Here is a 56,425-nt window from a genome sequence, read left to right on the forward strand (position 1 = left end):
GGACCGAGGGCCGCCGGAACGCCCGCCGCTGCGCCGGCGGCCTCCGGGACGGCCGCCGGCGGCCCGCCCGGCCGATGCCTTCTGCGGGGGGCTCTGTGAGGCGGCGGGGGCCGGTTCCCGGTGCGGGGCGACCTCGCCGACGAGGTCGACGACCGCGGCGGACGACGCGCTCACAGGCTGCGGCTTCGCGGTGATACGGGCCTTCCGGAGCAACTGTGCGACGTCCCGGCGCTGTTCGGGGAGCACGACGGTGACGACATCTCCGCTGTGGCCTGCCCGGGCCGTGCGCCCCGAGCGGTGCAGATAGGCCTTGTGCTCCGCCGGCGGGTCCACGTGGACCACCAACTCGACCTCGTCCACGTGCACCCCGCGTGCTGCGATGTCCGTGGCGACGAGGACACGTACGTCGCCCGTCGTGAACGCGGCCAGGTTGCGGTCGCGGGCGTTCTGGGAGAGGTTGCCGTGCAGATCGACGGCCGGAATACCTGAGGCAGTGAGCTGCCTTGCCAGCTTCTTGGCCTGATGTTTGGTGCGCAGGAACAGGATCCGGCGTCCGGACCCGGATGCGAGGTAGCGCACCAGTTCCTTCTTGGCATCGGTTCCGCCGACTTCGTAAACGTGGTGGGTCATCGCGACGACCGGCGACTCGGCGGGGTCCACCGAGTGGTGGACGGGCTTGTGCATGAACCGTTTGACGAGCTTGTCCACGCCGTTGTCGAGGGTCGCGGAGAACAGCAGTCGCTGGCCGGAGGGGTCGGTGGCCGAGAGGATCCGGGTGACGCCGGGGAGGAATCCGAGGTCGGCCATGTGATCGGCTTCATCCAAGACGCTGATTTCCACGGAGCCGAGGTGCACATGGCCCTGCCGCATCAGGTCCTCGAGGCGACCCGGGCAGGCCACCACGATGTCGACGCCGGAGCGCAACGCGTCGACCTGGCGACCCTGCTTGACCCCGCCGAAGATCGTCGTGACGCGCAGGCCCGAGGCGGACGCAAGCGGCTGCAGTGCGTCGGTGATCTGGCTTGCCAACTCACGGGTGGGAGCCAGGATGAGTCCGCGTGGACGTCCGGGGCGCGTGCGGTTGCCGCTGAGCGCCAGCCGTGCGGCCATCGGAATGGAGAAGGCGAGGGTCTTGCCGCTGCCGGTCCTGCCGCGCCCCAACACGTCCCGGCCAGCGAGCGTGTCCGGGAGGGTGTCCGTCTGAATGGGGAACGGGCTCGTGATCCCGGCGGTGGTGAGTGCCTCGACGAGCGCAGCCGGCACGCCGAGCCCGCCGAACGACGGCAGCGAATCGTGTGGTGGGGCTTCAGTGCGCCGGCCGTCGACGGCGGGAGCTGTGGTGACGGTCATGGATGGACCTGCCTTTCACTGGCATTCGGGCGCGCGGCAGACGGGCGCGCCCGCCGTGAAGGGGCGGGCCTCGATGCACCATGCCGCGTGCGCTGGGGCGAGATCGCCTGTGGGCGAAATCGATCGCCGCGAGAACCGCTGGTGCTTCGAGTGAGCACTGTCGATCAGGTTCCGGCGGCAGCGCAGCGGCCGGTCCATGAGGTCCGGATGGCGGCTGACGATCGCCGGAGTGAAAGAGCATTCCACGACGTAACCGGCGGGACTGCGCCCCTTCGGGCGCCGACGTCCGTGCCGGGCACCGTTAGTCTAGCGGTTCACTGCGGCTCGGGCCGTCTGTCGACGGCGTGCTTCGGGTCGCTGTTGACGCAGAAAAGTCCAGTTCAGATACCGTGCGAGGCCGGGTGGCGCAGGCTTGCGGCGAGGAGCGTCGTGGTGAAGATCACGGGCGTTCACAGATCAGGGTCGTGCAATCGTGTCGCAACCGCCGAGGATGTGGTTAACTTGGAGACGGTCGCCGTGTTTGTGTATGTGTTTCCACGCTCGCACATTTTTCAAGGGCGTGATGGATTTCCTCTTGTGGAGCCGTCAACATCGCCGTGTGACACCGGCCCTGGGGTTCGATGGACGAGCCTCAGACGTGGACACTGTAAGAGGAGTAAGGCATGGCAGAAGGCACTGTGAAGTGGTTCAACGCTGAAAAGGGCTTTGGTTTCATCGCCCCCGACGACGGCACCGCCGACGTGTTCGTCCACTACTCGGAGATCCAGACCAGCGGTTTCCGCAGCCTGGACGAGAACCAGCGTGTGAGCTTCGAGGTGGGTCAGGGCCAGAAGGGCCCGCAGGCCACCGGCGTCACCCCGCTCTGAGGGCAGGTGCCAGCAGGACCCACGGCCGCGTGAGCGGCCGCTGGGAGGACGAGCTTCCGTTCCACCGCTGAGGTGAACGAGTTCGGAGCGAAGGCCCCCACTCCAACGATGGAGTGGGGGCCTTTGTGACGTCCGGGGCCCGCCGCCGGCGGCTACTGCGTGGCCGCGCCCATCCGCCGGAGCGCATCCAGCATGACCGCCGGCGCGTCAGGCGCATGGCCGCCCGGGCGGTAGACGATCCTCTGCCACGGCCCGGTGTACGGGAACATGCCGCGGCGACGGTGGAGTTCCCAGGAGACGGGGGAGCGGTGCATCGTGCCCACACTCAGCCCGCTGAACGGCACCAACCACGAAAGCTGCTGCATCTCGACCTCCTCGCGCACGACGATGTCGTCGATGGCGAGCGCGGCAATCCACCGGTGTTTGCCCGGCGCCGCCACCCGCAGGCTGATGCGGCGGGAGCCCGTGGGCACAGGTGCGGGTTCGGCCGTGATGGTCCGTCCCCACGCGTTCTGCTCCAGGTGCACACGGCCGCTTTCGATGTAGAGGACGTACCCGGCCTCCTGGCCGCCGTGGGCGATGAGCACGCCCTCGTCGCCAGGGCGGTATCCCCCGTCACTCCCTGGCCCGTCGCCCAGCTCGATGTCGACGGTGAACGAACGGCCGTCGATCAGCCGCGAAGCGCGGAACCGTTCCAGCGGAGGGGTCTCGGGCAGCAGGACGGTTTCGCAGGCCAGACGTTCCTCGGCGGGGTCGCGCTGCAGGAAGTGCAGGGGGCTGCCGTTGGACATGGGGTGGACCATGTTGGCGGCGGCCGCGTCTTCCCAACGGGAGACGAGTTCCGCGACGGTGCCGGGATGCTCACCTGCGACGTCGTCGAGTTGGACCGGATCCTGTTCCACTGCGTACAGCGCCCATGTGTCGTCGGAGAAGCGCGTCAGCGGCGTGCGTTGCGCCACCGCCTCGTACTCGCCTGCATAGTAGGCGCGTTCTCCGAGACATTCGTAGTACTGGTCGCCGTGTGCTCCCGGTGCCTCACCGTTGCGCAGGGCCTGCACCATGGACGTGCCGTCGAGCGGGCGTGCCGTGGCGCCGCCTCTTGTGGTGGGCACCCGGACCCCTGCGAGCTCGGCGAGCGTCGGCAGCAGGTCGGTCACGTGCGCGTACTGGTGCCGGACGGCTCCGTGGCCGGAGTTCTCCTCGCCGAGTTCGCCGAGCCCGGCCGGCCAGGACATGACGAACGAGACCTGATGCCCTCCGCGGTAGGTGCTGAACTTGTGCCGTCGGAACGGGGTGTTGGCCACGGTGGCCCATGCGGTGGAGTACTGCGGCCACGTCGTGGGGCCGCCGAGGTCGTCGAGCCGGCCGATCTCCTCGTCGATCCGCTCGTCGGTGGTCGGCAAGTGGGTGCGGTCGAGGTTGGATAGGTGGTTCATGATCCCGACGTCGCCGCCTCCGCCGCCGGATGCGCCGTTGTCCGAGAGGAACACGAACAGTGTGTTCTCCAGGCGTCCGAGCCTGCGCTGGATGTCGCGGATCCGGCCCACCGACTCGTCGATGCTCACGATCATCGCGGCGTAGTTCTCCATGTGGCGGGCGGCGAGGCTCCTGCCGTCGTCGGAGAGCGAGTCCCACGCGGGAACGTCGGGGCCGGTCTCGTCGTGGAGCGGTGCGGTACCGACGCCGGCCGGGACGACCCCCAGCGCGTCCTGGCGATGCCGACGCTGTGCTCGGACCCGTTCCCACCCGGCGTCGTACCGCCCGCGGAAACGGTCGGCGGCACCGGCCTTGATGTGCATCGGCGTGTGCACCGCGGCATGGGCGAAGTACATCATCAACGGCTTGCCAGGGTCGGACGAGTGCGACTCGGCGATCATGCCCACCGCCCGGTCGGTGAGGTCGTCCGTGAGGTAGTACCCCTCGGGGTATTCGGTGACGTGGACCGGGCTGTTGCCCTCGTACAGCTGGGCTGGGGCGTGCAGATTGGCCTGCGCCTCGAGGAAGCCGTAGTACTGGTCGAAGCCGCGCTGCAGCGGCCACGAGTTCCGGTCTCCTGCGGCGTGCATGTCCTGCTCGCGGCACAGGTGCCACTTGCCGATGGCCATCGTCGTGTACCCGGCGCCGCGGAACGCCTCGGCGATGGTCGGCTGGTGGGCGGGCAGCTCGGCTGCATAACCGGGGAAACCGTCGTCGACATTCGCGACAGCGCCCATCCCAACCGCATGCGAGTTGCACCCGGTGAGCAGCGACGCCCGGGTGGGCGAGCACGTGGGAGTGACGTGGAAGTCGGTCAGCCGGGCGCCCTCCGCGGCCACTGCGTCGAGGTGCGGGGTGGGGATCTCTGAGCCGAACGGACCGATGTCCGAGTAGCCCATGTCGTCGACGAGCATGACGATGACGTCGGGCGCGTCGGCGCCGGGGCGGGGCTTCGGCGGCCAGGAAGGGGTGGCAGTGGGGAGGCTTTCGGTCACGATGCCCGCGAAGCCGGACGGCGAAGAGAGAGCGGATTCGGCCGGCCCCCCTGCGGCACCGGAAGGGCCCGGCCGGCCGATGTCGTCGATCATCTTCGTGACGATAGTCACCAGCCGTCCGGGCCCGCGGGTCCGTTCTGTCCAGCGGGATGCTAGACGAACGGTACTCCCTCGCGCTTGGCCCGCACGATGTCCTTGACTACACCGACGGTGAGCAGTACCAGGACGACGGCCGCCATCGCGGGCCACATCAGGATGTAGATCGTCATCATCACTGTGGTCACTTGTCATCTCCTTCAGTGGCTTCGCGTGTGTTCACTTCGTCTGCGCCGGCGTCGTTCTCACCGGCATTGGTCTCACTGGCGGCGGTCTCGTCGCGCTCGAGCGTGGCGACCGCGGTTCCCGCCGAAGCGTTGCGAGGCGTCGCGCCGCGCCCCGTGCCCGCTGCGGCGGTACGAACCGCATCCTCGCCCTGCTTGCGCATCTCCTCCTGCTCCTGCTGGAACAGCACTACACGTTCGTCGATGACGGCGAAGTCGAACAGTTCCTTGTTCCGCATGCTGAGCGCGGTGCAGACGACCGCGCTGACCCCGTAGGAGACGAGCGATCCCAGCAGTACGTCGTAGTCGCGGAGAAACCCGATGAACAGCGGCAGCATCGCCAGAAGCATGACGGTGCCGGAAACGAAGCCCGCGACGCGTCCGAGCATTCCGAACACCAGCAGGCCCACGACGACGGCGGCACCGGCGGCGGCCAGGATCTCGAACAGCACCGCCTGCGCACCGACCATGGGGATCAGGGTGAAGCGGGCGATGAGGAAGAACACGAGCGCCACGACCACCGACACCGTGAATGCGACGTTGGTCATGCGCCGCCAGTAGAAGCTCACGATCACCGGGAACACCAGTGCACCCCAGAGTGCGCCGACGAAGACGAGCAGGTCGAGGATGTCGAAGCTCGCGAAGGCGAACATCACGCCGGCCGCGGTCGCCGCGACCATCGTCAGACGGCCGATGAGCAGCATCGTGCCCGGGTTGACCTTGCCGCGAGCGAGGTTCTTGCCGTAGATGTCGGCCATCGTGATCGAGGCGAGGGCCGACAGATCGGAGTCCGCGGTGGATGCGAGCGAGCCGATCACCATGATGAACAGCGCGGCGATGAGGACGCCGGGAAGGAACTCCACGGCCATGTCGGGGATGAGGTTGTTGGTGTCCCCGTCGGTGGGCTTGAGCCCGATCATCGCGGCGAGCATGCCCAGCATGCCCAGGCCGATGACGGTGCCGGCGTAACCGAAGGTGGCGGTGACGAACGTCGACTTGATCTTGTCCTGGCGCACTGCGAACAGGCGCTGGGCGATGGTCTGGTTGCCGATCGCGTAGGCGAGCACGGCGACCATGTAGGGCGCACCCTGGTACAGGAAGGCGTCCATCGAGAAGAAGTTCGCCATCTCGGGGTTGCCCGCGTCGTAGAACGAGTCGAGGCCGCCGCGGAGCATGTCCGGGCCGCCCGCGGCGAAGAAGATCACCGGGATGATGACGATCGCGGCGCCCATCAACGCGACGAGCTGTGCGGCATCCGTGAGCACCGCGGCGCGGAAACCCGACCAGATGCTGTACGACAGGATGCCGACCGCCACCACGAGGACGCCCGTGGTGAAGCTGAACGGCGTGAGGATGTAGACCAGCGCGCCTGCGGCCGTGAAGTTGGCGGTGATGCTGATGATGCTTCCCACCACGTTGGACACCGCCAGCAGAAGCTGACTGGAAGTGCCATGCCGCGCGTGCATCACCTCGGCCAGGGTGTGCGCGTGCGGCGCGATCTTGCGGAATCTCTTGCCGAACGGATAGATGCACAGGATCATCAACGCGCCCCACAATCCGTAGTGGATGGGGCCGGAGATCCCGTACTTGTAGCCGGCGGTGGCGGCGGCGTAGAACGATGCCGCCCAGATCCACGTCGCCGTCATCGACGACGAAGAGAGTCCGAATCCGACGGCGCCGTTGGACACCATGAATCCGTCGGCGTTCTCTTTCTTTTCACGGATTGTCAGGGTAAGGAGAAAGGTGATTCCGAAAAATGCAACGAGCAATAGGATCGCGGTTGTCGCGCTGAGTGGGTGCACATGTCCTCCGTCAGGGGGTGCCGCTGCCGAGCGCACCGCCCCCCGGCGGGAGGGATGCGAGCGCCGGTCCGGCCCGGCCTGTGCGGGGCAAACGGGTTGCCCGGCACAGGCCGGTGCGCGCGTAAGCGGCCCCGGGCCAATAGGGTCCGTGCAGATGCCGCCCGGATTCCCGCAGCGACCCTTCCGGTTCGCGTGTCCGGATCGGCGGTCGCCGTCGGTCCGGCGGATGCACTGCATTCGGACTGTAGCAACTGCTGCCAGCCGGTTGCACTTTCCTTATTCGGCAATTTGTAGTCACGTGTTACCGCATGGTATGTTGTCCCGTTCGGATCGTTGGTTCGCCATTAGTAGAATCCGCACCGTGTCCGCAGTTTCCGACGGACAACCCGCCGGAATATGACTATGCGCAGCATCACATGGTCGATGCTGGCGCGCGGGGGGCACGTGATGTATTGCTATCGAGGATCGGAAGGGCGGGTGATGGGATTGACGGGCACGCCATCGGCGGACGGAGCCGGCACAGTCGTGGTCGTGGGCGGTACCGGCGGGATCGGCAGCGCCGTCGTCCGGGCGTTCCTGCGGGACGGTGCACCGGTGTGCCTGACCTACCACCGCAACAGGGAGCGGGCGGACGCGCTGCTCGCTGAGGCCGGCGCGGATTCGGCCGCGCTGCCGCTCGACCTCGCCGACCTCGACGCGGTGGCGGCGTTCGCGGAGAAGTCGTCCCGCAGGTTCGGCGCGATCCGCACCGTGGTCTATGCGGCGGGCCCGTTGGTACGCCAGCGTCATCTCAGCCGTGTCGCACCGGTGGAGATGCGCGATGTGCTCGTCGGTGACAGCGCCGCGTTCTTCGCCGTCGCCCACGCTTTCCTGCCGGCGTTGCGCGGATCGGGCGGGTCGATCGTCGCGGTGACCTCCGCCGCGGGCAGACGGTTCGCGGTCCGTGACGGCATGTCGGTGGTGCCGAAGGCGTCGGTGGAGGCGGTCGTGACGGGGCTGGCGGTGGAGGAGGGGCGGTTCGGTGTGCGGGCCAACTGCGTCGGCCCGGGGATGCTGTCCGATGGGATGGCGCAGGCGCTGGCCGCCGCGGGCGATCTGGACGATGCCGCTCTGGAGGCGGCCCGCGTCAACACCCCCCTGCGCAGGTTCGGCACCTGCGCCGACATCGCGGAGGCCGTCCGGTTCCTCGCGTCGGACCGTGCCGGCTTCATCACGGGGCAGAAGCTGGACGTGGACGGCGGGTACGGAGCCTGAGCGATGTCGGCGGCGGCCGGTAGTCTCAGCGCGTGGCGCTTTACCGGAAGTATCGACCGGCGGCCTTCGCGGAGGTCGTGGGACAAGAGCACGTCACAGAGCCGCTCAGTGCGGCCCTGGAGTCGGGACGGATCAACCATGCCTATCTGTTCTCGGGCCCACGCGGCTGCGGCAAGACGTCGTCCGCGCGAATTCTCGCACGGTCACTGAACTGCGTGGAGGGGCCGACGGCCACGCCGTGCGGCGTGTGCAGGTCGTGCGTCGCCCTGGGCCCCGGGGGGACGGGCAACCTGGACGTCGTCGAGCTCGACGCGGCCAGTCACGGCGGCGTCGATGACACGCGCGATCTGCGTGACAAGGCCTTCTACGCGCCGGCGGAGTCGCGTTACCGGGTGTTCATCGTCGACGAAGCCCACATGGTCACCAATGCCGGTTTCAACGCGCTGCTCAAGATCGTCGAGGAGCCGCCGGAGCACCTGATCTTCGTGTTCGCCACCACGGAGCCGGAGAAGGTGCTGCCGACGATCCGGTCGCGTACCCACCACTATCCGTTCCGTCTGCTGCCGCCGATGGTGATGCGAGGACTGCTCGACCGCGTCTGCGAGCAGGAGCACGTCACCGTGGAGGACGCGGTGTATCCGCTCGTCATCCGCGCGGGCGGAGGCTCGCCGCGTGACACGCTCAGTGTGCTCGACCAGCTGTTGGCTGGTGCCGGGCCGGAGGGCATCACCTACGGTCGTGCCCTGGCGTTGCTAGGGGTCACGGACGTCGCCTTGATCGACGACGCCGTGGACGCGCTTGCGGTGGACGACGGGGCGGCGATCTTCGAGACCGTAAACAGGCTGGTCGAAGCCGGGCTCGATCCGCGCCGCTTCGCATCCGATCTGCTGGATCGCCTCCGGGATCTCATCGTGCTGCGCGCGGTGCCCGACGCCGGGGAGCGCGGGCTGGTCGACGCCCCGGGGGACGCGCTGGAACGCATGCGTGAGGAGGCCGAGCGCATCGGTCCCGCCACGCTCACCCGGTACGCGGAGGTCGTCCACGATTCGCTCACAGACATGCGCGGCGCTACAGCCCCGCGCCTGTTGCTGGAGGTGATGTGCGCGCGGCTACTGCTGCCTGCGGCGTCCGACGAGTCGTCGGCGCTGTTGCAGCGGATCGAACGCCTTGAGTGCGGAGCGGGCACCGGTGCCGCGGCACCGGTTGGTTCCGCGGGCGCAGGTGCCGGTGCCGTGTCCGGTGCGGCGGCAGGGGGTGCTCCGGAACCGGGCGGCAGCGGTCAGGCTGCGCCGTCGCAGCGGCCGGCACCGCGTTACGTTCGCCCGTCCCAGCGTCAGGCGGCTCAGGAACCCGCGCCGCCGCGGCAGGATCCGCCACCGGAGCAAGGTGCGGTTCCCGAGCCCGCGGTGCAGCCCACCACGGTCGCCCCGCCAGCAGCCGCTGCGCCGGTCGTCGAGGAATCAGTAATCACGAAACCTGCTGGCGAGACTCCCGTCGGTGCAGCCGTGACGGCCGAACGGCCGGAGGTCCCGGAACCGGCTCCCGTGCACTCTGTTCCCGCAGGGCAGGACGAAGCAGAGGCCGAGCCCCCCGGGCCAGTCGGCGCGGCGGAACCGCAGGCGCCCGAACAGCCGCAGGCGCCCGAAGTACCGCAGGCGCCCGAAGTACCGCAGGCGCCCGAAGTACCGCTGGTGCCTGAAGTACCACAGCCCGCTGAGGAGCTGGCCGCGGCGGGCGACGGCCGTCCCGACGCGGTCGCCGTCCGCGCCGCATGGTCGGAGGTGCGCGCGGCGATCCGCTCGCGCAGCCGCACAGTCGAGGTGATGCTGGCGGAAGCAGTGGTCAAGCGCGTGGACGACGATGTGGTGGTGCTGGCGCACCCGTCCCCGCCGTTGGCCATCAGGCTTGCCGAGCCGCACAACGCACAGCTCATCCGCGAGGCCGTCGAGCTCGTGTACGGCGGCGAATGGCGGCTTGCCGTGGAGAACGACAGCGGGCCTGCACAGGCCGGCGGGCCGCCGCAGACCACGCGTGCACAGCGGGCTTCGCGGCAGACGCAGGCCGGGTCGCCGGCGCCGCAGGGCTATTCGCGGCCGAGTCAGGCGGCGCGCGCGAGCCGGGACGCGGAACCGGCCTCCACGCGGGGTGCGGGGGCCGCACCCCGGGCGTCCACCGACACCGCTCCTGCCCGGCCCGTGGACTCGACGGCCACTCCGGCCGCAAGCCCGGTAGGCCCCCCGGGCGACGGCGGCCCGGCTCCTATCGCGTCAGAGGACGGGCCGCGGGATGCGGGCGCTGCCGCGCCGCGCGACGAGGACATCCCGCCGGAGGAGGGTGCTGAGCCGCAGTTCGACGAAGCGGCGGCCGAAGAGGAGATGATGGCCGAAGCGGCCGCCGGCCCGGGGGTGACCGCAGAGCGCCGCGACCCCGAGGAGGCCGCGGTGGAATTGCTGCGCGGGACGCTCGGAGCCACGCCGATAGACGAGTGACACGACCCGACGCCGCCGCACCATGTAGGGATCGAGCACACTTCCGCGGAGCCATCACCCTGACGATCAGGCTCCTTTTGGAGTGCAACCCCCGGATGGCGGAGCGGCCGCACGTGCCAGGTCCCCGGGGGTCGACCCGTACGAGGCTCCGCCCTTTCGCTCGTCATCCGGGTGCGCGGCCTCAACGTGATGCCACGGCGTGGTCGCGGAACGCCGCCACCGCGGGTGCGAGCGGGCGTGCGGCCGGCCAGACCAGGCCGATCCGTCGGAGCGCGGGCGGTGACAGCTCCACCTCCACGGTGGCGGCCGTCTCGCTTCGATCGCCTGCCGGCAGCACGGCGATCCCCAGCCCGGCGCCGACCAGCCCGCGTACGGTGTCGACGTCCTCGCCCTCGAACGCGATCCCGGGCACGAACCCCGCCTCGGCGAGCAGCGCGTCGGTGATGTGCCGCAGCCCGTACCCGTGCTTGAGCGTGATGAACGTTTCGGACTGCAGATTGTGCAGCCGCACCCGCCCGGCGCCGGCCAGCCGGTGCGCGGCGGGCACCACGAGCCGCATGGGCTGCTCGTAGAGGACGTTCCAGGCCAGGTCGGGGTGGTCGGTCTCGCCCGGTTCACCGGGCATCGGGGCTGTGAGCGCCAGGTCGATCGCGCCGTCGCGCAGCCGGTCGAGCAGCGCCTCGTGGAACGTTTGCGTGAGGTGGAACCGCACCCCCGGATAGTCGCGGCGGAACCCGCTGACCAGCTGCGGCACGCGTGTCTCGCCGAGAGTGTGCAGGAATCCGAGCGTGACGGTGCCGGTGCGCGGGTCCGCCTCGGCGGCGGCGGCCCGCGCGGCGGCCCGCAGCTCGGCCATCGCCGCTCGCGCCCCGTCCACCAGCAGCTCGCCGGCGCGGGTGAGCCGGATGCCGCGACCCGCCCGCACTGTGATGTCGGTGCCCAGGGCGGTGGACGCTTCGGCCAGCCAGCGCGTGGCCGTGGGTTGCGGGACGCCTGCACGCTCGGCGGCGGCCGTCAGCCCGCCGCCCCCGGCGAGCTGACGCAGAAGCTGCACCCTGGGTGCGAGTACCGTCAGCGCCGCGTCGGCCGCCGAATCGTGCGTGTCCGGTGCGTCACGTGTGCCGTCGGCTTGGTACCCGTCTGGAGGAGCCATACGCACATCATATTTGTATACGGATCAGTAATGCTGTCATTGCGCATTGGACAGATGGATCTGCGCTTTCTAACTTCAGTTCCATGACCAGGGACAGCGCGGTATGAAGGCGGGTGACGTGGCGATCGCCGCGGCGGTGCGGGGCGCGGCGGTCCCCGCGCTCGCGGAGTTCCCTTACCGGCGTGGCAGCACCGGGTTCCGGCGCATCGTACTTGCCCTGTTCGCCGGGGCGCTGTCCACTTTCACCGTCCTCTACAGCGTGCAGGCGCTGCTGCCCGCGCTGGCCGACGACTTCGCGGTGTCGCCCGCGACGGCCAGCCTCACGCTGTCGGTGTCCACTGCGATGCTGGCGCTCGGCGTCATCCCGCTTACCGCACTCTCGGAGCGCTTGGGGCGCATCCCGGTGATGACGGCTTCGCTGTTCGCGGCCGGGGTCTTCGCCGTCGCCGCACCTTTCTCGCCCTCCCTCACCGTGCTTCTGGTGTTGCGCGCCCTGCTGGGGCTCGCACTGGCCGGGTTGCAGGCGACGGCGATGTCGTACCTGGCCGAGGAGGTGCATCCGCGCTCGCTGGGCTTCGCGATGGGGCTGTACATCGCGGGCAACGGCATCGGCGGCATGTTGGGACGACTGCTGGCCGGATCGCTCGTGGACGTCGTCGACTGGCGGGTGGCGCTGGGCGTGACCGGGGCGCTGTCGCTGATGTGCGCGGTGGTGTTCCGCGCCGCGATCCTGCCGTCGCGAGGCTTCACGCCGCGGCCTGCGCACTTCGCCGGTTCGATGCGTTCGGTGGTCGCGTCGTTCACCGACTCGGGGATGCTGCGACTTTATGCGGTGGGGTTCCTGCTGATGGGCGGGTTCGTCACCGTCTACAACTATCTGGGTTTCCGGCTGACGGGGCCCGACTTCGGCCTGTCACAAGGGCTGGTGGGGTTGATCTTCATCGTCTACCTGGCCGGATCTGCGGCGTCCTCGGCGGCGGGGCGGCTCACTGAGCGCTTCGGCCGCGGACGGATGCTATTGCTGTGCGCGGTCGGCATGCTGGCGGGCATAGGGCTGATGACGGCGGGCAACCTGGCGGTGGTGATCGCCGGACTGGTCGTGGTCACCGCAGGCTTCTTCGGCTCGCATGCGGTGGCCAGTGGCTGGGTGGGCCTGCGCGCCAAGACGCTCGGCACACAGGGGCCCGCCGTATACCTGCTGTGCTACTACCTGGGCTCGGCGGCGGGCGGCACCGCCGGCGGGTACGCGCTGCACGCCGGCGGCTGGGGCGGGGTGAGCTGGTACACCGGCGCCATCGCCGCGGGCGTCATCCTGCTCGCCATCACCTTGCTGCGGCTCTCCCCGGCGCGCGCCGCCCGCTGAAAACATCACCCCAGGTGCGCGGCCAGGAACTCGCGGGTGCGGATGCCGGCGTCCTCAGCGGCTTCGCGCACGTGTTTCGGCGACGACGGGTCTGAAGCGAACGCGTGCCCGGCACCCGGGTACCGCACGATCTGCGTCGGCGCGTTGACCGGCTCGATCGCGGTCCGGAGCCGCTCCACCTGCGCCGGAGGGATGGACCGGTCCGCGTCGCCGTAGAAACCGAGCCACGGGACGCGCACACTCGCCGCCGTCTCCAGCCCCGACTCGAAACCGGACCACCGGGGCTTGTCGATGCCACTGCCGTAGAAGGTGACGGCGGCATCGACATCGGCGTGGGCCGCCGCCCACAAGGCGATCGTCCCACCCATGCAGAACCCGATGATCCCGACCCGCGGGGCGCCCGCCTCCCGCAGGAAACCGGTGGCGTTGCCGATGTCGGCGGCGATCTCCTCGCCGTTCAACGAGGTCATCACCGGCCTGGCCTTGGCGAAGTCGTGGTCCTCGATCACCACGTCGCCGCGGCGGTGGTACAGGTGCGGCGCGGCGGCGACGTATCCCACGTCGGCGAACACTCGCAGCAGCCACTCGATATATCCCGTGACCCCCCAGGCTTCCTGCACCACGACGATCCCGGCACGCGGGGCGCCGTTCGGTTGCGCGACGGTGTGCGGGGTGCCGCCGTGGTCGATGCGCGCCAGCGGCCGCTGCACTGTGTCCTGGGGGCCACGCGGCAGGGGCGGCAGGTCGCGGTCGTTCCGCGTCACGGATTCACCAACTCCACCAGGGCTGCAACGGTATGCCGGCGCTGCCGTCCGGGAACGGTTTGACTGCCAGAACCTGGTGCAGCTGGATGATGTCGGTCTCGAACCCCAGGCGCGAGCCCGCCATGTAGAGCCCCCAGATCCGCGCGGTCCCCTCGCCGACCTCGCTCACGCAGAAGTCCCAGTTGTCCACCAGGTTGCGGCACCAGTCGCGCAACGTCATCGCGTAGTGCTCGCGGATGTCCTCCTCGTGCCGCACGTTGAACCCGGTGTCCTGCATGATCCGGATGATCGTGCCGGAGCCGGTGAGCTCCCCGTCGGGGAAGATGTAACGGTCGATGAACGCGCCGGCCTTGGCGTTGCCGGCGTTCCCGGGGCGGGTGATGCAGTGGTTGAGGATGCGGCCGCCGGGTCGCAGCTTGGAGTACAGGAACTCGAAGTAGGCGGGGTAGTTCTGCACACCGATGTGCTCGGTGAGGCCGATCGATGAGACGCGGTCGAAGCCGGTCTCGGGCACGTCGCGGTAGTCGCAGTGGCGCACTTCGGCGAGGTCTTGCAGACCTTCCTCCGCGATCGCCTTCTGCGCCCACTCCGCCTGGTTCTTCGACAGTGTGGCACCGATGACCCGCACCCCGCGCCGCGCCGCGTAGCGGACCATGCCGCCCCAGCCGCAGCCGACGTCGAGGAGCCGCATCCCCGGTTCCAGGCCCAGCTTGTCGAACACCAGGCGGTACTTGTCCTCCTGCGCCTGTTCCAGCGAATCGTCGGCGTGCCGGTAGGTGGCGCAGGTGTAGGTCATCGACGGCCCCAGCACCCGCTCGTAGAAGGCGTTGGAGACGTCGTAGTGGTGGCTGATGACCTCGGCGTCGCGCTCTTTCGAATGGCGCAGGCCCTCGGCGATCCGTCGCCAGCGTGGCAGCGTCTCCTGCGGCGGCGGTGCGAGGATGCGCAGGCGATCGCGGCCGAGTGAGCGGACGATCGCGGCGCCGTCGCGCAACGACGGACGGTGCATCGAGATCGACTGCAGGCGCTTGAACACCTCGTACGGGTCGCCGGGGTGTGCACCGGCGAGATCGAGGTCGCCGAAGGCGTAGGCGCGCGCCATGCCGAGGTCGCCGGGGGCGGTGGCCACGAAGTTCGCGCCCCGGGGTGTTTTCAGGATCAGCCCGTACGGCGAGTCGGAGTCGCCGGCGGTGCTGCCGTCGTAGGCGGTGAAATGCAGGGGGATGGGGCCGTCTGTGACCTTCTCCAACATCTCCGCCAGTGTCAGATCCGAAGGCACGCTGTTCATGGGGGCTCCCTTGAACGAGATCACTGTTGTTTTACCGCCTTTGCGTACAGGTCGAGCAGACGCGAGTCCGGGTCGTACCGCGACTTGAGCCCGGCGTAGTCGGCACCGCCGTACATGCGGTTGAACTCATCGCGCCCGTAGAAGGACTCGGAGTAGAGCGACTTGTGCCCGCCGAGCTCGGCCACTGTGCGTTCGATGCGCCGGTTCATCGCGCCCACGGGTTCGCCGGGCACGATGGGGACGGACGACCAGAAACCGATGTTGACGTATGTGCGCCCGGCCTCGAGCGGATACAGGGTCCATGGTTTGCCGAGGCCGGCGCCGGCGGCTGCGCCCCCGGGGCCGTCTCCGCCGGGGGCGCGGCGCAGCGCAAGCGGGCACAACCACACCGGTTCGATGCCGGTGGCGGGGAGGAACCACCGCGTGAACTCGGCGGTGCGTTCCAGGGGGACCTCGATGTCCTGCACGACGCGCTCGCGCGGGGGCAGTCCCTTGCGCTTTTCGAGCCGGTCGCCTATGTCGTACTTCTGGTCGAGGCCGATCAGCTTCCAGTAGAAGCTGCTGCGCAGATACCTGCGCGGCCAGAACCGCCGGATCCGCGGATTCTGCGTGCCGAACGCCCGCGAGCACCAGAACCAGTCGGTGTCCCAGCGCCACAGGTAGTCGCGGATCGTCAGCAGGTCGGTGCGCGGAGACGCCTCCGGCGGATGCTGGATGGACCGGTAGTAGATGTCCATCCCGGTGTAGTCGGAGGGGCGTTCGGCGCGGCGCAGGTCCGATCCGTAGGTCTGCGTCCCCAGGATCAGGTACGCCTCGTCGGGCGCGAAGACGGCGCCGTCGAGGTAGTCGACCTCCACCGTGTCGCCGCCCGGCTCGCCCCAGGTGCCCGAGCGGGCGATCCGTCCCATCGCCTCCTGCAGCGCGTCGAGGTCGGTGAAGCGCACGTGACGCAGCCGGACGTACGGCTTGACGGGTTCGAGCTCGATGCGCAGCCGCGTGGCGTAGCCGAGGGTGCCGTACGAGTTGGGGAACCCGCGGAACAAGTCGGCCGCCTCGCCGTCCGGGCGTGCGGTGACGATCTCGCCGGTGGGGGTGAGCACGTCCATCTCGAGCACCGACTCGTGCGGCAGGCCGTTGCGGAACGAGGTGGACTCGATGCCCAGGCCGGTGACCGCTCCGCCGAGGGTGATGGTCTTGAGCTGCGGAACCACGAGCGGCGCGAGACCGAACGGCAACGTCGCGTCCACCAGGTCCTCGTATGTGCACATGCCCTGCACATCGGCCGTGCGTGTGGACGGGTCGACGGAGATCACCCCGCCGAGCCCGGACACGTCCAGGCCGGGCGCGCCCGTGGCGCTGCGCGCGCGGAACAGGTTGGAGGTCTTCTTGGCCAGCCGCACGGGCGCGTCCGAGGGGATCGCGTGGAAGCTGGCGAGCAGCCGTTCCACGCCGGCCGCATGTGCCACGGTCCCCACAAGACGGGCGGGCGGCGGCACAGGCCCGCGCGGCGGTCTACGCAGAACCGGGATGGCATTCACGTGGCGCTCGAACCTTTCGTCAACTCGGACTCTACTGGTGCGCTTCGCACGACGGTGCGCATGGCGTCCGCGGTGAGGAACGCTACGACTCCCGTCGCCGTGCCGTGCGCGCACCCCCGCCTACCGGCCGGGCGTGGCCGACCGGGTGCGGCGGCTACGCTGGTGGCCGAGTTTCCCGACGAGAGGACCGCGCCGAAATGCAACCTGGAGACCCGACGCAGCCCGGAGGAATGCCGGACATGCAGCAGCTCATGGCCCAGGCCCAGCAGATGCAGCAGCAGATGATCCAGGCCCAGCAGCAGCTCGCGGAGAGGCAGGTGGAGGGCCAGGCGGGCGGCGGGCTGGTCAAGGCGACGGTCACCGGCACCGGCGAGCTGCAGTCGATCCTCATCGACCCGTCCGTCATCGACCCCGCCGACGCGGAGACGCTGCAGGACCTCGTCGTCGGCGCCGTGCACGACGCCTCGGCGAACGCGCAGAAGACGGCCGCCGAGCTGATGGGCCCACTTGCGGGGCCCCTCGGCGACATCGGCCTGCCCGGCTTCTAGCGACAGCGGGTCGCTGCATGTACGAGGGTCCGGTACAGGATCTCATCGACGAGCTGGGCAAGCTGCCCGGCATCGGGCCCAAGAGCGCCCAGCGGATCGCCTTCCACATGCTCACCGTGGAACCGGCGGACATCGACAGGCTCCTGGCGTCTCTGCGGAAGGTGCGCGAGGGCGTCCGGTACTGCGTCGAATGCGGCACGGTCGCGGACGGCGAACGCTGCCGCATCTGCCAGGACCCCCGCCGCGACCGCACCCGCATCTGCGTCGTCGAGGAACCCAAGGACGTGCCCGCCATCGAGCGGACCCGCGAGTTCAAGGGGCTCTACCACGTGCTGGGCGGTGCGCTGAACCCGCTCGACGGCATCGGCCCCGACCAGCTGCGCGTGCGCGAACTGCTGCAGCGGCTCGGCGGCGCCGCGCCGGGGCCGGACGGTGCGACGACGGAGGTTGCCGAGGTGATCATCGCCACCGACCCCAACACCGAGGGGGAGGCCACTGCGACGTATCTGGTGCGGATGCTGCGCGACTTCCCCGGGCTGTCTGTGAGCCGCCTGGCGTCCGGGCTGCCCATGGGATCCGATCTCGAGTACGCCGACGAGATGACGCTGGGACGCGCGCTCACCGGGCGCCGGGTGCTTTAGGCGCCCGCGTGGTTCTCCAGGTGTGGGCGGTGGACGGGCCCTCGGGGTCCGGGAAGACCGTCTTCGCCGATGCCCTCGTGGCCCGGCTGCGCGGCGCGGGCCGGGATGTGGCGTTGGTGCGGGCAGACGACTTCGCGACGTGGGACGCCCCGGCGTCGTGGTGGCCGCGGCTGGTGGCCGGGGTGCTCCGGCCGCTGGAACAGGGACGCCCCGGCGGGTATCGGCGCGTCGAGTGGCGGAGGCCGTCGGAGCACGCGCCCGCCGTGCCGCGGCCGGGGGAGTGGGTGGACGTGCCGGTGCCGGAGGTCCTCGTGCTCGAGGGGGTGACCACCTCCCGACGCGCGATGGCCGGACGGCTGGACCGGGCCTTCTGGGTGCAGTGGGGGGACGAGGCCGCGCGACTCGAGCGTGCTGTCGCCCGCGACGGTGAGGAGTGCCGCGCGCACCTGGAACGTTGGCAGCGTTTCGAGCGCGGCTGGTTCGCCGTCGACGACACGCGGTCGCGGTGTGAGCGGGCGGAACCCTGACCCACGCAAGCCCCGCTCTACCGTGCCGCCAGACGCTCCGTGCGCAGCGCGTCGACGTCGGGAATCTCCAGCGGCGCAAGCGCGGCGGGGTCGACGCCCAGGGCACGGGCGATGAGCAGATCCGCCAGCTCCGGGTTGCGCGCGAGCACGGGGCCGTGCATGTAGGTGGCGACGAGCGACCCCTGGACGGCGCCCTCGAACAGCGTCTCGTCCGCGCCCGTCTCACCCGCGTCCGCCCGCTTGTTGCCGGTACCGCGCAGGACCCGGCCGAGCGGTTGCGCACCGGACCCCAGCGTGGTGTTGCCGCCGTGGTTCTCGAACCCGGTGAGGGTGGCGGTGAGCCCGTCGACCAGTGGAGCGGAGGCCACCTCGCCGATGATGCGGCCGGGGGCATGTCGGGGCGTGACCAGCCCGCGGGCGACGAGCGCGTGCGACAGGCGGCCACCCGCCTCCGGCCGCCCGGGCTCGGTGGTCGCATCCAGCAAGCCCAGGCCGTCGATCCTGCGCACCGTGCCGCCGGGGCCGTCGGAGGCCGTGAACCACTCGCCCATCACCTGTAGCCCGGCGCACACTGCCAGAACGGGGGCACCGCGGTGCACCGCCCGCTGCAGGCCGGGGTGGGCCGTCATGTGGCGGGCGGCCAGCCGCTGCGCAGCGTCCTCCCCGCCGCCGAGGGCGTAGACGTCGAGGGAGTCGGGCACCGGCTCCCCGAACCCGGTGGCGACGATTTCCGCGCGGTGTCCGCGCATGCGCAGCCGCTGGCGCAGCACCACCGCGTTGCCGCCGTCGCCGTAGGTGCCGAGCACGTCCGGCAGGATCAGGCCGATCCGGACGGTGGAGTCGCCCATTACCGAATCATCCGGTCCCGTGCGACTGCTCATCGTGCCGCCTCCTCGCGCTCCAGCGCCCGGTCGAGTCCAGACAACGCCGTGTAGTTGGCGAGCACCTCCACCCGGCCGGGCGGGCACCGGTCGACCGCCCGCAGCACGTTCTTCTCCAGGGTGTGCTCGACGCCCGCGTAAGCCAGGCGCACTGCCAGGTCGGTCCCGCGCTCGCCGGCCGCCACGATGGGGGCCGAGTTGCCGGCCAGCGCTTCGAAGTCGACATCCCACAGCCATGACAGGTCCTCGCCGTCGGGGACCTGCCCGTTGACGGCGATGACGAGGCCATCGGCGGCCTTGTCCGACATCGACAGCGCCTCCTGCCATCCGGCGGGGTTCTTGGCCAGCAGCATGCGCAGCCGGTGGGGGCCGCGCTGCACCGCCCGGTAGCGGCCCGCCACCTCGGTGACCGTTCCGACGGCGCGTGCGGCATCGGCGGGGGGCACTCCGACGGCGACGGCGGCCGCCACGGCCTGCGCGGCGTTGCCCAGGTTCGCTCGCCCGGGGATCCGCAGCCCGAGAGTGGCGGTGAACCCCTCCGGTCCGGACAGCACGTCGCCGTCCACGGACCAGTCGGCCTGCGGGCGGGCGAGGGTACAACCGGAGCAGTGCCAGGCGGGGTGCGGGTCGTGAGCGGGCCCGGCCTCCGCGTCCGGGCGGACGATCGGCTCGCCGCATCGCGGGCATCCGGCCGAGTCGTTGGTCCAGCCGGCGCCGGCCGCCACCCACACCACGTCGGGCGCGTCGAATGCGACGGAACTGACGAGGACGTCGTCGGCGTTGGCGACGAGGACGGCCCCGGGGTGCCGGGCGAGCCCCTCGCGCAGGCGCCGCTCCACGGCGTTGATCTCGCCGACGCGGTCGAGTTGGTCCCGGCTGAGGTTGAGCAGGACGACGGCCGACGGTGCGACGGCGTCGGCGACGTGCGGGACGTGCAGCTCGTCCACCTCGAGGGCGGCCGTGGACGCTGCGGGCGCCTCGCCGAGCGCGGCCACCAGCCCTGCGTCCATGTTGGCGCCGTCGGCGTTGGTGGCCACCGGGCCCAGCGACGACAACGCCGCGGCGACCATCCTGTTGGTGGTGGACTTGCCGTTGGTGCCGGTGACGAGCACCGTCCGCTTGCCCGCGCCGAGCTGCCCCATGATCGAGCGGTCCACCTGCAGCGCGATGAGCCCGCCGATCATCGCCCCCTTGCCCCGCCCGGACTTGCGGGACGCCCAGGCGGCGGCCGATGCGATCCGCATCGCCGTCCGCCCGCGGAGAGTCAGTCCGGGGGCCGGGTTTCCGGGGGAGGCATCGGTCATGCCGGAAAGTCTGACACAGCGACCGGCGCCCGCTGCGGGCGCCGGTCGCGGTGTGCGCGTGCTACTTGTGGGCGCGGTTGACCGCCGAGATCACCGCGCGCAGCGAGGCCACGGTGATCGACGGCGCGAGGCCGACGCCCCAGAACACCTTGGTCTCGCCGTCGGGGCACTCCACGGCGCATTCCAGGTAGGCGGCGGCCATCGCGTCGTCGCCGGCGGACATCGCGTGCTCGCTGTAGTCCAGGACACGCACGTTGTAGTCGGCGGTGGCGAGCCCGTCGACCAGGGCGGCGACGGGGCCGTTGCCGAAGCCGTGCAGCTCGCGTTCGACGCCGTCGATCCTGACGGTGGCGATGATCTCGTCGTCATCGCCGTCGCTGCGGGCGGGGGTCAGCTCCTGGGAGATCCGCTCGATGGGCACCTTGCGGTCCAGGTACTCCTCGGCGAAGACGTCCCACATCTCCTTGGGGTTGATCTCGCCGCCCTCGGAATCGGTGAGTCCCTGCACGGTCCGCGAGAACTCGATCTGCAGGCGCCGCGGCAGGTCCAGCCCGTGGTCGGTCTTCATCACGTACGCGATGCCGCCCTTGCCGGACTGCGAGTTGACGCGGATGACGGCCTCGTACGTGCGGCCCACGTCCTTGGGGTCCACAGGCAGATAGGGGACCTGCCAGACGATGTCGTCGATGTCCTTGTCCGCGGCGTCGGCGTCGGACTTCATCGCGTCGAAGCCCTTGTTGATTGCGTCCTGGTGGCTGCCGGAGAAAGCGGTGTAGACCAGGTCGCCGCCGTACGGGTGGCGCTCCGGCACGTTCAGCTGGTTGCAGTACTCCACCGTGCGACGGATCTCGTCGATGTCGGAGAAGTCGATCTGCGGATCCACCCCGCGGGTGAACAGGTTCATGCCCAGCGTGACCAGGCAGACGTTGCCGGTGCGCTCGCCGTTTCCGAACAGGCAGCCCTCGATGCGGTCGGCGCCCGCCATGTATCCCAGCTCCGCGGCCCCGACGGCGGTACCGCGGTCGTTGTGGGGGTGCAGGCTCAGGATGATCGCATCACGCCGCGCCAGGTTGTCGCTCATCCACTGGATGGAGTCCGCGTAGACGTTGGGCGTGGCCATCTCCACGGTGGCGGGCAGGTTGACGATCAGCGGGTTCTCCGGCGTCGGTGCGATGATCGCGCTGACGGCGTCGCAGATCTCCTTGGCGTAGGAGAGCTCGGTGCCCGTGTAGGACTCCGGCGAGTACTCGAATCGCCAATGGGTGTCCGGATACTTGGCGGCCTCTTCGAGCACCTTGTGCGCCGCGTCGGTGGCGATCGCGGTGATGGCGGGCTTGTCCGCCTTGAACACCACGCGGCGCTGCAGGATCGAGGTGGAGTTGTAGAAGTGCACGATGGCGTTTGCGGCGCCCTCGCAGGCCTCGAAGGTGCGCTCGATCAGTTCCGGGCGGCTCTGCGTGAGCACCTGGATGGTGACGTCGTCGGGGATGGCGCCGTCCTCGATGATCTCGCGGACGAAGTCGAAGTCGGTCTGGCTGGCGGCGGGGAAGCCCACCTCGATCTCCTTGTACCCCATGCGCACGAGCAGCTCGAACATGCGGCGCTTGCGGGCGGGGGTCATCGGGTCGATCAAGGCTTGGTTGCCGTCCCGCAGGTCCACGGCGCACCACAGCGGCGCGCGGTCTATCACCGCGCCCGGCCAGCGGCGCGCGTCGAGCGTGATCTCCTCCACCTCGTCCGCGAACGAGCGGTAGCGGTAGGCGGGCATCGACGAGCCGCGCTGGGTGTTCCAGGCGGGCTGATCGGCGGGGGCCGGGCGACTGGGGGTGACGATGTTGCGCCGGCCGGCGGTGAAGGCGTCTGCGGAAGTCATGATGGGATTCTCCCTGTGTGCGGGGCACGGGCGCGGGTGGGCCCGCGACTGGTGACGGTGAGACCGACGTGCCGAGAAAAGCGGGGGCGGACCCTTGTGGGCTCATCCACCCGAGCGCGGCATGGCCGTGATGACTCTGGCATCGAAGACGGCATGGAAAAGGGCCCGCGACGGGGAGCCGGTCTGGTGGTCAGACCCCGCCGCGGCACTCAAGGAGAAGCACGCGCTGCATGCCGCAGAGTGTACGCCTTCGGTCACCGGATCCCGGAGCGGTGTCTGGCGAACGCGCCGATGAGGGGGCGCTGAAACCGTCCCGGCGGCGCCCGGCGCTGCTAGCCTGACGGACGGCCGTGTCCGTGCAGGGGGTCGGAGGACCGTTGAAACCCAGGCTCACCGTCATCGCAGTGCTGCTCGCAGCGGCGCTGACCGCGCTCGTCCTGCCCGCCGGGGCGGCCGCCGCGCCGGCCCCACTGCCGGTGCCGCATGACTTCTACGGCGGCATCGGCGCCGAGGCGGCCGACCCGGGTGGTTCGCTGCCGGGGACGAACGACTGGTCGTGCCGGCCCACCGCCGCGCACCCGCGCCCCGTGGTGCTGGTGCACGGGCTGCTGGCGAACCGGCAGACCAACTGGACCACCTACGCCCCGCTGCTGCACAACGAGGGGTACTGCGTCTACGCGCTGACGTGGGGGACCCTGCCGGGGTTGAGCTGGCCCCTGAGCGCGATGGGCGGGCTGGCACCGATGGAGGACGGTGCGGCGCAGCTGTCGGGGTTCGTCGATCAGGTGCTCGCGGCGACCGGAGCGGAGAGGGTCGATATCGTCTCGCACTCGACCGGCACGCTGATGCCCGACTACTATGTGAAGTTCCTTGGCGGCGCCGCCAAGGTCGACAAGTACGTGGCTCTCACCCCGCTGTGGCGCGGCAACCGCGCGTTCTTCACCGTGGAGATCCTCGACATGGTCCGCCGGCTGGGGCTGACGGATCTGCAGAAGCAGACCTTCGGCCGGGTGTGCGCCTCGTGCCTTGAGATGGCGGCGGGCAGTGAGTTCATCGAGAAGATCAACGAGGGCGGCGGGCCGTACGCGCCGGGGGTGACGTACACCAACATCGCCACCCGCTACGACGAGCTCGTCTCGCCGTACACGTCGGGCCTGGTCCCGGGGCCGGGCGTCACCAATGTCGTCGTGCAGGACGCGTGCCCCACCGACTTCTCCGAACACGCCGCGATGGGTGCCTCCCCGGTCGCGGCCGGGTACGTGCTCAACGCACTCGACCCCGACCATCCGCGGCCCGTGCCGTGCACGACGGTCGCCCCGTTCACCGGCACGCCCGTCGGGTGAGGCACGCGGGGCTGTTCCGCGGCCACCGAACCGGGTAATGCGACAGTGCACGGGCGCCGGATGCACGAGGATGGACAGGGTACGGTGCGACGTGTCGAGTTCGCGAAACCGCGTGCGCCCCCGATGGATTCGCACAAGGTCCACTCACCCGAGGAGACGCCCCGCAATGACCGCCAACGACGACAATTCCGCCGACCCGACCAGGCTCACCACCGCGGTCGGTGCGCCGGTGCCGAACAACCAGGACGTGCAGACGGCCGGCCCGCGCGGTCCGCAGCTGCTGCAGGACGTGTGGTTCCTGGAGAAGCTCGCGCACTTCGACCGCGAGGTGATCCCGGAGCGTCGCATGCACGCCAAGGGCTCCGGCGCGTTCGGCACGTTCACCGTCACCGGCGACATCACGCGCTACACCCGCGCGAAGATCTTCTCGGAGATCGGCAAGAAGACCGAGCTTTTCGCGCGGTTCTCCACCGTGGCGGGCGAGCGCGGCGCCGCCGACGCGGAGCGCGACATCCGCGGCTTCGCCGTGAAGTTCTACACCGAGGAAGGCAACTGGGACCTCGTCGGCAACAACACCCCTGTCTTCTTCTTCCGCGACCCGCTGAAGTTCCCAGACCTCAACCACGCAGTGAAGCGCGATCCACGCACCAACATGCGCAGCGCGGAGAACAACTGGGACTTCTGGACACGGCTCCCCGAGTCGCTGCACCAGGTGACGATCGTGATGAGCGACCGCGGCCTCCCCGACGGCTACCGACATATGCACGGCTTCGGTTCGCACACCTTCAGCCTCATCAACGCCGACGGCGAGCGCTTCTGGGTCAAGTTCCACCACGTGTGCCGGCAGGGCATCAAGAACCTCACCGACGAAGAGGCGGCGGCCGTCGTCGCCGGCGACCGTGAGTCCAGCCAGCGCGACCTCTATGAGGCGATCGAGCGCGGCGAGTACCCCAAGTGGACGCTGTGCGTGCAGGTGATGCCGGAAGCGGACGCCGAGAAAGTGCCGTACCACCCGTTCGACCTGACCAAGGTGTGGCCCAAGGCCGACTACCCGCTGATCGAGGTGGGCGAGTGGGAGCTGAACCGCAACGCGGACAACTACTTCGCGGAAGTCGAGCAGGCCGCGTTCAATCCGGCGCACGTGGTGCCGGGCATCGGGTTCTCCCCGGACCGCATGCTGCAGGGGCGCCTGTTCTCCTACGGCGACGCGCAGCGTTACCGCCTGGGCGTCAACAATTACCAGATCCCGGTCAACCAGCCGCGCTGCCCGGTGGGCAACTTCCATCGCGACGGGACGATGCGGGTGGACGGCAATCAAGGGGCGACCAAGCACTACGAGCCCAACGGTGATGGGCTGTGGCAGGAGCAGCCGGGATATGCCGAGCCGCCGCAGACGGTCGGGGCGGTGGCGGACCGGTTCGACTTCCGCGCCGATGACGACGATTACTTCTCGCAGCCGCGGGCGCTGTTCAATCTGATGGACGCAGGGCAGAAGCAGGCGCTGTTCGACAACACCGCGCGCGCCATCACGGGGGCCTCGTCGGCAACAGTCGAGCGGCACATCGCAAACTGCACTGCGTGCGATCCCGCCTACGGCGACGGGGTGCGCGCGGCCGTCGACGCGCTGGGGTGAACGGTCGGCCACGACTGATCGTCACGCCGTGGGATCGAACGGGGTCTCCTGGTACACGCAGTAGTTGAGCCAGTTCGCGAACAGCAGATGGCCGTGCCCGCGCCACCGGTTCACCGGCCGGGCCGCCGGGTCGTCGTCCGGGAAGTAGTGCGCCGGGACGGGCACCGGCAAACCCTGTTTGCGGTCACGCGCGTATTCACGGGCCAGGGTGTCCGCGTCGTACTCCGGATGGCCGGTGACGAACACCTGCCGACCGTCCGGAGTGGCCGCGAGGAAGACTCCGGCCTCGTCGCTGCGCGCCAGCACGTCGACCTCGCCGGTGGCCTCGACGTCGACGGCGCGGACGTCGGTGTACCGCGAGTGCGGGGCCAGGAACTCGTCGTCGAAGCCGGTGACTACCGCCGACGGCCGACCGGTCAGCCGATGGTCGAATACCCCCGACAGCTTCTGGGGCATCTCGTGTTTGCCCACCCCGTAGTGCCGGTACAGCGCGGCCTGGGCGCCCCAGCACACGTGGAGGGTGGACTGGACGTGGGTGCGCGACCAGTCAAGGATCCGGGTCAGCTCCGGCCAGTAGTCGACCTGCTCGAAGTCGAGCCGTTCGACCGGGGCTCCGGTGATGATCAGTCCGTCGAAGTGCTGCCCCGACACGTCGTCGAACGTCGAGTAGAACGCGTCGAGGTGTGCGGCCGAAGTGGTGCGCGAGACATGGCTGGCCATGTGCAGCAACGTGATGTCGATCTGCAGCGGAGTGTTGCTCAGCAGCCGCAGCAGTTGCGTCTCGGCGACGACCTTGACGGGCATCAGGTTGACGATCGCGATCCGCAGCGGACGGATGTCTTGGTGTCCGGCGCGCTCGTCGGACATGACGAAGATCCGTTCGGACTCCAGAATCGCCCGGGCCGGCAGGTCGTAGGACATGGTGACAGGCATCGACCACCATTGTATTCCGGTGTGCGCCGTGCATGCGCGGGACTGCTCACGCTTCGGCCGAGAACGGCGCCCCCCACCGCTCTCCGAACACCATGTCCTCCAGCGCCGGTCGCCGACGGGGAGTGCGGTCCCGCTCGACCATCTCCGGGTCCGCGCCACGCTCGGGCCCGAGGTGCCCCAGCGCGATCATCACCAGTGGTTCGAAGACGTCCGGGATCCGCAGGGTCCGCCGCGCCTCGTCCCTGTCGAACCCCGACATCGGGTGCGCGACGAGCCCCATCGACACGGCCTGGAGCGACAACTGCGCCGTCGCCAGGCCGGCGTCGAACATCGCATACGGCAGATCGCCCTTGTCGTTCGCCGTCTGCACGACGCCCAGGAGCAGCGCACCCGCCGACGCCGCCCAGCGCTTGTTCCCGGCGGAGAGCAGCGAGGCGAGCGCCGTGTGCGCGGCGTCGCCGCGGAGCCCGGCGACGAACCGCACGGGGAACGTGCCGCCCCAGGAGGCGGCGACCCGCGCCGACTCGACGGCCGCGAGCAGCTCGTCGGGCGTCACGACGGCGTCGGGGTCGAGGTTGCGCGCGCTCCATCGCTGCGCGATGACCGGGTGGATCCGGACGCCCGAGTCCGCCGACCGGCCGGTATGCGGATCGCGCGGCTGTGCGAGGCGTGACGGTGCGGTGCTGAACTGAACGGGAGTCTTCGGCACGGCCGCATGGTAACCACGCGCAGGTCTGCCGCACCCGCGGTGGTGACCGACGCCTCATCCCGGGGCGGCGTGACGTAGTGCACGCCCCGTGACGCCAGGCTGATGCCGCAGCCCGTCGATCGGTACCCTGGGGCTCTGATTACGACCGATAGAAGCAGTGACCGACCAACGACCAGTGATCGAACCGCACTGTCTGGAGGGACCCCAGCGTGGCAATCGTCGTGCAGAAATACGGCGGATCGTCGGTGGAGAGCGCCGATCGCATCCGGCGCGTCGCCGAGCGGATCGTCGAGACGAAAAAGCAGGGCAACCACGTCGCCGTCGTCGTCTCCGCCATGGGCGATACCACCGATGAGCTCCTGGACCTGGCCCAGCAGGTGAACCCGGTGCCCCCGGCGCGGGAGATGGACATGCTGCTCACCTCGGGTGAGCGTATCTCCAACGCGCTCGTGGCCATGGCGATCAGCTCGATGGGCGCCGAGGCGCGCTCGTTCACCGGCTCGCAGGCCGGCGTGGTCACCACGGCGGCACACGGTAAAGCCAAGATCATCGACGTCACCCCGGGGCGCGTGCAGCAGGCCCTCGACGAGGGGTCGATCGCGATGGTCGCCGGGTTCCAGGGCGTCAGCCAGGACACCAAGGACGTGACCACGCTGGGCCGCGGCGGGTCCGACACCACGGCCGTCGCCCTGGCCGCGGCACTCGACGCCGATGTGTGCGAGATCTACTCGGACGTCGACGGCGTCTACACGGCCGACCCGCGGATCGTGCCCGACGCGAAGAAGCTCGACAACATCTCGTTCGAAGAGATGCTGGAGATGGCGGCCTGCGGGTCCAAGGTGCTCATGCTCCGCTGCGTGGAATACGCGCGCGGCGCGAACCTGCCCATCCACGTCCGCTCGTCATACACCGACAAGCCGGGCACCATGGTGTCCGGATCGATGGAGGATATCCCCGTGGAAGAAGCCGTCCTCACCGGCGTCGCACACGATCGCGACGAGTCGCAGGTCACCGTGCAGGGACTACCCGATTCGCCGGGATACGCCGCCAGCCTGTTCCGTGTGGTCGCCGACGCCGACATCAACATCGACATGGTGCTGCAGAACGTCTCCGAGGTGGAGACCGGCAAGACCGACATCACCTTCACACTGCCCACCGACGACACCGCCAAGTGCGTCGAGGCCCTCACCGCGGCCAAGGACCGGATCGGGTTCCGCAACGTGGTGTTCGACGACCACATCGGCAAGGTGTCGCTGGTGGGCGCGGGCATGAAGAGCCACCCGGGCGTGACGGCCACCTTCTTCGAGGCGCTCGCCCAGGCCGGCATCAACATCGACCTGATCTCCACCTCCGAGATCCGCATCTCGGTACTTGTCAAGGACACCGACGTGGACGAGGCCGTCCGCGTCGTGCACAAGGCCTTCGACCTGGGCGGCGACGAGCCCGCCAAGGTCTATGCCGGAACGGGGCGCTGATTCCGATGACCACACTCGCAGTTGTAGGAGCCACCGGCCAGGTGGGCGTGGTGATGCGCCGCCTGCTCGAGGAGCGGAGCTTCCCCGCCGACAAGGTGCGGTTCTTCGCATCCGCGCGCTCGGCGGGGACGACGCTGCCGTTCCGCGGCGAGGACATCGTCGTGGAGGACACGGCGGCCACTTCCGACGAGGACCTGGCGGGCATCGACATCGCCCTCTTCTCCGCCGGCGGGACGCTGTCGAAGGAGCAGGCGCCGCGGTTCGCGGCCGCCGGTGCAGTCGTGGTCGACAACTCGTCCGCCTGGCGCAAGGACCCCGAAGTGCCGCTGGTGGTGAGCGAGGTCAACCCGGGCGACCTGGCCGACCGGCCCAAGGGCATCATCGCCAACCCCAACTGCACGACCATGGCCGCCATGCCGGTGCTGGGGCCGCTGCACGAGGCGGCCGGGCTCAAGCGGCTCATCGTCTCCACCTACCAGGCCGTGTCCGGTAGCGGGCTCGCCGGAGTCAAGGAGCTGGCTTCGCAGACCCGCGCCGTCATCGACGACGCGGAGAAGCTGGTGCACGACGGTTCCGCCGCCGACTTCCCCGAACCGGACAACTACGTGGCGCCCATCGCGTTCGACGTGGTGGCGCTCGCAGGGGGGCTGGTGGACGACGGTTCCGGCGAGACCGACGAGGACCAGAAGCTGCGCAACGAGTCGCGCCGCATCCTGGGCGTCCCCGAGCTGCTCGTGTCCGGAACCTGCGTGCGCGTGCCGGTGTTCACCGGCCACTCGCTGGCGATCAACGCCGAGTTCGACCGACCCCTGAGCGTCGAGGAGGCGCAGAAGGTGCTGGCGGACGCGCCGGGAGTGGAACTGGTGGAGGTGCCCACCCCGCTGGCAGCTGCGGGCCAGGACAAGTCACTCGTGGGGCGCATCCGCAGCGACGAGGGCGTTCCGGAGGGGCGGGGTCTGGCGTTGTTCGTCTCCGGCGACAATCTGCGCAAGGGCGCCGCGCTCAACACCATCCAGATCGCGGAGCTGCTGGTCAAGGAGTAGCCGCCGGGTATCGACTTGGGTCCCGCACGCCGATCACGTACTTTCTGCCGATTCCGGGAGGAGAATCGGCGGAAAGTACGTGATCGGAGCTGTCTGCGAGGTGCGTCATGACGGACAAGCGAGCCGACCTCGTCTGCGAGGGCGGGGGCGTGCGCGGAATCGGCCTCGTCGGCGCGGTGGACGTGCTCGCCGAGGCCGGATACACGTTTCCGCGCGTGGCGGGGTCCAGTGCGGGGTCGATCGTCGCGGCATTCGTGGCGGCGCTGCAGAAGGCCGGCGAACCGCTCGGCCGCCTCCACGACATCGTCGACGCGATCGACTACACGAAGTTCCAGGACCGCAGCCTCGTCGGCCGCGTCCCGCTTATCGGTTCCATGCTCTCACTGCTCACCGCGGACGGCATCTACGAGGGTGCCCACCTCGAATCCTTTGTGGCGGGCGTGCTGAAGGACCTGGGGGTGCGCACGTTCGGTGATCTGCGGCTGGGCGATGCCGGAGACGCCGGCGGGAACGGACTGGAACGCAAGTACGCGTGGTCCCTCGTGATCACGGCCAGCGACCTCTCCCGGCGCCGGCTGGTGCGCATCCCGTGGGACCTCCCCGCGTACAAGAAGGATCCCGACGAGTTTCCGGTGGCCAAGGCGGTGCGGGCCTCGGCGGCGATCCCGTTCCTGTTCCAACCGGTGCGGGTCTCCGGCGCGACGTGGGTGGACGGCGGGCTCGTGGACGACTTCCCCATCGAGCTGTTCGACAGGCCGAACAGCGCCGAACCGCTGTGGCCCACCTTCGGCATCCGGCTCAGCGCACGCCCGGGTCTGGTGCCGCCGACGCACGCGGTGAGCGGGCCGTTCTCGATTGCCCTGGCGGCCCTCGGAACTCTGCTGAGCAACCAGGACGCGGCCTACATGAACGACCCGTGCACGGTGCGCAGGACGATCTTCGTGCCGTCCGACGCGGTGAGCCCCATCGATTTCGACATCACTGCCGCGCAGGTCGACGCCCTCTACGCCCGGGGCGCGGAGTCCGCGCGCGGATTCCTCGCCGGCTGGGACTTCGCCGAGTACGTGACGCAGTGCCGGCACGGGTTCGCCGGATGATCGGGCGGTCCGTCAGCCGGTGAAGGCCCGCGCCACGTCGCCGGGCCCCGCGCCTGCGCCGAGCAACGCGGCCAGCAGGACTCGGGCCTGGCCGGACCGCAATACCGGGCTGAACACCGCGCCCGCGCCGGCGAGGTCGGCGCCGCCGCCCCCGCCGCCCCCGCCGCCGTAGTCGGCAAAGGCGGGCCCGCAGGGCACCCGTGTGGTGACGACGACGGCGACGCCCGCGGCGACCGCCTCGCGCACGGCCTGCACCACCACGGCATTGGCGTTGCCTGCACCCATCGCCTCGAGCACGAGACCGCGGGCGCCCGCGGCGCGTACGGCGTCGATCGCTGCGGCGTCGGCGCCGGGGTACAGCGCCACGGTGTCCACACGGGGGAGCGGCCCTTCCGATGCCGGCCCGTCTGCGGCCGCGAATGCGGCCAGCCCCCGTCGTCGCGCAGCATCCGCTTCGCGCATGTCAGGCCAGGACTCGAATCCGTCCAACGCTACGGTGCTCGTCTTGCGGGTGCCCCAGACGGGCATGGCCTTTCCGGCGAAGACGATCCGCGCCCCCGGGGAGCCGGGTGCACCGCCTGCGATGTGCAGGGCGAGGAGGAGGTTTCCGGGGCCGTCGGGCTCGGGGTGATCGGCGCCGCGCTGCGCGCCGGTGAACACCACCGGCGCGGCAGTCCGCGCCTGCGCGACCGCCAGGTCGGCGACGAGGGCGGATTCTTCCATCGTGTCGGTGCCGTGCAGCACGACGATGCCGTCAGCGCCCGCGCGCGCCTCGGCCACCGTGCGGGCGGCGATGCCGGCCATGTCGGCGGGCGTCATCGCCGCGCTGTCCATCGCCATCAACCGGTGCGCCGTCACGTGCAGCCGGTGGGGCACGTCGATCCCGGCGAGCAAGGCGTCGGCGCTGCGTCCGGGGGTGAGCGCGCCGGTGGCATCGTGCGTGGCGGCGATGGTGCCACCGGTGGCGAGGACCACCACGCGCGCGGTGGTGCCGGGGCGGGTCACCGGTTGCGGCGCGGTGTGATCCGCGCGTGGGGCAGCGGCGGCGCGGGCAGTCGGTCGATTCCCGCCGGTTCGCGGCCCACGTACCCGTGCACCTCGCCGAAGCGTGCGGAGTGTTGTTGCCATTCCTCGCGGTAGTCGGCGATGTCCTCGTGCGAGCGGCCGACGAAGTTCCACCACATGACGATCTCCTCGCCGAACGGCGGGCCGCCCAGCAGCAGCATGCGGGCGGGGACCTCGCCCAGGTTGGTGATCCGCAGCGTCGACCTGCCTGCGGCCGCGAAGCCGAGTTCGGCACGCCCCAGGCCGGTCCCGCCGAACTCGACCGCGCCAGTGTCCACGAGAAGGCCGTGCTCGAACGCCGGGTCGACATCGAGCTCGGCGCTCGCGCCCACGGGCAGCAGCAGCTCGGCTCCCAACAGTGGGGTCGCCGTCTGCACCGGCGACTCCGACCCCACGAGCGCACCGAGGAACACCCGGGCGGTGACCTGCCCCGCGCGGACCGGATCGGGGACGAAGTGCGCGAAATCGCGCGGGCCGTCGCGGTGCGCGTCCGGCAGCGCGATCCACAGCTGCGCGCCGTGCAGCACGGTGGTGGACGCGGTGGACACCTCGGAGTGGCAGATGCCGCGGCCCGCGGTCATCAGGTTCAACTCGCCCGGCCGCACCATCGCGTGCACGCCCGAGCTGTCCCGGTGCTCGATCTCGCCGGTGAACAGCCAGCTCGCCGTCTGCAGCCCGGTGTGCGGGTGCGGCGGGACGTCCATGCCGCCGGAGACGGACACGTCGTCCGGCCCGTAGTGGTCGAGGAAGCACCACGCGCCGATCAGCGACCGCTTACGCTGCGGAAGGGTGCGCCGCACCGTCATCGCGCGGGGCCCACCCAACGGGACGTCCCGGGAGGAGATAACTTCGATCGTGTGCGCAGGCGGATCCTCCGCTCCGCACACCACCTCCGGTGGATGCGCCTCGACGTTGCTCATGCCCCGATGCTGCCAGAGAACGTGGCACGCGTGCGGTCGAATCCGGACCCGCCGCGGCCCGGGCTGCAGTAGCGTCGGAGCAGAACGCTGCACGCTCCGGGCGATTCGCCGAGGAAGGTGATCACGATGGGTTCAGAGGGGCACGTTTATCGGATGACGGAGGTTGTCGGTTCCTCGCCGGACGGCACCGACGCGGCCATCCGCAACGCCGTCGCCAAGGCGTCGGAGACCATCCGCAACATCGGATGGTTCGAGGTGGTGGAGACCCGCGGTTACGTCGAGGACGACGCGGTGGCGTACATGCAGGTGACTCTGAAGATCGGTTTCCGCGTGGACTGACCGCCTCTGCGGCGGGCCTCCGGCAGCGGTTATGCTCGGATGCGGCGATGGAACTCCGCCGAGGCCGCGCGTCGGCCTGAACCGCCCCGACCGGGGCTGATGGCTCCTTCCCTCAGAGGAAAGGAGACCTGTGTCCACAGCACCGCATCGCAGGGCGGCCCTCGCTGTTCTGGTCGCCGCGGGCGGTCTCGTCGGCACTTTCGCGCGTCACGGCCTGGACGTGCTCTTCCCCGACGACCCGGGGCAATGGCCGGTGACGACGTTCGTCGTCAACATCACCGGGGCATTCCTGCTGGGCATGCTGCTCGAAGCGCTCACCAGGTATAGGCGCGGCGCACCGGGGGGTCCGAGCGCGGATGGCCGATGGCCGACGTACGTACGTTTGGGCGTGGGCACCGGAATGCTGGGGGCCTTCACCACCTACAGCACGCTCGCGGTGGACACCGACCTGCTGCTGCACCGGGGGTCAGCGGGATCCGCCGTGTCCTATGCGCTCGCCACGGTCCTGGTCGGCGCCGTCGCCTGCGCGCTCGGCATCGCGGCGGGGGCACGGCTGGGGCAGCGTGTCGGCGGCCCGCCCGCGGCGGCCCCGGGGCGTGACCGGTCATGACGACGCTCTGGGTCGCGCTCGCCGGCGGCGGGGGAGCCACGGCGCGGTTCCTCCTGGACGGCGCCATCACATCGCGACGCGCGCTGCGGTTCCCGTGGGCGACGTTCACGATCAACGTGCTCGGTTCGCTGCTGCTCGGATATCTCACGGGGCTAGTCCTGTTCCAGGATGCGTCGACGGGGCTCACCGTCATCGCGGGCGCGGGATTCTGCGGCGGATTCACCACGTTCAGCACCGCGAGCGTGGAAACGGTCCGCCTGCTGGAGGCGCGCCGCTATACGGCGGGGCTGGCGAACGTCGCCGGGACGCTCGTCGTCACGGCGGGCGTTGCGGCCCTCGGCCTGTGGCTGGCCTCGGTGCCGTAGCGGCGGACGGCGAGAGGGGAGACGGCGAGAGGGGAGACGGGATGGACAGGGACGACCGGTGCATCGTGGTGGGGTTCGACCGGCGGCCCGCCGGACGCGCCGCGTTGGCGAAGGCCGCGGAGATCGCGGGGATGCTGGGGGCGCCGCGGGCGGGCCTGGCGGCGGCGATGGAACGGCTCCTGGGTGACGCCGTCGCGGTGCAATTGCTCCGGCACGGCCACCGCCCGGTCCTGCTCGTACCGGAACTCTCCCGGTGAGCGCCCCGACCGCATCGGCGTTCCCGCGCACCGCCTGTGCAAACGGTACGGGTAGGCGATGATGGGGAGGTGGCGGATGACACGGACTCCTCGGCGCGGCGCTGGACCTACCTCATGGACATGGACGGCGTCCTCGTCCATGAGGAAACGCTGATCCCGGGGGCGGACGAGCTCATCTCGGAACTCACCGACGCCGGGAACCCCTTTCTGGTGCTCACCAACAACTCGATCCGCACGCCCCGCGACCTGCGCGCACGCCTGGGGCAGACGGGGCTGGACGTGCCCGAGTCGGCCATCTGGACGTCGGCCCTCGCCACGGCGAGCTTCCTGGACTCGCAGCGGCCCCACGGCAGCGCGTACGTCGTCGGCGAGTCGGGTCTGACCACTGCGTTGCACGACGTCGGCTACGTGCTCACCGACCGCGACCCTGACTACGTGGTGCTGGGGGAGACCCGAACCTACTCGTTCGAGGCGATCACCACGGCGATCCGCCTGGTGGAACGGGGGGCGCGGTTCATCGCCACCAACCCGGACCCGACGGGGCCGTCGCGCGACGGTTCGCTGCCCGCGACGGGTGCCGTGGCGGCGCTCATCAGCAGGGCGACGGGTCGCGAACCGTACTTCGTGGGCAAGCCGAACACTCTGATGATGCGGTCCGCGCTGCGTTCGTTGGGGTCGCACTCGGAGCAGACGCTGATGATCGGCGACCGGATGGACACCGACGTGGTGGTGGGCCTCGAGGCGGGCATGCGGACGATCCTCGTGCTCAGCGGCATCTCCACGCGGCAGACGGTGGAGATGTACCCGTACCGGCCCACCCTCGTGGTGGACTCCGTCGCCGACCTCGTCGGGAGGACCGAGGACCCCTTCGCCCGGTGACCGGCACCACTGCGCGCCGCGCCGCACAGTCAGGCATCGTTCCGCAGGATCCGCGGGGAGGCCATACGATCTACGTGCCGATCGACTAGTGGCGGCATCGGGCCGGGCGCGCAATGCGGCGGGACCGGGGCCGCCGTGGGAGTGGTGATGGACAACGACGACGCAGGCGGGCGCCGCCCCGACGACCGGGCACATCGCCGGACCGAGCGGATGCGGGAGCCGGCAAAACGGCTGATCAAGCAGGTATCGGATCGGAGCCTGGTGCATCCGGCGCTCATTCCGGGGATCGGCGTGGAACGCACGGGGCGGGTGTTCAACACCAGCCCGCCGGTGTTCGTCATCTCGGGGCTCCTCATCGCCGCGGTCATCGTGTGGGCGTTCGTCGCGCCGGACAACATCAAGTCCGTCGGCGACGAGTCCCTCCAGTGGGTGACGACGAACTTCGGCTGGATGTACGGCGTGCTGGCGCTGGTGATCGCCGCGTTCATGCTCGTGCTCGGCTACAGCCGTACCGGCGGCGTCCGCCTGGGCGCGGACGACGAGGAGCCAGAGTTCACCACCGTCTCGTGGGTGGCGATGCTCTTCTCCGCCGGCATGGGTATCGGGCTGTTGTTCTACGGCCCGTACGAGCCGCTCACCTACTTCATGGACCCGCCGCACGGGTTCGAGGTGGCACCCGAGACCGTCGACGCGGCGCAGACGGCGCTGGCGCAGACGATGCTGCACTGGGGCCCCATCGCGTGGGCGTTCTATGCGCTCGTCGGCGGCGCCATCGCCTACAGCTCCTACCGGCGCGGCCGTCCGCCGCTGATCTCTGCGATCTTCGAACCGATCTTCGGCACCCGTACGCACGGGCCGCTGGGCGCCGTCATCGACATCTTCGCGATCATCGTGACCCTGTTCGGCACCGCGATCTCGCTGGGCATCGGAGCGATGCAGATCGCGCGCGGCACCGAGGTCGTCACCGGTGCGGGTCATCTGGGCAACACCTTCATCATCGGCACGATGGCGGTGCTCACCGCGGCGTTCATCGTCTCGGCGGTGTCCGGGATCAAACGCGGCATCCGGGTGCTGTCCAACATCAACATGGTCATCGCGGGACTGCTCGCGGTGTTCGTGTTCATCGCGGGGCCCACGCTGTTCCTGCTCAACCTCATGCCGGCCGGGGCCGCGTCGTTCTTCAACGAGCTGGGCACCATGATCATCCGCAACGGCAACGAGGGTGGTGACACCGCGGAGTTCATGTCCGCGTGGACCACCTATTACTGGGCATGGTGGGTTTCGTGGACGCCGTTCGTCGGCATGTTCATCGCCAAGATCTCCCGCGGACGGACGCTGCGCGAGTTCGTCACCGTGGTGATCCTCGTGCCCGCGGGGGTGTGCTTCATGTGGTTCGCCGTGTTCGGCGGGACCTCGATGTGGCAGAAGATGAACGGCGAGAGCGTCGACGCCGGGGGTTCGCCGGAAGCGATGCTGTTCGGCATGCTCGACAACCTGCCGTTCGGCGCGGTCACCGCGGTGATCGCCATGGTCTCCATCGTCGTGTTCTTCGTGACCTCCGCGGATTCGGCGTCGATCGTCATGGGGTCGATGAGTCAGCGAGGAAAGCCGGAGCCGTCCACCTGGGTGACGATCTGCTGGGGCGTCCTGCTGGGGCTCACCGCGGCGTCGCTTCTGCTGGCCGGCGGCTCCGATGCGCTGGGCGGGCTGCAATCGATAATGGTGGTGTCGTCGCTGCCGTTCGCGTTCGTCATCATGGGCATGATGGTGTCCTGGGGCAAGGACCTGCGCACCGACCCGTACATGCTGCGCCGCAAGTACGCGCGCGCCGCGATCGCGCAGGGCGTGCGCCTGGGCATCGCCAACCACGGAGACGACTTCGTCTTCGGCTCCAGCGCGGTGTCGTCCGACTCGGGCGCCGGCGCCTGGCTCGACAGCCGGGATCCGGACCTCGTCGACTGGTACATCAAGGCGGCGGAGGAAGTGGGCGTGGTGGACGCAGACGACGTGCGCCGCACACTCGACCCGGGCCGCATCCAGCCGAAGGGGCCGGACCGCCCGGACCTCACCGCGTCCGGCGACCTGGCGCTGTCGACCGGCCGCAAGCTCGAACGGCTGGCACGCAAACGCGACGCCCTCGAGCGGGAGCTGCTGGACAATCGGATGCGCGAACAGGTCGTACGCCGGCAGGAGTCGTCCCGCACGCGCGGGCGCAGAGACGGCACCCGCACGTCCGGCGACGATACCCGCACGTCCGGAGACGAGGGGCCGCGGGACGGCGAGCAATAGCAGCGTCGCCCCGCGGCCCGGGTTCGGCGTCCCTCAGACGCCGACGGCGCGGCCGCTCCACGCCGGCGCGGGGTTCTGCGCGTCGCGCGCGGCGGCGAGCACCTCCGCCGGCAGCGGCGCCGACCCGCCCGCGTTCTGGTCAACATGCACGCCCAGAATCTCCTCGGTGGACACGACGAACGGCTCCGCGTCGCCGAGTGCGGCGGACATCGAGTGGGCCAGGTGCAGCTTCTTGCCGGCGACCCCGACGACCTCGGTGTGCACCGTCAGCGGCGCGCCCAGCGGAACCTCCTGCAGGTACCGGATGTGCGCCTCGACCGTGTAGAGCGAGCAGCCCGTGCGCTCGCGGTACTGCGGCCCCAGGCCGAGCACGTCCATCGCCTCGTCGGTGGCGTATCCGAACACGAGCACGTAGTAGGCCTCGGACATGTGGCCGTTGTAGTCGATCCATTCCGGGCGGACCGTCGACCGGTAGGTCGACAGCGCCGGGCGCGGACTCACTCCCGGCCGCCGGGGTAGTCGCGGCGGATGCTGCCGATGGCCTGGCGCACGGCGATCACCGAGGCGTCGCGCGCGCGGATCAGCTCGTCGATGGTGCGGCCCTTCGTCGCCTCGTCGACGCTGTCGACCACAGCATCCCGGAGCTTCTTGGTCAGCTCGGGTGCCTCGAGCCGGGTCCAGGGCGACTTGAGCGACGGGCCGAAGTGGTCCAGGTTGTGCGCCATGCCGCCCTGGCCCCCCGCCAGGTGGAAGGTGAGCATGGGGCCCAGCAGCGGCCACCGCAGGCCCGGGCCGTCGGTGATCGAGCGGTCGATCTGCTCGGCCGTGGCCTCGCCGTTGTCGATCATGTGCAGGGCCTCGCGCCAGAGCGCCTCCTGCAGGCGGTTGGCGATGAAACCGGGCAGCTCGCGGTCCATACGGATCACCGACTTGCCGATGAGCGTGTACCACTCGGCGGCCCAGTCGACCGCGGCCGCGGCGGTGTGCTCGCCGCCGACGACCTCCACGAGAGGGATCAGATAAGGCGGGTTGAACGGATGCCCGACGACGAGCCGCGCCGCGCCGGCCGGTGCCTCCGCGACGGCCGTCCGCGCCATCTCCGTCATGCTGTAGCCGGAGGTGGACGACCCGATGACGGCGTCCGCCGGGGCCGCGGCGGCGATGTCGGCGAGCAGCCGCTGCTTCATCTCGAGATTCTCCGGCGCGGATTCCTGGACGAACCCGACGCCCTCGAGTGCCTCTGCGAGGTCGGTGTGCACGGTCCAGGCGTCTTTGTCGGCGCCCTCGGCGAGACCGAGTTCGGTGAGTGCCGGCCACGCGTTGTCGACGAGACGTGCGAGCCGCTCACCGGCCTCCGGTGCGGGGTCCCACACGCGGACCCGGAGGCCGCGGGCGAGGAAGTAGGCGGCCCAGCCGCCGCCGATGACGCCGGCGCCCACGCAGGCGACGGTGTCGATGGTCTTCATGTCACGGAGTTCCATTACTGCTGCTTTCGATTCGGAGTGGCACGCGGTGCGGGACGGGGTCACTGCCGGCGGAGGCCGAGGAGCTCCCGGGTCTCCTCCGGGGTGGCGACCTGCGCTCCGAGCGAGTCGATGATCTCGCCGGCCCGCTGCACGAGCTGGGCGTTGGTGGCCTTGACCCCTTTGGACAGGTACAGGTTGTCCTCCAAGCCCACGCGCACGTGGCCACCGGCCAGCACGGAGCGGGCGACCCACTCGAACTGGTTGCGCGAGATCGCGAACGCGGTGAACTCCGCGGTCTTCGGCAGCATCGCCACCTCGGCTTCCAGCAGTGCGCCGTCGGCGGGCGCGCCGTAGGGGATGCCCTGGCAGATCTGATAGAAAGGCGGGTCGTCGAGCAGCCCCTCCTGGTGCATCACGTTGGCGAACCAGACGTTGCCGGTGTCGAAGCACTCCAGCTCCGGCTTGACGCCCAGCTCGCGAATGCGGGCCGCGCCTTCGCGCATCATGTCCGGGGTGGAGATGTAAGTGGAGCTTCCCTCGCCGAAGTTGAGCGTGCCGCAGTCGAGCGTGCAGATCTCCGGCCGCAGCGCCTCGACGTGCTCGAGGCGGGTGGCCTGGCTGACCAGGTCGGTGCCCTCCACGTGCTGCATCGGGTTCTGCGGGTCGATCACGTAGTCGCCGCCCATGCCCGCGGTCATGTTGATCACCGGGTCCACATCCGACGCGCCGATCAGGCGTTGGACCTCGGCGTAGTACTCGGTCTTGCGGGAGCCGAGGGTGGTCCGGGGGTCGCGCACGTGGATATGGACGATGGATGCGCCGGCGCGCGCCGCGGCGATTGCGGAGTCGGCGATCTGCTGCGGGGTGACGGGCACGTGCTCGGACCGGCCGGCGGTGTCGCCGGCCCCGGTGACGGCGCAGGTGAGGATGACGTGACGGTTCATGGAACGGTCCTAACCGGTAGTGCGTGGGCTATGAGATTGCGGTCTATGAAGTTGTCGACCTGCTCGGCCATCCCCTGCGGGCTGAGCAGACCGGTGAGCACGCGGATGCCGAGTCCGTCGATGTAGGCGGTGAGGACGTCGGCGGTCCGGTCGGGCGGGGCATCGATGAATGCGCCGGTGCGGGTGCCCTCGGCGATGATGCCGCGGACGGTCTCCCACCAGCGGCGATAGCTGGGGCCGTGCTCGAAGCGGTCGCCGTCGACGGCGACGGCCGCCCACGTCTGCAGCCAGATCGACCACTCTGCTCTGCGCAGACGATCCGCCGGCATCTGCAGGCGCACAAGGGTCTTGAGCCGTGAGGCCGGGTCGTCGACGTCGGTGAGGCGCGCGCTTTGGCGGTCGAACGCCAGCTTCACCGAGTAGCGCAGCACCTCGGCGAAGACGTCGCGCTTGGACGGGAAGTAGTAGTGCACGGACGCGCTGGAGGCGCCGGCGGCGTCGGCGATGTCGCTGATGCGGACACCGTCGTAGCCGTGCTCGGCGAACAGCCACCAGGCCTGCTCGACGAGCGTGCGCCGACGCAACGCCTGCTCCTCGCTCTCCGGATGGCGGGAGGGGAGGGTTTCGGGTGGCGGTGTGGCGGACACGGATTCGACGTCCGAATCCGAGTCGCCGCCCCCCGTCAGCAGCCACTGGACGGTGACGCCGGTGACGGTCGCCAGCGCCAGGAGCTCGTCCGCGGAGAAGCGGCGCGTACCGCCCAGCGATTTCGACAGCTTGGTCTCGTCCAGGCCGATGCGACCTGCGACATCGCGCTGCGCCATCGCGGACCCCCGGATGGCGGTGCGTGCACGGCCACCGACGGCCGCCGCCGTCCCCTCCGACTTGCTCACGCCTGAAGCATAATCAGCAACTTGCTTCTATCGCAAGTATCTGATGATGTGTTAGGCATTGCATTGCGAATCGAAAGTTCTCGGGGGCGCCGCGCGCGTGGCACCCCGCGAGAACCGACGTCGCACGTCCCACTGTCGACTCGAGAACGGATCTGATGCGTAGCGCACGACGGAACCGGACCGGCACGTACCTGAAGGCGACGAAATGAACAGTGAACAGCGATCGGCCCCCGCCGGCGGGGCGGCCCTGAGCCGCCGCGGCTTCCTCGGTGCGGGCCTCGGAATGGGGACCGCCCTGATCCTCGCCGCATGCGGGAACTCCGCCACGGCGGGCTCCTTCGACATGCGCGGCACCCCATCCGCCGGAGGCAGGCTCCGTGTGGGACTCACCGGTGGCGGAGCGACGGACACGCTCGATGCGCACCTGTCGGTGAACACCACGGACATCGCGCGCATCGTCAACCTGTACGACACGCTTCTCGAACTCGACCATGACTACAACCTGCGGCCCGGACTTGCCACGAAGGCGGAGGCGACGCCGGACGGGCGCGAGTGGACCGTCCACCTGCGCGACGACGTGGTGTTCCACGACGGCAGGCCGATGACGGGTCGCGACGTCAAGGCGACGTTCCAGCGGATCACCGACCCGGAGAATCCGAAGAACGGTGCCGTGGACCTGCAGCCCCTGCGCGAGATCGTGGTCGTCGGCGATCATCTCGTGCGCTTCCGTCTCGATACGCCGGTGTCGTACTTCGACCGGCTCCTCGCGGCGTACACCTCCGGGATCGTGCCAGTCGACTACGACCCGCAACGCCCGGTGGGCACCGGGCCGTTCCGGTTCAAGTCGTTCACGGCCAGCCAGCAGAGCACGTTCACGCGCAACGAGCACTACTGGCACGACGACCAGCCCTACCTGGACGAGCTCACGATCCTCAACTTCAACGACGACGACGCCCTGATCAACGCGTTGCTGTCGAATCAGGTGGACGCCATCGGGCAGATCCCGCCGGCGCTCGTCGAGGTGCTCGAATCCGATCCGCGCATCGACATCCTCAACTCGGAGACCGGGTCGTGGACGCCGTTCACCATGCGGGTGGATCAGGCGCCGTTCGACGACAACCGGGTGCGCGAAGCCTTCCGGCTGGCCGTCGACAGGGAGCAGATGGTCCGCCAGGTCTACAGCGGGCAAGGGCGGATCGGCAACGACATGTACGCGCCGTTCGACCGTGCCTACTCGAAGAACCTGCCCCAGCGCACCCAGAACCTCGACAAGGCCCGGCGTCTGCTTGCCGACGCCGGCTACCCCGACGGGATCACCGTCGAACTGGTCACCTCGAATATCCAAGCGGGCGCGGTCGAGGCGGCGCAGGTGTTCGCGCAGCAGGCCAAGGGTGCCGGGATCACCGTCGACATCCGGCGCGTGGAGCCGACGACGTTCTTCGGCGACGACTACCTCAAGTGGACTTTCGCGCAAGACTTCTACTACACGCGGGACTTCCTTCCACAGGCGATGACCTGCAGCCTGCCGAAGTCGGCCTTCAACGAGACCCACATGGACAACCCCGAACTGACACGCCTGGTCAAGCAGGCCACCGCGACGGTCGACGAGGGGCCGCGCGCCGAACTGATCCGGCGGGCCCAGAAGATCCTCTACGACGAAGGCGGATACATCGTCTGGGGCTTCGCCAACCAGATCGACGCCTACCAGCGGTATGTCGGCGGTCTCGTCCCCGACCGCACCGGGCTCGCCTTGTCCGGCTTCCGGTTCCGTCAGGTGTGGTTGAGGGAGGCGCTGTGATGGCACGATTCATCGCCAAGCGCCTCGCGATCAGCGTCGTCATCCTGTTCCTGGTCAGCGTGCTCGTGTTCATCGCCACGCTCCTCCTGCCCGGCGATCCGGCGCAGGCGATCCTGGGGCAGCAGGCGACGCCGGAGCGGCTGGCCGCGCTGCGCGAACAGCTGAATCTCAACGACCCTGTGGTGCAACGGTACTTCCAGTGGCTCGGCGGCATCTTCACCGGCGATTTCGGCACGTCCACCGCCACCGGCGCCTCGGTCGGGGCGTACCTCGGGCCGAAGATCGTCAACTCGCTGGTGCTCATGCTGATCGCCGCCGCCATCAGCATCCCCGTCGGCATCCTCATCGGAAGCTTCAGCGCGATCCGCCGCGGCAAGGCCGCCGATAACGCCACCACGTACGCGACGCTCGTCGTGGCCGCGCTACCGGACTTCGTCATCGGCATCGTCTTGATCGCCGTGTTGTCGACGAACGTGTTCGACGTGCTGCCGGCGGTGACGATGAATCCTCCGGGCACCCATGTGTGGGACTTCCCGCCGCAACTGGTGATGCCGATCCTCACCCTCGTGATCGTGGTGCTCCCGTACATCGTCCGGATGATGCGGGCGACGATGGTCGAAGCACTCGACGGCGGCTTCGTCGAGATGGCCCGGCTCAAGGGCGTTCCGGAGAGACAGGTCATCACCCGGCACGCCATGCCGCACGCGCTCGGCCCCGTGGCCCAGGTGATCGCCTTCCAGCTGGCCTGGCTCGCCGGCGGCATCGTGGTGGTCGAGTACCTCTTCCGCTACCCGGGGATCGGCGCCGCGCTGGTGGACGCCGTGCACAACCGGGACATCCAGGTGGTGCAGACCATCGCGCTGCTCATCGCCGCGGTGTACATCGTGGTGAACCTGCTGGCCGACGTCGTCGGCATCGTGACCAATCCGAAACTGCGGACGGAGCCGGCGAAATGAGTGCAGAACCGGACGGCGTCAGCAGCCAGGACGCGCCAGCACAGGCGTCCGCGCCTCCGAGCCTGTGGCGGCGTTTCATCGCGCAGCGGCAGGCGAAGATCGGCGTCGTGATCACCGGCATCGTCGTGGCCGTGGCCGTCTTCGGGCCGCTGCTGCTGCCGTGGGCCACGGGGTACACGAGCACGGAGTTCGCAGCCAAGCCCTTCCACAGCGACGGGGTGTTCGGCACGGACAACCTGGGCCGCGATGTCCTGAGCAGGTTCCTCGACGGCGGGCTGCGCCTGCTCGTCTACGCCGCGCTCGCCACCGTCCTGGGTCTGGCGCTCGGCACCGTCCTCGGCATGGTCGCCGCCTACACCCGTGGCTGGGTGGACAGCGTCATCATGCGCGGCAACGACATCCTGCTGGCGCTGCCGCAGCTCGTGTTCGCCCTGCTGGCGATCACGGTGCTGGGGCCCCAGGGATGGGTCCTCGTCGTCGTCATCGGCATCACCCATGCGCCGAGCGTCGCCCGCGTGGCCCGGTCCGCGACCCTGTCGGTGATCACCGAGGACTACATCACGGCCGCGGAGATGTACAACGTCCCGCGGTGGCGGATCCTTGCGCGCGAAGTGCTTCCGAACATCACCGGCCCGTTGATGGTGGAGCTCGGCCTGCGGATGACGTACTCGATCGCCTACATCGCCTCGCTGTCGTTCCTGGGGCTCGGCCTGCAACCGCCGGCCGCCGGCTGGGGCCTGATGATCAACGAGAACCGCATCGCACTGGCGGTGCAGCCGTGGGGCGTGCTGCTGCCGATCATCGCCATCGCTCTGCTGACCGTCGGCACGAATCTCGTCACGGACGCATTCGCGCGCGCCACGGCGAACCTGCACGTGGAGGACCAACAGTGAACATCGAGACGACCACTGCGGGGCCCATCGCCCTGCGCGTCCGCGACCTGCGGGTGGCGGCCACGGCCGGCGGCAAGGAAGTGCTGCACGGCGTCTCCTTCGACCTGCATGCCGGCGCGATGCTGGCGCTGGTCGGCCAATCCGGCTCCGGCAAGACGACGGCGGGCCTGGCCTGCCTCGGCCACTTCCGGCGCGGACTGCGGCACACCGGCGGCGGCGTGGACCTGTACCAGGACGGGGAGCCCCTCGACGTGCTGGACCTGCCCGAGCCGGATCGCCGCAGGCTCCGCGGCGGCCGCATCTCCTACGTGCCCCAGGATCCCGCGCTCTCGCTGAACCCGGCCATGCGGGTGGGCGACCAGATCCTCGAGGTGCTGCGGGTCCACGGCTTCGGCGGATCCGACGCCGAGCGCAGGGCCCGCGTGGCCGAGGTGCTGCCGGAGGTGGGGCTGCCCGGGGATTCCGAGTATCAGCGCCGCTACCCGCATCAGTTGTCCGGGGGCCAACAGCAGCGCATCGGCATCGCCATGGCATTCGCCTGCAGGCCGTCGGTGATGGTGCTGGACGAGCCGACGACGGGGCTGGACGTCACCACCCAGGCGTTGGTGCTCGAGACCATCCACGAACTGACCCGCCGCCACGACGTGGCGGGCCTGTACATCACCCACGACCTGGCGGTGGTCGCCGAGGTCGCCGACGCGGTGGCCGTCATGCTCACAGGCGACATCGTCGAACGTGGAGACTGCCCGGAAGTCCTGTACAGCCCCCGGCACGAGTACACGCGCCGGCTGCTGCGGGCGGTGCCGGACCTGGAGGGGGAGCGTCGGATCGGCCGGACGGAGGCCATCACCGGGGAGCACCTCGCGGAATCGGTGCCGCGAGGAAGCGGACCGTCGGTGCGGGCCTCGCCGGCCGCGGACCGCGCGGAGGCCGCCGCGGAGGCGGGGGCGGCACTGCTGCGGACGAAGGATCTGCGGCTCTCCTACGGCAAGGCCCGGATCCTCGAAGGCATCGACATCGCACTGGGTGCGGGCGAGTCGATGATGCTGCTGGGCGAATCCGGATCGGGTAAGACGACCCTCTCGCGCTGTATCGCCGGCCTCAACAGCAGGTATCACGGTGACGTCGTGCTCTCCGGCGGTGCTCTTGCCCGCGGCACCCGGCAGCGCACAGCGGAGGAACGGCGCAGCATCCAGTACGTTTTCCAGAGCCCCTTCTCCTCGCTGAACCCCCGGCGCACCATCGGCGAGTCCATCGAGGTGCCGTTGCGGATGACGGGCGGCACCGACCGACGGCAGCGCCGGGCCAAGGTTCAGGAGGCGCTCGACCAGGTGGAACTGGGCCGCAGCTTCATCGACCGGCGTCCAGGGGATCTCAGCGGCGGCGAACGGCAGCGGGCGGCGATCGCCCGGGCCCTCGTCAATGCCCCAAGCGTGCTGGTGTGCGACGAGGTCACGTCTGCACTGGACGTGTCCGTGCAGGCCGCGATCATCGACCTGTTGCGGACCCTGCAATGGGAGACCGGGATGGCCATGCTCTTCGTCACGCACAACATCGCTCTGGCGCGCCACATCGCCCAACGACTGGCCGTGCTGCAGAGCGGCAGGATCGTCGAGAACGGCCCGGTCGACGAGGTGCTGGACGATCCGCAGCACCACTACACCCGCGAACTCATCGCCCACATTCCGCGGATGTGAGCGACCGCCCCGAGGAGAGGCAACGATGACGCACGAGACTCCCACCCACCGTGCCCCGGCACCCCGCGGCATAGACGACGTGCCCGGCCACGTGCGCGAACGTCTCACCCCGCAGATGCGCCGCGTGGTGATCCACCAGCTGACGCGGGCGGCTGCGGAGGCAGGCGGGGAGGACGATCCAGCGGACCCGATCGCGGCCATGCGCGCCGAGTATCGTGATGAGCGGCGGTTCTGGAACGACGGCGGGCCGCGGATGGCGGCGACCGACGAGCTGCGGATCCGCGCTGCGGGCACGGACGTGCCGATCCGCATCCATCGCCCGACCTCCGCCGCGGAGCTGCCGGCAGTCGTGTACTTCCACGGCGGTGGGTTCACAGTGGGGGATCTCGACACGCACGACCGCATCATGCGGGTTCTCGCCGACAGGAGCGGTGCGGCCGTAGTCGGCGTGGACTACTCGCTGTCCCCGGAGGCCCGGTTCCCTCAGGCGCTGCACGAGTGCGCGGGGGTGGTCACCGAACTGGCGGTGCACGGCCGGCGGCACGGGATCGACCCGGCGAGACTGGCAATGGCAGGTGATTCGGCGGGGGCGATGTTGTCGATGGCGACGGCGCTGCTGCTGCGGGACCGCCCGGGGACCCTGCCCGGCATCGACGAGCAGGCGGCGGTCACGGCAGGTGGGGCGCTGCGGGCGATGCTGCTCTACTACGGCGGGCACGGACTGCGCGACTCCGTCACGAGCAGGCAGTACGGCGGCTTCTGGGACGGCATGGCGCCGCAGGATCTGCAGGGCTTCCAGAGCACCGTCTTCGACGACCCTGCCGACCGCGGCGGGCCCCTCGTCGACCACATTTCGGCGGACCTGGAGGCCCCGCTGCCGCCGGCCTACGTCGTGGGCGCGGAACTCGACCCGCTCGCCGACGATGCGCGCGCGCTCGCTGCGGCGCTCCGGCGGGGAGGCCAGGAGGTGCGGTTCCGCATGGTGCCCGGCGTGTTGCATTCGTTCCTGCACTTCGGTCGGATGCTCGACGAGGCGAACGAGGAGCTCGCCTGCGGTGCGGAGTTCGTGCGGGCGCGCTTCCTGGCCGACTGACAGGGGCCGGTCGGCCGGCTCGGCCGGAGATGCCCGAATGCGACAGAAAAGTGCCGGGACACCGTTTGAGCGGTGTCCCGGCACTTTTTGTGTCGGGGTGGCGGGATTCGAACCCACGACCTCTTCGTCCCGAACGAAGCGCGCTACCAAGCTGCGCCACACCCCGTGGCGTACCGGAAGTGCGCGCGGAAAATCCTCCCCGGGCACTCCCGAACAAGCCTCGCTGAGTCTAGCGCACACCCGCCCCGGACCGCGAAACGGCCTCCCCGTTCGCCGCAGCGCGGGGGTCGACCTGCGCAGGGACCAGCGTGAGCAGGGTCGCCTCCGGTCTGCAGAAGAATCGGGCGGGAGCGTACGGCGAGGTGCCCAGTCCGGCTGAGACGTGCAGCCGCATGTGTTCGCCCCATTGCGACGGTCCCTTGACCCGCGAGCGGTCGATGCCGCAGTTCGTCACCAGCGCGCCGTATGCGGGGAGGCACAACTGGCCGCCGTGGGTGTGCCCGCACAGAGCGAGGTCGTAGCCGTCGGAAGCGAAATGGTCCAACACCCGCGGCTCGGGGGAGTGGCTCAGGGCGAGGCGCAGGTCGGCGGAAGGGTCGGCCTTGCCCTCGATCGTGTCGTAGCGGTCGCGCTGCAGGTGCGGATCGTCCACGCCGGCGACGCTGATCGTGTTGCCTCCGGCGGTGATCTCCTGCGTGCGGTGGGTGGCGTCGATCCATCCCCGTTCGATGAACGCGGCGCGCAGATCCTGCCACGGCAACGGGGGGCCGGGGACACGCCGGTGGTTCTTGTCGAAGTACTTGAGCGGGTTCTTCGCCACCGGGCCGAAATAATCGTTGCTTCCGAAGACGAACGCGCCCGGGCGGTCCAGGAGGCCGCCGAGCGCCTGCACCACGGCCGGTACCGCGCGGAGGTGCGCCAGGTTGTCGCCGGTGTTGACCACGAGATCTGGCTCCAGCGCCTCGAGTTCACGCACCCACGCCTGCTTGAGCTGCTGCCGTGGCAGCATGTGCAGGTCGCTGAGGTGCAGTACGCGGATGCTTGGCGAGCCGGGGGCGAGGACCTCGAGGGTGGCGGCACGCAGGGCGAACGCGTTGCGTTCGATCAGCGTTGCGTAGCCGAGCGACGCGGCGCCGGCGGCGGCCACCGCTCCGAGCGCCTTCCACGCGGGTCCGCCGGGGGCCGGCGGGCCGCCGGCGGGGCGAGGTGTCCAGTGCGATCCGAAAGTTGTGCCCACGCCTGCCACGATACGGCAGGCGCCCCCGCCCCGATCCGCTGTGCGCGGGCCGGGATGCGCAGGCTGGGATGCATGGACCGGGGCGTGCGTCCGGGGCGCGTACCGTTTCACGCTATGGGAGAACTCAAGGATCAGATCCGCGGCGACCTCACCGCCTCGATGAAGGCCAAGGATCCGCTGCGCACGGGGACTCTGCGGATGGTGCTGTCCGCAGTGCAAGCGGAGGAGGTCGCGGGCAAGGAGGCGCGCACGCTCACCGACGACGAGGTGCTGAAGGTCATCGCCAAAGAGTCGAAGAAGCGCTTGGAGGCCGCGCAGGTGTTCGACGATGCCGGCAGGGCGGAACTGGCGCGCAAGGAGCGGGCCGAAGAGGAGATCCTCGCCGCCTACCTGCCGCGGCAGCTCGACGACGACGAGCTGGGCCGGGTGGTCGACGAGGCCGTCGCCGCGGTGCACGAGCAGCTGGGGTCGCAGCCGGGGATGCGTCAGATGGGGCAGGTCATGAAGGAGGCGACGGCGCGCGCCGCGGGGCGCGCGGACGGCTCCAGGCTGTCGGGCGTGGTGAAGACCCGCCTGGCGGGCTGACCGGCGGACGGCCGGGGATCAGTCCGCTTCGTCGCCCCGGCCTGTGCCGCTGTCACCCCGGTCGTTGCTACGGTCCTCGGACCGCGGGGTCGGCCTATCGCCGCGGTCGCCGCCGTTGTCGTCGGCCGGCGTGCGGCTGCCGTCGCTGATGCTGATGGTGATCGTGGAGCCGGGGACGGCGGAGCCGACGGGGCTCACGGTGACCACGTTGCCCTTCTGCTTGTCGGACGGCACCGTCACGGACTTCACTTGGAAGCCCGCCCCGCGCAGGCGGGCGGTGGCGCCGGCCTCCGTGCGGCCGACGACGTCGGGCACCACTGCGGAGGCGTTGCCCTTGACGTATTGGGGGTCCGGCGGTGGCAGCACCGGCGGCGGGTAGTCGCCGAGGATGCGGCCCACCGCCTGGTACCAGGCCAGCGCCGGCTCGGTGCCGCCGTACACGTTGCCCTCGGCGCACGAGCGCAGCGGCGAGGTGCAGATGGGTCCGGGGTCGGTGCCGTCGTTGTAGACGTAGGAGAAGCCGGCGATGGACTGGGTGAACGCCAGGAAGGCCGACGAACGGTAGGTCTCCGTCGTGCCGGTCTTCGCGGACACCGGTGCGGTCCAGCCGGCTGCCGCCGCCGAGCCCGCGGACGTGCCGCCTGGCAGGTGGTCCTCGCCCAATCCGACGGCCAGGGTGTGCGCCAGGCCGGGATCGAGGACCTGTTTGCACGCCTCCTGCGTCACCGGGACCGGCTTGCCGTCGCGGTCGAAGACGGCCTCGATGGGAGTGGGTGGGCACCACGTTCCGCCGGCGGCGAGCGTGGCGGCCACGTTGGCCATCTCGAGCGGGTCCACCGGCGTGGGGCCCAGCGTGAACGACCCGCGGTTCTCATCCTTGATGATCTGCGCCAGGCTGCGGTCGTCCACCCCGGAGGTGCCGGGCTTGGTGTACGAGCGCAGGCCCAGGCGCACGGCCATATCCACAGTGGGGTCCACGCCGACATCCTGGAGCATCTTGACGAAGGCGGTGTTCGGCGAGGTGGCCAGCGCCTGCGTCAGCGACATGCTCGGAGGGTAGTCACCCACGTTGCGCACGCAATAGGAGTCGGCGGGGCAGCCGGCCGCGCCGCCGTGGCCCATGCCCTGGGCGGCGAAGAACGGCGGGACCTGCACGGTGGTGTCCAGGCCCAGGCCTTTTTCCATCGCCACCGCCGTGGTGAAGATCTTGAAGGTGGAGCCCGCGCCGTCGCCGACCATGGTGAATGGCTGCGGCTGGACGGTCTCGTGCGCCGCCGCGTCGAGCCCGTAGGTGCGGCTGCTGGCCATGGCGACCACCTTGTGGGCGTCCTTGCCGGGTTCGATGAGGTTCATGACCTCCGCGATGCCGTCGAGGTCGGGCGACGCGGTGTCGGTGAGCGCACGCTTGACCGAGTCCTGGATCTCCGGCCGCAGTGTGGTGCGGATCAGGTAGCCGCCGCGCTTGAGCTGCTCGTCGGTGAAGCCGGCGTTGTTGAGGTAATTGAGCACGTAGTCGCAGAAGAATCCGCGGTCGCCGGCGGCGATGCACCCGCGGGGCAGCGTGTTGGGCTTCGGCAGGATTCCCAGCGGCTGCTGCTTGGCCTCGGCGGCCTGCTGCGGGGTGATCGAGTCGGTGGACGCCATCGCGTCGAGCACCTCGTTGCGCCGTGCCGTCGTCTCGTCCGGGTTGATGTAGGGGTTCAGCCGGGATGGCGACTGCACCATGCCGGCCAGCATCGCCGATTGCGTCAGGTTGAGGTCCTTGGCGTCCACCCCGAAGTATGTGCGTGCGGCGTCCTGCACGCCGTAGCTGCCGTTGCCGTACGGCACGAGGTTGAGGTAGCGCGTGAGGATCTCGTCCTTGGACAGCTGCTTGTCCAGCGTCAGCGCCATGCGGGCCTCGCGGAGCTTGCGCGAGATGGTCGTCTCGGTCGCCTCGCGGCGCTGCGCATCGGTCTGTGCCGCCACGAACACCAGGTAGTTCTTCACGTACTGCTGGTCGATGGTGGAGGCGCCCTGCTGCACCTCGCCGCTGCTGGTGTTGGTGAGCAGCGCGCGCAGTGTGCCCTGCCAGTCCACGCCCTTGTGCGAGGCGAACCGGCGGTCCTCGATCGAGACCTGGGCCAGCTTCATGTAGTTCGAGATCTGGTCGCTGGGCACCTCGAACCTGCGCTGGTCGTAGAGCCAGGCGATGGGGTTCCCGGCGGCGTCGACGATGGTCGTCACCGCGGGCGCATCACCCTCGAGCACCTGCGACGACGACGAGTCGACGGCGTCGCTGGCCTTGTTGACGACGACCCCTACGCCCCCGAAAACGGGGAACAGGACGCCTGCCAGCACGACGCCTGCGAGCACGCAGATGCCGAGCAACTTCGCGATTGTCTTCCCGGACGGCACGCACCACAGAGTACGCAGGGTGATGCCAGTGCCGTGTACGCGGCGCGCGCGACGGTGCGGTCACGGCCGCCGCTGGGCCCGGAATCGCCGCGGCGACGGCCGTTTACCTGGTGGACGGGGGTTGCAGAGCGGTGTTCAGTCGCCTAAGTTAACAATTACTGTGATGCAGTTAACAAACTGAAGTGTTGCACGCGAAGGGGGCAGGTCATATGCGCACATCAGCCCATATGTCGGAATCCGAAAGCGTACGGAAGAGCACTGGCAGCGGGACCGCGGCCGAGACACGCGCCAAGTCCACCGGGCATGGCGCCTCGGTGCCGAAGCTCCGCAAGACCGGGATCCCGCCGCTGTCGGTGGATTCCAGCGAGGCACGGATGGCATGGACGTCGCAGGCGCTATGCCGCAACATCGACCCGGATGAGCTGTTCGTCCGCGGCGCGGCGCAGCGCAAGGCCGCCACGATCTGCCGGCACTGCCCGGTCATGCTCGAATGCGCTGCGGATGCGCTCGACAACCGAGTGGAGTTCGGCGTGTGGGGCGGTATGACGGAGCGTCAACGCAGGGCCTTGCTCAAGGAGCACCCCAACGTGACGTCCTGGGCGACCTTCTTCGAAGCGGCCCGGCGACGCCGTTCGGCAGGCTGACCGGGCGCGGCACCCCTCCGGTCAGGTGCCGTCGGCGACGAGTTGGTCGCCGACGGCGCGCAGCGCGTCGAGGCTGGAGACCTCGAACGGCAGCGACGGCACGCCGACCACGGGCACGCGCGGGTGCGCGCCGGTGAAGCGGCCGAGAAGCCGCACCTCGCGCTTGGCCGTCGCACCTCGCTCGGCGTGGATCCGCAGTACCGCGCCGGCCACCGGCGGAAGGGACGACTCCCGTGTGCCGTCCGCCGGTGCGCCGTGCTGCTCGTCGAGCCGGTCGGCGGCGGCCAGTGCCTTCTCCACGGGCAGCTGCGCCAGCACCGGGTGCGTGCGGTTGAGCACCAGCCCGGCCAGCGGCATGTTCTCGTCGGTGAGGCGCTCGACGAAGAACGACGCCTCCCGCAGCGCATCGGGCTCCGCGGCGGAGACCACGAGGAAGGCCGTGCCGGGCTTGCGCAGGAGCTGGTAGGTGCGGTTGGCGCGTTCGCGGAAGCCGCCGAACATCTCCTCGAACGACTGCACGAACAGCGACGCGTCGGCCAGCATCGAGCTGCCCACCACCGTCGACACCGCCCGCATCGCCATGCCGACGGCGCCGCTGACGATCTTGCGGATCCCGCGGCCAGGAACCATGAACATGCGGATCATGCGGCCGTCCAGAAACGTCCCCAGCCGTTGCGGGGCGTCGAGGAAGTCGAGGGCGTTGCGCGAAGGCGGAGTGTCCACCACGATGAGGTCCCACGCGTCCTCGGCGACGAGCTGCCCCAGCTTCTCCATCGCCATGTACTCCTGCGTCCCGGCGAAGGACGAGGCGACGGTCTGATAGAAGGGGTTCGCCAGGATCTCCCGCGCGCGCTCGGGCGTCGCGTACTGGACGACCATGTCGTCGAAGGTGCGACGCATGTCCAGCATCATCGCGTGCAGGCTGCCGCCGGAGTTGTTGTCCGGCAAGGGCACCGGCTGCGGCGTGTTGCCCAGGTCGCCCACGCCCAGCGCCTGCGCCAGCCGGCGCGCCGGGTCGATGGTCAGTACGACGACGGAGCGGCCGGATTCGGCGGCGCGCAGGGCGAGCGCGGCGGCCGTCGTCGTCTTGCCCACGCCGCCGGCGCCGCAGCACACGACCACGCGGGTGGCGCCGTCTGCGAGCAGTGCCGCAACATCCACGGTGCCGGTCATCGGACCCCCTGTCCCGCCAGCTGTTCGGCCAGTTCGTACACGCCGCCGAGGTCCATGCCATCGGGCACCTCGCCCAGCTCGAGCTGCGCCACGTGCAGGCCGGCGAGCTCCCGCGCGCTCTCGCGCTGCGCCTGGCATCGGATGGCGTGCTCAATCGTCTCGGTCAGCAGTCCCGCGAAGTCCTCGTCGGAGACAGTGAGGTCCACGCGCGCGAAGTCGGCGCGTACGGACTCGGCGTCGATGCCGCCCCCCGCGGCCGCGCCGATGGTCTCGTCGTCGAGGTAGGTGGCCTCCGTGCGGTTGACGATCACCGTGCCCGGCTGCAGGTCCAGGCGTTGCAGCTCGGCCATCGCGTCGGCGGTCTCCTGGACCGGAAGCGCCTCGAGGAGGGTAACCAGGTGCACCACCGTCTGCGGCGAGTGCAGCAGATCCACGACGCCCTCCGACTGCGACCGGATGGGGCCGCCTTTGGCGAGGTCGGCCATCGCCTTGGTTACGTCGAGGAAGCTGCCGATGCGACCGGTGGGCGGCGCGTCGACCACGACCGCGTCGTAGAGGTACCGGCCGTCCTCGGTGCGGCTCGCCGCCTCCTTGATCTTGCCGGTGAGTAGAACGTCGCGCAGCCCCGGCGCGAGCGTCGTGGCGAACTCGACGGCGCCGATGCGCTTCATCGCCTTGCCCGCGAAGCCCAGATTGTAGAACATGTCGAGGTATTCGAGGAAGGCGGCCTCGATGTCGATGGCCAGCGCGTGCACCTCGCCGCCGCCGTCGGCCACGGCGACCTTGGTCTCCGCGTACGGCAGCGGAGCGGTGTCGAAGATCTGGGCGATCCCCTGGCGCTCCTCGACCTCGATGAGCAGAACCCTGCGTCCCCCCGCGGCGAGAGAGAGGGCCAGCGCGGCGGCCACGGTCGTCTTACCGGTACCGCCCTTGCCGCTGACGAAGTGCAGCCGCGCCTGTGCGGCGGTTTCCGGCCACGAGGACGTCAGTCCCTCCACCGTGGAGCGGGTATGTGTAGTGGGCACCGCCCGAGTCTATGAGGTGAGACGACGGCGCAGGTGCGTTAGGCCCGTAGCGGCGCCCGGCGGACCCGGCTTCACCGTGCACACGGGCGGCGGCGGCGGGGATATGGTGTCCGCATGAGTGAACCCGAGCAGGCAGCGGACGCGGTCAAGTGGGAGTACTTCGTGGCTCCGCTGCTCATCCACAATCCCAAGGCCATTCTCGACAACTTCGGCGCCGACGGCTGGGAGCTGGTCTCGGTGCTGCCCGGACCCACCGGTGAACAGCACGTCGCCTACCTGAAGCGCCGCAAGTGAGCGCGGCGGCGCCCACCGCCCGGCTGGCCGAGCTGGGCCTGACGCTGCCGCCGGTGGCCGCGCCTCTGGCCGCTTACGTGCCGGCCGTGCGCAGCGGGTCGTTCGTGTTCACGTCCGGCCAGCTGCCCACTGTGGACGGCGCGCTCCTGCGGACGGGGAAGGTAGGGGCGGACGTCACGCCGGAGGATGCCAAGGACCTGGCCCGCGTTGCGGTGCTCAACGCCCTCGCCGCCGTCGACTCCGTCGTGGGGCTCGACGACGTCGTGCGGATCGTGAAGGTCGTCGGATTCGTCGCGTCCGCCCCGGGCTTCGGCGGGCAGCCCGGCGTCGTCAACGGCGCTTCGGAGCTGCTCGGCGAGGTGTTCGGTGAGGCCGGGCGGCATGCGCGCAGCGCCGTCGGCGTCTCTGACCTGCCGATCGACTCCCCGATCGAGGTGGAGTTGCAGGTGGAGGTGCGGTCGTGACCGCGCCGGCCCACCCGGCCTACGGGGTGCTGCGCCCGGTGACGGCCACTGCGGGCGTCGTGCTGTGCCGCAACCCGGGGATCATGGAACTCGAGGGCACCAACACCTGGATCGTCCGCGCTCCGGGCTCGCACTCCGCCGTCGTCGTGGATCCGGGGCCCGATGATGCGGAACATCTCGAACGGGTCGCGGCGCTGGGGCCCGTGGCCGCCGTCATCGTCACCCACCGGCACGACGACCACACCGGGGGGATCGAAAAGTTTCGTGCGCTCACCGGAGCCGACGTGTACGCGGTGCTCCCCGAGTACCGCCGCGGCGGCGGAGGCGCGCTGGAGGACGGCACGGTGCTGGATGCGGCGGGGGTGCGACTCCGCGTGCTCGCTACGCCCGGGCACACCGCGGACAGCGTCTCGCTCATCATCGAGCCGGACGGAGACCGCCCCGGCGCAGTCCTCACCGGCGACACCATCCTGGGGCGCGGTACCACCGTGATCGACCCCGAGGACGGGTCACTGCGCGACTACCTGGAATCGCTGGAGCGGCTGATATCTGTGGGGGCGGGTGCGGCGTGCCTTCCGGCGCACGGGCCCGACCTTCCGGACACCGCGGCCGTGGCGCGCGAGTACCGGGCGCACCGGCAGCAGCGGCTCAGCCAGGTCCGCGATGCGCTCGCGGTGCTGGGGGAGCTGGCGACGGCACGGCAGGTGGTCGAGCAGGTCTACCGGGACGTCGACGAATCGCTGTGGCCCGCCGCGGAATGGTCGGTGGCGGCCCAGCTGGACTACCTGCGCGGCTGAGACAGGACTGCGGGCGGCGGCCACGGTCCGGGTACATCCCGGCCGGTGTGCCGCAGCCCGCAGTCGTGGACGTTCGCCCCGTCGGGTCAGCGTGCGCGGCGCGCGAGCCGTTCGGAATCGATGATGAGCACGCTCTTGCCCTCGAGGCGCAGCCAGCCGCGGTGCGCGAAATCCGCGAGCGCCTTGTTGACCGTCTCGCGCGAGGCGCCGACGAGCTGCGCGATCTCCTCCTGCGTGAGGTCGTGCGTGACGCGCAGTGCGCCGGCCTCCTGGGTGCCGAAGCGCTGGGCCAGCTGGAGCAGCGCCTTCGCGACGCGGCCGGGAACATCGGTGAAGATGAGGTCGGCCAGCGAGTTGTTGGTGCGGCGCAGGCGCCGGGCCAACACGCGCAGCAGCTGCTCGGCGATCTCCGGGCGCTGCGAGATCCAGTCCTTGAGGGCCTCGCGGTCCATCGAGACCGCCTTGACCTCGGTGACCGTGATAGCGCTGGAAGTGCGCGGGCCGGGGTCGAAGATGGAGAGCTCGCCGAACATGTCCGACGGGCCCATGATCGTCAGCAGGTTCTCGCGGCCGTCCGGCGAGCGCCGCCCGATCTTGATCTTGCCGGAGCCGATGATGTACAGCCGGTCACCCGGCTCACCTTCGTGGAAGATCGTGTGGCCTCGTGGAAACTCGACCGG

52 protein-coding genes, 1 tRNA gene and 1 riboswitch (1 of these 54 cut by a window edge) are annotated in these 56,425 nt (G+C 70.0%); of the genes, 28 read left to right on the forward strand and 25 right to left on the reverse strand.

The features are described from left to right. On the reverse strand, window positions 1-1,350 hold a 1,350-nt coding region (locus tag JJ683_RS09180; protein WP_200173381.1), incomplete at its 3' end, for a DEAD/DEAH box helicase. Window positions 1,351-2,012: 662 nt separating this feature from the next. Between JJ683_RS09180 and JJ683_RS09185 the strand changes: the two genes are divergently transcribed. Next, window positions 2,013-2,216 carry a cold-shock protein gene (locus JJ683_RS09185; protein WP_143906065.1) on the forward strand — a complete coding sequence of 68 codons (204 nt, stop codon included), beginning with the start codon at window positions 2,013-2,015 and terminating at the stop codon, window positions 2,214-2,216. 152 nt (window positions 2,217-2,368) lie between these two features. Here JJ683_RS09185 and JJ683_RS09190 read toward each other — a convergent pair whose 3' ends face one another. From JJ683_RS09190 to JJ683_RS09195, 3 genes are read right to left on the reverse strand one after another with little or no spacing between them, the layout of a single operon-like run. Then, entirely contained in the window at window positions 2,369-4,780 is a 2,412-nt protein-coding gene (locus JJ683_RS09190; protein WP_200173384.1) for an arylsulfatase, read from the reverse strand. A 59-nt stretch (window positions 4,781-4,839) separates the two neighbouring features. Further along, window positions 4,840-4,971 (reverse strand): putative transporter small subunit, encoded by a 132-nt coding sequence (locus JJ683_RS19045; RefSeq protein WP_307810799.1) that lies wholly within the window; start codon window positions 4,969-4,971, stop codon window positions 4,840-4,842. After that, window positions 4,968-6,698, reverse strand: coding sequence for a sodium:solute symporter family transporter (locus JJ683_RS09195; protein ID WP_242474560.1), 1,731 nt, complete (start codon window positions 6,696-6,698; stop codon window positions 4,968-4,970). The genes JJ683_RS19045 and JJ683_RS09195 overlap by 4 nt, the downstream gene beginning before the upstream one ends. Before the next feature lie 591 nt (window positions 6,699-7,289). Between JJ683_RS09195 and JJ683_RS09200 the strand changes: the two genes are divergently transcribed. Both JJ683_RS09200 and JJ683_RS19050 read left to right on the forward strand, forming a co-directional pair. Further along, window positions 7,290-8,063 (forward strand): SDR family NAD(P)-dependent oxidoreductase, encoded by a 774-nt coding sequence (locus tag JJ683_RS09200; protein ID WP_200173463.1) that lies wholly within the window; start codon window positions 7,290-7,292, stop codon window positions 8,061-8,063. Between the two features lie 32 nt (window positions 8,064-8,095). Next, window positions 8,096-10,552: a DNA polymerase III subunit gamma and tau gene (locus JJ683_RS19050; RefSeq protein ID WP_200173388.1), complete on the forward strand. Its 2,457-nt coding sequence runs from the start codon at window positions 8,096-8,098 to the stop codon at window positions 10,550-10,552. Between the two features lie 181 nt (window positions 10,553-10,733). Here the strand turns inward: JJ683_RS19050 and JJ683_RS09210 are convergent, their stop codons facing one another. After that, on the reverse strand, window positions 10,734-11,705 hold the full coding sequence (locus JJ683_RS09210) for a LysR family transcriptional regulator (RefSeq protein ID WP_200173391.1): 972 nt from the start codon (window positions 11,703-11,705) through the stop codon (window positions 10,734-10,736). Window positions 11,706-11,808: 103 nt separating this feature from the next. Here JJ683_RS09210 and JJ683_RS09215 point away from each other — a divergent pair, with 103 nt between their 5' ends. Next, on the forward strand, window positions 11,809-13,068 hold the full coding sequence (locus tag JJ683_RS09215) for an MFS transporter (protein WP_200173393.1): 1,260 nt from the start codon (window positions 11,809-11,811) through the stop codon (window positions 13,066-13,068). A gap of 5 nt (window positions 13,069-13,073) precedes the next feature. Here the strand turns inward: JJ683_RS09215 and JJ683_RS09220 are convergent, their stop codons facing one another. The 3 genes from JJ683_RS09220 to JJ683_RS09230 are packed head-to-tail and all read right to left on the reverse strand — an operon-like array spanning window position 13,074 to window position 16,595. Then, on the reverse strand, window positions 13,074-13,832 hold the full coding sequence (locus tag JJ683_RS09220) for a dienelactone hydrolase family protein (RefSeq protein WP_200173395.1): 759 nt from the start codon (window positions 13,830-13,832) through the stop codon (window positions 13,074-13,076). Between the two features lie 4 nt (window positions 13,833-13,836). Continuing rightward, window positions 13,837-15,120 carry a class I SAM-dependent methyltransferase gene (locus tag JJ683_RS09225; RefSeq protein WP_200173397.1) on the reverse strand — a complete coding sequence of 428 codons (1,284 nt, stop codon included), beginning with the start codon at window positions 15,118-15,120 and terminating at the stop codon, window positions 13,837-13,839. A gap of 20 nt (window positions 15,121-15,140) precedes the next feature. Then, window positions 15,141-16,595 carry an FAD-binding oxidoreductase gene (locus JJ683_RS09230; protein WP_307810800.1) on the reverse strand — a complete coding sequence of 485 codons (1,455 nt, stop codon included), beginning with the start codon at window positions 16,593-16,595 and terminating at the stop codon, window positions 15,141-15,143. A 293-nt stretch (window positions 16,596-16,888) separates the two neighbouring features. Here JJ683_RS09230 and JJ683_RS09235 point away from each other — a divergent pair, with 293 nt between their 5' ends. From JJ683_RS09235 to JJ683_RS09245, 3 genes are read left to right on the forward strand one after another with little or no spacing between them, the layout of a single operon-like run. Then, a complete protein-coding gene (locus JJ683_RS09235; RefSeq protein WP_200173399.1) occupies window positions 16,889-17,206 on the forward strand; it encodes a YbaB/EbfC family nucleoid-associated protein in 318 nt (105 codons plus the stop codon). A 17-nt stretch (window positions 17,207-17,223) separates the two neighbouring features. Next, a complete protein-coding gene (gene recR / locus JJ683_RS09240; RefSeq protein ID WP_200173401.1) occupies window positions 17,224-17,847 on the forward strand; it encodes a recombination mediator RecR in 624 nt (207 codons plus the stop codon). Window positions 17,848-17,855: 8 nt separating this feature from the next. Continuing rightward, on the forward strand, window positions 17,856-18,374 hold the full coding sequence (locus JJ683_RS09245; RefSeq protein ID WP_200173403.1) for a uridine kinase family protein: 519 nt from the start codon (window positions 17,856-17,858) through the stop codon (window positions 18,372-18,374). A 17-nt stretch (window positions 18,375-18,391) separates the two neighbouring features. On the opposite strand, the gene JJ683_RS09250 is transcribed toward JJ683_RS09245, so the two are convergent. The 3 genes from JJ683_RS09250 to leuA form a co-directional block, all read right to left on the reverse strand. After that, the gene (locus JJ683_RS09250) at window positions 18,392-19,222 is read right to left on the reverse strand and encodes a type 1 glutamine amidotransferase (protein WP_200173467.1); all 831 of its coding nucleotides are present in this window, start codon (window positions 19,220-19,222) and stop codon (window positions 18,392-18,394) included. Window positions 19,223-19,251: 29 nt separating this feature from the next. Further along, on the reverse strand, window positions 19,252-20,559 hold the full coding sequence (locus JJ683_RS09255) for a MurT ligase domain-containing protein (protein ID WP_200173406.1): 1,308 nt from the start codon (window positions 20,557-20,559) through the stop codon (window positions 19,252-19,254). 61 nt (window positions 20,560-20,620) lie between these two features. Continuing rightward, window positions 20,621-22,432 carry a 2-isopropylmalate synthase gene (leuA, locus tag JJ683_RS09260; RefSeq protein ID WP_200173409.1) on the reverse strand — a complete coding sequence of 604 codons (1,812 nt, stop codon included), beginning with the start codon at window positions 22,430-22,432 and terminating at the stop codon, window positions 20,621-20,623. 377 nt (window positions 22,433-22,809) lie between these two features. Here leuA and JJ683_RS09265 point away from each other — a divergent pair, with 377 nt between their 5' ends. Next, the gene (locus tag JJ683_RS09265; protein ID WP_200173411.1) at window positions 22,810-23,775 is read left to right on the forward strand and encodes an esterase/lipase family protein; all 966 of its coding nucleotides are present in this window, start codon (window positions 22,810-22,812) and stop codon (window positions 23,773-23,775) included. Between the two features lie 166 nt (window positions 23,776-23,941). Beyond that, window positions 23,942-25,408, forward strand: a complete 1,467-nt coding sequence (locus tag JJ683_RS09270; protein ID WP_200173413.1) for a catalase — start codon at window positions 23,942-23,944, stop codon at window positions 25,406-25,408. Between the two features lie 21 nt (window positions 25,409-25,429). Here the strand turns inward: JJ683_RS09270 and metA are convergent, their stop codons facing one another. Both metA and JJ683_RS09280 read right to left on the reverse strand, forming a co-directional pair. Further along, on the reverse strand, window positions 25,430-26,341 hold the full coding sequence (metA, locus tag JJ683_RS09275) for a homoserine O-acetyltransferase MetA (RefSeq protein WP_200173415.1): 912 nt from the start codon (window positions 26,339-26,341) through the stop codon (window positions 25,430-25,432). A gap of 46 nt (window positions 26,342-26,387) precedes the next feature. Continuing rightward, a complete protein-coding gene (locus tag JJ683_RS09280; RefSeq protein WP_200173417.1) occupies window positions 26,388-27,050 on the reverse strand; it encodes a nitroreductase family protein in 663 nt (220 codons plus the stop codon). Window positions 27,051-27,259: 209 nt separating this feature from the next. On the opposite strand from JJ683_RS09280, the gene JJ683_RS09285 reads away from it, so the two are divergent. From JJ683_RS09285 to JJ683_RS09295, 3 genes are all read left to right on the forward strand, one after another. Then, complete coding sequence (locus JJ683_RS09285; protein WP_200173419.1) at window positions 27,260-28,525, forward strand: aspartate kinase; 1,266 nt, start codon at window positions 27,260-27,262, stop codon at window positions 28,523-28,525. 5 nt (window positions 28,526-28,530) lie between these two features. Then, the gene (locus JJ683_RS09290) at window positions 28,531-29,568 is read left to right on the forward strand and encodes an aspartate-semialdehyde dehydrogenase (RefSeq protein WP_200173421.1); all 1,038 of its coding nucleotides are present in this window, start codon (window positions 28,531-28,533) and stop codon (window positions 29,566-29,568) included. Between the two features lie 107 nt (window positions 29,569-29,675). Continuing rightward, complete coding sequence (locus JJ683_RS09295; protein ID WP_200173423.1) at window positions 29,676-30,665, forward strand: patatin-like phospholipase family protein; 990 nt, start codon at window positions 29,676-29,678, stop codon at window positions 30,663-30,665. Window positions 30,666-30,677: 12 nt separating this feature from the next. Here the strand turns inward: JJ683_RS09295 and JJ683_RS19655 are convergent, their stop codons facing one another. Both JJ683_RS19655 and JJ683_RS09305 read right to left on the reverse strand, forming a co-directional pair. Then, window positions 30,678-31,670 (reverse strand): asparaginase, encoded by a 993-nt coding sequence (locus JJ683_RS19655; protein WP_200173489.1) that lies wholly within the window; start codon window positions 31,668-31,670, stop codon window positions 30,678-30,680. Beyond that, window positions 31,667-32,650 carry a pirin family protein gene (locus JJ683_RS09305; RefSeq protein ID WP_200173425.1) on the reverse strand — a complete coding sequence of 328 codons (984 nt, stop codon included), beginning with the start codon at window positions 32,648-32,650 and terminating at the stop codon, window positions 31,667-31,669. The genes JJ683_RS19655 and JJ683_RS09305 overlap by 4 nt, the downstream gene beginning before the upstream one ends. 126 nt (window positions 32,651-32,776) lie before the next feature. Between JJ683_RS09305 and JJ683_RS09310 the strand changes: the two genes are divergently transcribed. The 6 genes from JJ683_RS09310 (at window position 32,777) to JJ683_RS09335 (ending at window position 37,389) form a co-directional block, all read left to right on the forward strand. Continuing rightward, window positions 32,777-32,989: a dodecin gene (locus JJ683_RS09310; RefSeq protein WP_182347345.1), complete on the forward strand. Its 213-nt coding sequence runs from the start codon at window positions 32,777-32,779 to the stop codon at window positions 32,987-32,989. Between the two features lie 34 nt (window positions 32,990-33,023). After that, a riboswitch (Fluoride riboswitch) is annotated at window positions 33,024-33,105 on the forward strand. 14 nt (window positions 33,106-33,119) lie between these two features. Next, window positions 33,120-33,599 carry a fluoride efflux transporter FluC gene (locus JJ683_RS09315; RefSeq protein ID WP_200173427.1) on the forward strand — a complete coding sequence of 160 codons (480 nt, stop codon included), beginning with the start codon at window positions 33,120-33,122 and terminating at the stop codon, window positions 33,597-33,599. After that, window positions 33,596-33,964, forward strand: coding sequence for a fluoride efflux transporter CrcB (gene crcB, locus JJ683_RS09320; RefSeq protein WP_200173429.1), 369 nt, complete (start codon window positions 33,596-33,598; stop codon window positions 33,962-33,964). Before JJ683_RS09315 ends, crcB begins: the two co-directional genes overlap by 4 nt. Before the next feature lie 41 nt (window positions 33,965-34,005). After that, the gene (locus JJ683_RS09325) at window positions 34,006-34,221 is read left to right on the forward strand and encodes a hypothetical protein (RefSeq protein ID WP_200173431.1); all 216 of its coding nucleotides are present in this window, start codon (window positions 34,006-34,008) and stop codon (window positions 34,219-34,221) included. Window positions 34,222-34,335: 114 nt separating this feature from the next. Further along, entirely contained in the window at window positions 34,336-35,100 is a 765-nt protein-coding gene (locus JJ683_RS09330; protein WP_200173469.1) for an HAD-IIA family hydrolase, read from the forward strand. A gap of 147 nt (window positions 35,101-35,247) precedes the next feature. Continuing rightward, window positions 35,248-37,389, forward strand: coding sequence for a BCCT family transporter (locus JJ683_RS09335; protein ID WP_242474561.1), 2,142 nt, complete (start codon window positions 35,248-35,250; stop codon window positions 37,387-37,389). 33 nt (window positions 37,390-37,422) lie between these two features. Here the strand turns inward: JJ683_RS09335 and JJ683_RS09340 are convergent, their stop codons facing one another. From JJ683_RS09340 to JJ683_RS09355, 4 genes are read right to left on the reverse strand one after another with little or no spacing between them, the layout of a single operon-like run. Continuing rightward, window positions 37,423-37,890, reverse strand: a complete 468-nt coding sequence (locus JJ683_RS09340) for a thioesterase family protein (protein WP_307810801.1) — start codon at window positions 37,888-37,890, stop codon at window positions 37,423-37,425. Beyond that, on the reverse strand, window positions 37,887-38,870 hold the full coding sequence (locus JJ683_RS09345; RefSeq protein WP_242474562.1) for a 3-hydroxyacyl-CoA dehydrogenase NAD-binding domain-containing protein: 984 nt from the start codon (window positions 38,868-38,870) through the stop codon (window positions 37,887-37,889). The genes JJ683_RS09340 and JJ683_RS09345 overlap by 4 nt, the downstream gene beginning before the upstream one ends. A gap of 44 nt (window positions 38,871-38,914) precedes the next feature. Beyond that, the gene (locus JJ683_RS09350; RefSeq protein ID WP_200173433.1) at window positions 38,915-39,799 is read right to left on the reverse strand and encodes a beta-keto acid cleavage family enzyme; all 885 of its coding nucleotides are present in this window, start codon (window positions 39,797-39,799) and stop codon (window positions 38,915-38,917) included. Further along, window positions 39,796-40,692, reverse strand: coding sequence for a TetR family transcriptional regulator C-terminal domain-containing protein (locus tag JJ683_RS09355; RefSeq protein WP_200173435.1), 897 nt, complete (start codon window positions 40,690-40,692; stop codon window positions 39,796-39,798). The genes JJ683_RS09350 and JJ683_RS09355 overlap by 4 nt, the downstream gene beginning before the upstream one ends. Window positions 40,693-40,897: 205 nt before the next feature. Here JJ683_RS09355 and JJ683_RS09360 point away from each other — a divergent pair, with 205 nt between their 5' ends. The 5 genes from JJ683_RS09360 to JJ683_RS09380 are packed head-to-tail and all read left to right on the forward strand — an operon-like array spanning window position 40,898 to window position 47,129. After that, window positions 40,898-42,490 (forward strand): ABC transporter substrate-binding protein, encoded by a 1,593-nt coding sequence (locus JJ683_RS09360; RefSeq protein ID WP_200173437.1) that lies wholly within the window; start codon window positions 40,898-40,900, stop codon window positions 42,488-42,490. Beyond that, window positions 42,490-43,446, forward strand: coding sequence for an ABC transporter permease (locus JJ683_RS09365; RefSeq protein ID WP_200173439.1), 957 nt, complete (start codon window positions 42,490-42,492; stop codon window positions 43,444-43,446). Before JJ683_RS09360 ends, JJ683_RS09365 begins: the two co-directional genes overlap by 1 nt. Beyond that, window positions 43,443-44,339: an ABC transporter permease gene (locus JJ683_RS09370; protein ID WP_200173441.1), complete on the forward strand. Its 897-nt coding sequence runs from the start codon at window positions 43,443-43,445 to the stop codon at window positions 44,337-44,339. Before JJ683_RS09365 ends, JJ683_RS09370 begins: the two co-directional genes overlap by 4 nt. Then, entirely contained in the window at window positions 44,336-46,036 is a 1,701-nt protein-coding gene (locus JJ683_RS09375) for an ABC transporter ATP-binding protein (RefSeq protein WP_307810803.1), read from the forward strand. Before JJ683_RS09370 ends, JJ683_RS09375 begins: the two co-directional genes overlap by 4 nt. A 25-nt stretch (window positions 46,037-46,061) precedes the next feature. Continuing rightward, complete coding sequence (locus JJ683_RS09380; RefSeq protein ID WP_200173446.1) at window positions 46,062-47,129, forward strand: alpha/beta hydrolase fold domain-containing protein; 1,068 nt, start codon at window positions 46,062-46,064, stop codon at window positions 47,127-47,129. Window positions 47,130-47,221: 92 nt separating this feature from the next. Here the strand turns inward: JJ683_RS09380 and JJ683_RS09385 are convergent. Both JJ683_RS09385 and JJ683_RS09390 read right to left on the reverse strand, forming a co-directional pair. Further along, a tRNA-Pro gene (locus JJ683_RS09385) sits at window positions 47,222-47,295 on the reverse strand. Window positions 47,296-47,358: 63 nt separating this feature from the next. Then, window positions 47,359-48,276, reverse strand: a complete 918-nt coding sequence (locus JJ683_RS09390; RefSeq protein ID WP_307810809.1) for a metallophosphoesterase — start codon at window positions 48,274-48,276, stop codon at window positions 47,359-47,361. Window positions 48,277-48,480: 204 nt separating this feature from the next. Here JJ683_RS09390 and JJ683_RS09395 point away from each other — a divergent pair, with 204 nt between their 5' ends. Further along, complete coding sequence (locus JJ683_RS09395; protein WP_200173448.1) at window positions 48,481-48,951, forward strand: GatB/YqeY domain-containing protein; 471 nt, start codon at window positions 48,481-48,483, stop codon at window positions 48,949-48,951. An 18-nt stretch (window positions 48,952-48,969) separates the two neighbouring features. Here JJ683_RS09395 and JJ683_RS09400 read toward each other — a convergent pair whose 3' ends face one another. Beyond that, on the reverse strand, window positions 48,970-51,348 hold the full coding sequence (locus JJ683_RS09400) for a penicillin-binding protein (RefSeq protein WP_200173449.1): 2,379 nt from the start codon (window positions 51,346-51,348) through the stop codon (window positions 48,970-48,972). 374 nt (window positions 51,349-51,722) lie between these two features. Between JJ683_RS09400 and JJ683_RS09405 the strand changes: the two genes are divergently transcribed. Further along, window positions 51,723-51,992, forward strand: coding sequence for a WhiB family transcriptional regulator (locus tag JJ683_RS09405; protein ID WP_182347390.1), 270 nt, complete (start codon window positions 51,723-51,725; stop codon window positions 51,990-51,992). Between the two features lie 21 nt (window positions 51,993-52,013). Here JJ683_RS09405 and bagB read toward each other — a convergent pair whose 3' ends face one another. Together bagB and bagA are read right to left on the reverse strand one after the other, a co-directional pair. Next, window positions 52,014-53,165, reverse strand: a complete 1,152-nt coding sequence (bagB, locus tag JJ683_RS09410; RefSeq protein ID WP_200173451.1) for an ArsA family ATPase — start codon at window positions 53,163-53,165, stop codon at window positions 52,014-52,016. After that, window positions 53,162-54,190: an ATPase BagA gene (gene bagA / locus JJ683_RS09415; protein WP_200173453.1), complete on the reverse strand. Its 1,029-nt coding sequence runs from the start codon at window positions 54,188-54,190 to the stop codon at window positions 53,162-53,164. Before bagA ends, bagB begins: the two co-directional genes overlap by 4 nt. A gap of 114 nt (window positions 54,191-54,304) precedes the next feature. Here bagA and sp36 point away from each other — a divergent pair, with 114 nt between their 5' ends. Genes sp36 through JJ683_RS09430 form a run of 3 tightly spaced genes read left to right on the forward strand, consistent with a single transcriptional unit; the run spans window position 54,305 to window position 55,745 of the window. Next, on the forward strand, window positions 54,305-54,484 hold the full coding sequence (sp36, locus tag JJ683_RS09420; RefSeq protein ID WP_200173454.1) for a Sp36 family protein: 180 nt from the start codon (window positions 54,305-54,307) through the stop codon (window positions 54,482-54,484). Then, window positions 54,481-54,948 carry a RidA family protein gene (locus JJ683_RS09425; protein ID WP_200173455.1) on the forward strand — a complete coding sequence of 156 codons (468 nt, stop codon included), beginning with the start codon at window positions 54,481-54,483 and terminating at the stop codon, window positions 54,946-54,948. The genes sp36 and JJ683_RS09425 overlap by 4 nt, the downstream gene beginning before the upstream one ends. Then, entirely contained in the window at window positions 54,945-55,745 is an 801-nt protein-coding gene (locus JJ683_RS09430) for an MBL fold metallo-hydrolase (RefSeq protein WP_307810806.1), read from the forward strand. Before JJ683_RS09425 ends, JJ683_RS09430 begins: the two co-directional genes overlap by 4 nt. A gap of 86 nt (window positions 55,746-55,831) precedes the next feature. Here the strand turns inward: JJ683_RS09430 and JJ683_RS09435 are convergent, their stop codons facing one another. Next, a protein-coding gene (locus tag JJ683_RS09435; protein ID WP_182347329.1) for a Crp/Fnr family transcriptional regulator crosses the window boundary here: on the reverse strand, window positions 55,832-56,425 show its 3' portion. Its footprint extends 81 nt past the window's final position; 594 of the gene's 675 nt are visible here — the last part of the coding sequence; its start codon lies off the right edge, out of view; it ends in the stop codon at window positions 55,832-55,834.

Source organism: Tomitella cavernea, assembly GCF_016599145.1.
GTDB classification, from domain to species: Bacteria; Actinomycetota; Actinomycetes; order Mycobacteriales; family Mycobacteriaceae; genus Tomitella; species Tomitella cavernae.

Excerpts from the sequence above, each read along its gene's own strand:
- JJ683_RS09255 (WP_200173406.1), bottom strand. The coding sequence starts at position 20,559 with ATGACCGATGCCTCCCCCGGAAACCCGGCCCCCGGACTGACTCTCCGC.
- JJ683_RS09365 (WP_200173439.1), top strand. The coding sequence starts at position 42,490 with ATGGCACGATTCATCGCCAAGCGCCTCGCGATCAGCGTCGTCATCCTG.
- JJ683_RS09360 (WP_200173437.1), top strand. The coding sequence starts at position 40,898 with ATGAACAGTGAACAGCGATCGGCCCCCGCCGGCGGGGCGGCCCTGAGC.
- JJ683_RS09250 (WP_200173467.1), bottom strand. The coding sequence starts at position 19,222 with ATGGGCGACTCCACCGTCCGGATCGGCCTGATCCTGCCGGACGTGCTC.
- JJ683_RS09330 (WP_200173469.1), top strand. The coding sequence starts at position 34,336 with ATGGACATGGACGGCGTCCTCGTCCATGAGGAAACGCTGATCCCGGGG.
- metA (WP_200173415.1), bottom strand. The coding sequence starts at position 26,341 with ATGCCTGTCACCATGTCCTACGACCTGCCGGCCCGGGCGATTCTGGAG.
- JJ683_RS09295 (WP_200173423.1), top strand. The coding sequence starts at position 29,676 with ATGACGGACAAGCGAGCCGACCTCGTCTGCGAGGGCGGGGGCGTGCGC.
- JJ683_RS09370 (WP_200173441.1), top strand. The coding sequence starts at position 43,443 with ATGAGTGCAGAACCGGACGGCGTCAGCAGCCAGGACGCGCCAGCACAG.
- JJ683_RS09305 (WP_200173425.1), bottom strand. The coding sequence starts at position 32,650 with ATGAGCAACGTCGAGGCGCATCCACCGGAGGTGGTGTGCGGAGCGGAG.
- JJ683_RS09350 (WP_200173433.1), bottom strand. The coding sequence starts at position 39,799 with ATGAACCGTCACGTCATCCTCACCTGCGCCGTCACCGGGGCCGGCGAC.
- JJ683_RS09290 (WP_200173421.1), top strand. The coding sequence starts at position 28,531 with ATGACCACACTCGCAGTTGTAGGAGCCACCGGCCAGGTGGGCGTGGTG.
- JJ683_RS09270 (WP_200173413.1), top strand. The coding sequence starts at position 23,942 with ATGACCGCCAACGACGACAATTCCGCCGACCCGACCAGGCTCACCACC.
- JJ683_RS09310 (WP_182347345.1), top strand. The coding sequence starts at position 32,777 with ATGGGTTCAGAGGGGCACGTTTATCGGATGACGGAGGTTGTCGGTTCC.
- JJ683_RS09210 (WP_200173391.1), bottom strand. The coding sequence starts at position 11,705 with ATGGCTCCTCCAGACGGGTACCAAGCCGACGGCACACGTGACGCACCG.
- recR (WP_200173401.1), top strand. The coding sequence starts at position 17,224 with ATGTACGAGGGTCCGGTACAGGATCTCATCGACGAGCTGGGCAAGCTG.
- JJ683_RS09380 (WP_200173446.1), top strand. The coding sequence starts at position 46,062 with ATGACGCACGAGACTCCCACCCACCGTGCCCCGGCACCCCGCGGCATA.
- JJ683_RS09215 (WP_200173393.1), top strand. The coding sequence starts at position 11,809 with ATGAAGGCGGGTGACGTGGCGATCGCCGCGGCGGTGCGGGGCGCGGCG.
- JJ683_RS09395 (WP_200173448.1), top strand. The coding sequence starts at position 48,481 with ATGGGAGAACTCAAGGATCAGATCCGCGGCGACCTCACCGCCTCGATG.
- bagB (WP_200173451.1), bottom strand. The coding sequence starts at position 53,165 with ATGACCGGCACCGTGGATGTTGCGGCACTGCTCGCAGACGGCGCCACC.
- JJ683_RS09325 (WP_200173431.1), top strand. The coding sequence starts at position 34,006 with ATGGACAGGGACGACCGGTGCATCGTGGTGGGGTTCGACCGGCGGCCC.
- crcB (WP_200173429.1), top strand. The coding sequence starts at position 33,596 with ATGACGACGCTCTGGGTCGCGCTCGCCGGCGGCGGGGGAGCCACGGCG.
- JJ683_RS09405 (WP_182347390.1), top strand. The coding sequence starts at position 51,723 with ATGGCATGGACGTCGCAGGCGCTATGCCGCAACATCGACCCGGATGAG.
- JJ683_RS09195 (WP_242474560.1), bottom strand. The coding sequence starts at position 6,698 with ATGGTGTCCAACGGCGCCGTCGGATTCGGACTCTCTTCGTCGTCGATG.
- JJ683_RS09190 (WP_200173384.1), bottom strand. The coding sequence starts at position 4,780 with ATGATCGACGACATCGGCCGGCCGGGCCCTTCCGGTGCCGCAGGGGGG.
- sp36 (WP_200173454.1), top strand. The coding sequence starts at position 54,305 with ATGAGTGAACCCGAGCAGGCAGCGGACGCGGTCAAGTGGGAGTACTTC.
- JJ683_RS09225 (WP_200173397.1), bottom strand. The coding sequence starts at position 15,120 with ATGAACAGCGTGCCTTCGGATCTGACACTGGCGGAGATGTTGGAGAAG.
- leuA (WP_200173409.1), bottom strand. The coding sequence starts at position 22,432 with ATGACTTCCGCAGACGCCTTCACCGCCGGCCGGCGCAACATCGTCACC.
- JJ683_RS09335 (WP_242474561.1), top strand. The coding sequence starts at position 35,248 with ATGGACAACGACGACGCAGGCGGGCGCCGCCCCGACGACCGGGCACAT.
- JJ683_RS09345 (WP_242474562.1), bottom strand. The coding sequence starts at position 38,870 with ATGGAACTCCGTGACATGAAGACCATCGACACCGTCGCCTGCGTGGGC.
- JJ683_RS09200 (WP_200173463.1), top strand. The coding sequence starts at position 7,290 with ATGGGATTGACGGGCACGCCATCGGCGGACGGAGCCGGCACAGTCGTG.
- JJ683_RS09185 (WP_143906065.1), top strand. The coding sequence starts at position 2,013 with ATGGCAGAAGGCACTGTGAAGTGGTTCAACGCTGAAAAGGGCTTTGGT.
- JJ683_RS09235 (WP_200173399.1), top strand. The coding sequence starts at position 16,889 with ATGCCGGACATGCAGCAGCTCATGGCCCAGGCCCAGCAGATGCAGCAG.